General features: G+C 65.7%; 52 protein-coding genes and 1 riboswitch. Of the genes, 12 read left to right on the plus strand and 40 right to left on the minus strand.

The window, feature by feature from the left end:
* Positions 1-160 precede the first annotated feature (160 nt).
* Positions 161-2242, minus strand: coding sequence for a peptidase domain-containing ABC transporter (locus LBW87_RS20655; protein WP_225203355.1), 2082 nt, complete (start codon positions 2240-2242; stop codon positions 161-163).
* Between the two features lie 3 nt (positions 2243-2245).
* Positions 2246-3433 (minus strand): HlyD family secretion protein, encoded by a 1188-nt coding sequence (locus LBW87_RS20660; RefSeq protein WP_225203356.1) that lies wholly within the window; start codon positions 3431-3433, stop codon positions 2246-2248.
* Between the two features lie 234 nt (positions 3434-3667).
* Between LBW87_RS20660 and LBW87_RS20665 the strand changes: the two genes are divergently transcribed.
* A complete protein-coding gene (locus LBW87_RS20665; protein WP_225203357.1) occupies positions 3668-4810 on the plus strand; it encodes an alpha-hydroxy acid oxidase in 1143 nt (380 codons plus the stop codon).
* Positions 4811-4884: 74 nt separating this feature from the next.
* On the opposite strand, the gene LBW87_RS20670 is transcribed toward LBW87_RS20665, so the two are convergent.
* From LBW87_RS20670 to LBW87_RS20685, 4 genes are all read right to left on the minus strand, one after another.
* Positions 4885-5562 (minus strand): ankyrin repeat domain-containing protein, encoded by a 678-nt coding sequence (locus tag LBW87_RS20670; RefSeq protein ID WP_225203358.1) that lies wholly within the window; start codon positions 5560-5562, stop codon positions 4885-4887.
* Positions 5559-6338, minus strand: coding sequence for a TatD family hydrolase (locus LBW87_RS20675; protein ID WP_225203359.1), 780 nt, complete (start codon positions 6336-6338; stop codon positions 5559-5561). The genes LBW87_RS20670 and LBW87_RS20675 overlap by 4 nt, the downstream gene beginning before the upstream one ends.
* A 72-nt stretch (positions 6339-6410) precedes the next feature.
* Positions 6411-6959: a response regulator transcription factor gene (locus LBW87_RS20680; protein WP_225203360.1), complete on the minus strand. Its 549-nt coding sequence runs from the start codon at positions 6957-6959 to the stop codon at positions 6411-6413.
* Complete coding sequence (locus tag LBW87_RS20685) at positions 6956-8272, minus strand: sensor histidine kinase (RefSeq protein ID WP_225203361.1); 1317 nt, start codon at positions 8270-8272, stop codon at positions 6956-6958. Before LBW87_RS20685 ends, LBW87_RS20680 begins: the two co-directional genes overlap by 4 nt.
* A gap of 230 nt (positions 8273-8502) precedes the next feature.
* Here LBW87_RS20685 and LBW87_RS20690 point away from each other — a divergent pair, with 230 nt between their 5' ends.
* The gene (locus LBW87_RS20690; RefSeq protein WP_225203362.1) at positions 8503-10719 is read left to right on the plus strand and encodes a TonB-dependent receptor; all 2217 of its coding nucleotides are present in this window, start codon (positions 8503-8505) and stop codon (positions 10717-10719) included.
* Between the two features lie 69 nt (positions 10720-10788).
* Here the strand turns inward: LBW87_RS20690 and LBW87_RS20695 are convergent, their stop codons facing one another.
* From LBW87_RS20695 to mltG, 4 genes are read right to left on the minus strand one after another with little or no spacing between them, the layout of a single operon-like run.
* Positions 10789-11292 carry a GNAT family N-acetyltransferase gene (locus LBW87_RS20695; protein ID WP_225203363.1) on the minus strand — a complete coding sequence of 168 codons (504 nt, stop codon included), beginning with the start codon at positions 11290-11292 and terminating at the stop codon, positions 10789-10791.
* A gap of 46 nt (positions 11293-11338) precedes the next feature.
* Positions 11339-12376, minus strand: coding sequence for a DNA polymerase III subunit delta' (locus LBW87_RS20700; RefSeq protein ID WP_225203364.1), 1038 nt, complete (start codon positions 12374-12376; stop codon positions 11339-11341).
* 6 nt (positions 12377-12382) lie between these two features.
* Complete coding sequence (gene tmk / locus LBW87_RS20705) at positions 12383-12991, minus strand: dTMP kinase (RefSeq protein ID WP_225203365.1); 609 nt, start codon at positions 12989-12991, stop codon at positions 12383-12385.
* Between the two features lie 38 nt (positions 12992-13029).
* Entirely contained in the window at positions 13030-14010 is a 981-nt protein-coding gene (mltG, locus tag LBW87_RS20710; RefSeq protein ID WP_225203366.1) for an endolytic transglycosylase MltG, read from the minus strand.
* Between the two features lie 164 nt (positions 14011-14174).
* Here mltG and LBW87_RS20715 point away from each other — a divergent pair, with 164 nt between their 5' ends.
* From LBW87_RS20715 to LBW87_RS20725, 3 genes are read left to right on the plus strand one after another with little or no spacing between them, the layout of a single operon-like run.
* Positions 14175-15242, plus strand: coding sequence for a YgfZ/GcvT domain-containing protein (locus LBW87_RS20715; protein ID WP_225203367.1), 1068 nt, complete (start codon positions 14175-14177; stop codon positions 15240-15242).
* A 21-nt stretch (positions 15243-15263) separates the two neighbouring features.
* Positions 15264-15563: a DUF4936 family protein gene (locus LBW87_RS20720; RefSeq protein WP_225203368.1), complete on the plus strand. Its 300-nt coding sequence runs from the start codon at positions 15264-15266 to the stop codon at positions 15561-15563.
* Positions 15554-16366: an NRDE family protein gene (locus tag LBW87_RS20725; protein WP_225203369.1), complete on the plus strand. Its 813-nt coding sequence runs from the start codon at positions 15554-15556 to the stop codon at positions 16364-16366. The genes LBW87_RS20720 and LBW87_RS20725 overlap by 10 nt, the downstream gene beginning before the upstream one ends.
* 318 nt (positions 16367-16684) lie before the next feature.
* On the opposite strand, the gene LBW87_RS20730 is transcribed toward LBW87_RS20725, so the two are convergent.
* Positions 16685-18010 (minus strand): dicarboxylate/amino acid:cation symporter, encoded by a 1326-nt coding sequence (locus tag LBW87_RS20730; RefSeq protein WP_225203486.1) that lies wholly within the window; start codon positions 18008-18010, stop codon positions 16685-16687.
* Positions 18011-18337: 327 nt separating this feature from the next.
* Between LBW87_RS20730 and LBW87_RS20735 the strand changes: the two genes are divergently transcribed.
* A complete protein-coding gene (locus tag LBW87_RS20735) occupies positions 18338-19942 on the plus strand; it encodes a methyl-accepting chemotaxis protein (protein WP_225203370.1) in 1605 nt (534 codons plus the stop codon).
* Here LBW87_RS20735 and LBW87_RS20740 read toward each other — a convergent pair.
* The 4 genes from LBW87_RS20740 to LBW87_RS20755 all read right to left on the minus strand — a co-directional run bounded on the left by LBW87_RS20740 (position 19939) and on the right by LBW87_RS20755 (position 23764).
* Positions 19939-20358 (minus strand): GNAT family N-acetyltransferase, encoded by a 420-nt coding sequence (locus LBW87_RS20740; protein WP_225203371.1) that lies wholly within the window; start codon positions 20356-20358, stop codon positions 19939-19941. The two genes, LBW87_RS20735 and LBW87_RS20740, sit on opposite strands and share 4 nt — an antisense overlap.
* Before the next feature lie 31 nt (positions 20359-20389).
* Positions 20390-20824, minus strand: coding sequence for a PaaI family thioesterase (locus LBW87_RS20745; RefSeq protein WP_225203372.1), 435 nt, complete (start codon positions 20822-20824; stop codon positions 20390-20392).
* A 9-nt stretch (positions 20825-20833) separates the two neighbouring features.
* Complete coding sequence (locus LBW87_RS20750; protein WP_225203373.1) at positions 20834-21136, minus strand: Dabb family protein; 303 nt, start codon at positions 21134-21136, stop codon at positions 20834-20836.
* Between the two features lie 177 nt (positions 21137-21313).
* Positions 21314-23764 carry a DUF3141 domain-containing protein gene (locus LBW87_RS20755; RefSeq protein ID WP_225203374.1) on the minus strand — a complete coding sequence of 817 codons (2451 nt, stop codon included), beginning with the start codon at positions 23762-23764 and terminating at the stop codon, positions 21314-21316.
* A gap of 127 nt (positions 23765-23891) precedes the next feature.
* Between LBW87_RS20755 and LBW87_RS20760 the strand changes: the two genes are divergently transcribed.
* Positions 23892-24761 (plus strand): HDOD domain-containing protein, encoded by an 870-nt coding sequence (locus tag LBW87_RS20760; protein ID WP_225203375.1) that lies wholly within the window; start codon positions 23892-23894, stop codon positions 24759-24761.
* A gap of 53 nt (positions 24762-24814) precedes the next feature.
* Complete coding sequence (locus LBW87_RS20765; protein ID WP_225203376.1) at positions 24815-25012, plus strand: hypothetical protein; 198 nt, start codon at positions 24815-24817, stop codon at positions 25010-25012.
* Here the strand turns inward: LBW87_RS20765 and LBW87_RS20770 are convergent.
* The 24 genes from LBW87_RS20770 to LBW87_RS20885 form a co-directional block, all read right to left on the minus strand.
* Positions 24975-26450: a cobyric acid synthase gene (locus LBW87_RS20770; protein WP_225203377.1), complete on the minus strand. Its 1476-nt coding sequence runs from the start codon at positions 26448-26450 to the stop codon at positions 24975-24977. The two genes, LBW87_RS20765 and LBW87_RS20770, sit on opposite strands and share 38 nt — an antisense overlap.
* A complete protein-coding gene (gene cobD, locus LBW87_RS20775) occupies positions 26440-27447 on the minus strand; it encodes a threonine-phosphate decarboxylase CobD (RefSeq protein ID WP_225203378.1) in 1008 nt (335 codons plus the stop codon). The genes LBW87_RS20770 and cobD overlap by 11 nt, the downstream gene beginning before the upstream one ends.
* Positions 27440-28387, minus strand: a complete 948-nt coding sequence (gene cbiB, locus LBW87_RS20780) for an adenosylcobinamide-phosphate synthase CbiB (RefSeq protein ID WP_225203379.1) — start codon at positions 28385-28387, stop codon at positions 27440-27442. Before cbiB ends, cobD begins: the two co-directional genes overlap by 8 nt.
* Complete coding sequence (gene cobU, locus LBW87_RS20785; RefSeq protein ID WP_225203380.1) at positions 28381-28971, minus strand: bifunctional adenosylcobinamide kinase/adenosylcobinamide-phosphate guanylyltransferase; 591 nt, start codon at positions 28969-28971, stop codon at positions 28381-28383. The genes cbiB and cobU overlap by 7 nt, the downstream gene beginning before the upstream one ends.
* Positions 28968-29627, minus strand: coding sequence for a 5,6-dimethylbenzimidazole synthase (gene bluB / locus LBW87_RS20790; protein ID WP_225203381.1), 660 nt, complete (start codon positions 29625-29627; stop codon positions 28968-28970). The genes cobU and bluB overlap by 4 nt, the downstream gene beginning before the upstream one ends.
* Positions 29624-30958, minus strand: a complete 1335-nt coding sequence (locus LBW87_RS20795) for a cobyrinate a,c-diamide synthase (protein WP_225203382.1) — start codon at positions 30956-30958, stop codon at positions 29624-29626. Before LBW87_RS20795 ends, bluB begins: the two co-directional genes overlap by 4 nt.
* A complete protein-coding gene (gene cobO, locus LBW87_RS20800; RefSeq protein WP_225203383.1) occupies positions 30958-31560 on the minus strand; it encodes a cob(I)yrinic acid a,c-diamide adenosyltransferase in 603 nt (200 codons plus the stop codon). The genes LBW87_RS20795 and cobO overlap by 1 nt, the downstream gene beginning before the upstream one ends.
* Positions 31557-32687, minus strand: coding sequence for a CobW family GTP-binding protein (locus LBW87_RS20805; RefSeq protein WP_225203384.1), 1131 nt, complete (start codon positions 32685-32687; stop codon positions 31557-31559). Before LBW87_RS20805 ends, cobO begins: the two co-directional genes overlap by 4 nt.
* A 3-nt stretch (positions 32688-32690) precedes the next feature.
* The gene (gene cobJ, locus LBW87_RS20810) at positions 32691-34190 is read right to left on the minus strand and encodes a precorrin-3B C(17)-methyltransferase (protein ID WP_413927668.1); all 1500 of its coding nucleotides are present in this window, start codon (positions 34188-34190) and stop codon (positions 32691-32693) included.
* Between the two features lie 182 nt (positions 34191-34372).
* On the minus strand, positions 34373-35167 hold the full coding sequence (locus LBW87_RS20815; RefSeq protein ID WP_225203386.1) for a cobalamin biosynthesis protein: 795 nt from the start codon (positions 35165-35167) through the stop codon (positions 34373-34375).
* A complete protein-coding gene (cobM, locus tag LBW87_RS20820; protein WP_225203387.1) occupies positions 35164-35961 on the minus strand; it encodes a precorrin-4 C(11)-methyltransferase in 798 nt (265 codons plus the stop codon). Before cobM ends, LBW87_RS20815 begins: the two co-directional genes overlap by 4 nt.
* Positions 35958-36704 carry a precorrin-2 C(20)-methyltransferase gene (gene cobI, locus LBW87_RS20825; protein ID WP_225203388.1) on the minus strand — a complete coding sequence of 249 codons (747 nt, stop codon included), beginning with the start codon at positions 36702-36704 and terminating at the stop codon, positions 35958-35960. The genes cobM and cobI overlap by 4 nt, the downstream gene beginning before the upstream one ends.
* Positions 36701-37912, minus strand: a complete 1212-nt coding sequence (gene cbiD / locus LBW87_RS20830) for a cobalt-precorrin-5B (C(1))-methyltransferase CbiD (protein WP_225203389.1) — start codon at positions 37910-37912, stop codon at positions 36701-36703. The genes cobI and cbiD overlap by 4 nt, the downstream gene beginning before the upstream one ends.
* Positions 37912-39477, minus strand: a complete 1566-nt coding sequence (locus LBW87_RS20835) for a precorrin-8X methylmutase (protein ID WP_225203390.1) — start codon at positions 39475-39477, stop codon at positions 37912-37914. The genes cbiD and LBW87_RS20835 overlap by 1 nt, the downstream gene beginning before the upstream one ends.
* Positions 39474-40190 (minus strand): cobalt-precorrin-7 (C(5))-methyltransferase, encoded by a 717-nt coding sequence (locus LBW87_RS20840; protein WP_225203391.1) that lies wholly within the window; start codon positions 40188-40190, stop codon positions 39474-39476. The genes LBW87_RS20835 and LBW87_RS20840 overlap by 4 nt, the downstream gene beginning before the upstream one ends.
* 19 nt (positions 40191-40209) lie before the next feature.
* Positions 40210-42174 (minus strand): putative cobaltochelatase, encoded by a 1965-nt coding sequence (locus LBW87_RS20845; protein ID WP_225203392.1) that lies wholly within the window; start codon positions 42172-42174, stop codon positions 40210-40212.
* The gene (locus LBW87_RS20850; protein ID WP_225203393.1) at positions 42171-46334 is read right to left on the minus strand and encodes a cobaltochelatase subunit CobN; all 4164 of its coding nucleotides are present in this window, start codon (positions 46332-46334) and stop codon (positions 42171-42173) included. Before LBW87_RS20850 ends, LBW87_RS20845 begins: the two co-directional genes overlap by 4 nt.
* Positions 46327-46668: a (2Fe-2S) ferredoxin domain-containing protein gene (locus tag LBW87_RS20855; RefSeq protein ID WP_225203394.1), complete on the minus strand. Its 342-nt coding sequence runs from the start codon at positions 46666-46668 to the stop codon at positions 46327-46329. Before LBW87_RS20855 ends, LBW87_RS20850 begins: the two co-directional genes overlap by 8 nt.
* An 81-nt stretch (positions 46669-46749) precedes the next feature.
* Complete coding sequence (locus tag LBW87_RS20860) at positions 46750-47490, minus strand: CbtA family protein (RefSeq protein ID WP_225203395.1); 741 nt, start codon at positions 47488-47490, stop codon at positions 46750-46752.
* Positions 47491-47503: 13 nt separating this feature from the next.
* On the minus strand, positions 47504-47713 hold the full coding sequence (locus LBW87_RS20865) for a CbtB domain-containing protein (protein WP_225203396.1): 210 nt from the start codon (positions 47711-47713) through the stop codon (positions 47504-47506).
* A gap of 161 nt (positions 47714-47874) precedes the next feature.
* A riboswitch (cobalamin riboswitch) is annotated at positions 47875-48100 on the minus strand.
* Positions 48101-48150: 50 nt separating this feature from the next.
* A complete protein-coding gene (locus LBW87_RS20870) occupies positions 48151-48453 on the minus strand; it encodes a hypothetical protein (protein WP_225203397.1) in 303 nt (100 codons plus the stop codon).
* Between the two features lie 343 nt (positions 48454-48796).
* The gene (locus tag LBW87_RS20875) at positions 48797-49141 is read right to left on the minus strand and encodes a hypothetical protein (protein WP_225203398.1); all 345 of its coding nucleotides are present in this window, start codon (positions 49139-49141) and stop codon (positions 48797-48799) included.
* 159 nt (positions 49142-49300) lie between these two features.
* Positions 49301-50950, minus strand: a complete 1650-nt coding sequence (gene pgm, locus LBW87_RS20880) for a phosphoglucomutase (alpha-D-glucose-1,6-bisphosphate-dependent) (protein WP_225203399.1) — start codon at positions 50948-50950, stop codon at positions 49301-49303.
* A 215-nt stretch (positions 50951-51165) separates the two neighbouring features.
* Positions 51166-51420: a GlsB/YeaQ/YmgE family stress response membrane protein gene (locus LBW87_RS20885; RefSeq protein WP_225203400.1), complete on the minus strand. Its 255-nt coding sequence runs from the start codon at positions 51418-51420 to the stop codon at positions 51166-51168.
* 374 nt (positions 51421-51794) lie between these two features.
* Between LBW87_RS20885 and LBW87_RS20890 the strand changes: the two genes are divergently transcribed.
* The 3 genes from LBW87_RS20890 (at position 51795) to LBW87_RS20900 (ending at position 54091) form a co-directional block, all read left to right on the plus strand.
* Positions 51795-52151, plus strand: coding sequence for a hypothetical protein (locus LBW87_RS20890; RefSeq protein WP_225203401.1), 357 nt, complete (start codon positions 51795-51797; stop codon positions 52149-52151).
* Positions 52152-52228: 77 nt separating this feature from the next.
* Positions 52229-53260, plus strand: coding sequence for a UTP--glucose-1-phosphate uridylyltransferase GalU (gene galU, locus LBW87_RS20895; protein ID WP_225203402.1), 1032 nt, complete (start codon positions 52229-52231; stop codon positions 53258-53260).
* 267 nt (positions 53261-53527) lie between these two features.
* Positions 53528-54091 carry a hypothetical protein gene (locus tag LBW87_RS20900; protein WP_225203403.1) on the plus strand — a complete coding sequence of 188 codons (564 nt, stop codon included), beginning with the start codon at positions 53528-53530 and terminating at the stop codon, positions 54089-54091.
* A 79-nt stretch (positions 54092-54170) separates the two neighbouring features.
* Here the strand turns inward: LBW87_RS20900 and LBW87_RS20905 are convergent, their stop codons facing one another.
* Positions 54171-55328: a branched-chain amino acid ABC transporter substrate-binding protein gene (locus LBW87_RS20905; RefSeq protein WP_225203404.1), complete on the minus strand. Its 1158-nt coding sequence runs from the start codon at positions 55326-55328 to the stop codon at positions 54171-54173.
* Positions 55329-55501: 173 nt separating this feature from the next.
* Between LBW87_RS20905 and LBW87_RS20910 the strand changes: the two genes are divergently transcribed.
* The gene (locus tag LBW87_RS20910; RefSeq protein WP_225203405.1) at positions 55502-55951 is read left to right on the plus strand and encodes a CopD family protein; all 450 of its coding nucleotides are present in this window, start codon (positions 55502-55504) and stop codon (positions 55949-55951) included.
* The last annotated feature ends 70 nt before the right edge of the window (positions 55952-56021 follow it).

The raw sequence follows: 56021 nt of genomic DNA on the forward strand, positions 1-56021 counted from the left end.
GGGGGGGGGGGGGGGGGGGGGGGCCCCCCCCCCGCCGCCGCCACCGTTGGATCGTGCGCTTCGGCGGCCTGCATGAATCCGGACAAGTCCAGCACCGGCACGCCGCCTTGCGCCACCGCCTGACCGGTCGCCAGCCACAGCAGCACACCGGCCAGCACTCTCACGCCACCTCCAGCGCACCGTCGCGCAGGCAATAGCGCCGCTCGAACAGGCCCGCCAGTTGCCGGTCGTGCGTGATGACGATCATGCTGTGCGCACTGGCGGCGAGCATGGCGCCAATGTCCATCACCGCGTCGCGATCGAGGTTGGAGGTCGGTTCGTCCAGCAACAGCAGTTCTCGTTGCTGCCCCAGCGCACGCGCTAGCAGCAGCCGCTGCTTCTGGCCGGCCGACAGGTTGGCCATGGTGTCGCTGACCATGGTGAGCGTGCGCATGGGCAAGCGCATCACGTCGTCGAACAGGCCCACCCGCTGCAGCAGCGCATTGATGCGTTCGCCATCTGCCGCCGCGTCGAACAGGCTCACGTTGTCGGCGATGGTGCCGTTGAGGATGAGGTCTCCCTGGCGCATATGCGCCATGTGGCAGCGAATCTCGTCGACGACCAGGTTGGCGTAGGCCAGCCCGTTCAGCCGCACTTCACCGTGGGTCGGCGCTTCCACCGCCGCCAGCAACTTGAACAGCGTCGACTTGCCCGCGCCGGATGGCCCGATGATGGCGACCTTTTCGCCCCGGCGCAGCATGAAATCGAGTTCCCGCAACACCGGCCGATCCGAAACGCCGTACGCAAACGACACCCCGCGCAGCGCCAGCGACGCGAAGCCGCGCGTCTCTGCGGCCCGCATGCTGCTGTGCAACGGTGCGTAACGCTCGGCGGGCTCCTCGACGATGTCATTGAAGCGCATCACCGGCACGCGCAGCATGTTGAGCTGGAAAATGCTGTTGACCGCGCCCGACAGATGCGCCGACATCAGCCCCTTGAACATCTGGAACGAATAGAACACCCCGACCGATATCTCGCCGGCGACCATCATGCCGGCCGAGAGGCCGGTGATGACCAGCGTATCGATATGCCCCACCACCTTCAGGATCACGGCGCGGGTGCTGGCCAGTTGCGCCACCCGGAAGCTGTCGTTGATGAACCCCTGCAGGCCCGTCATGAACAACGACGTACGCTGACGCTCTTTTTGCGCCAACTTGAGCATGGGAGCGCTACGGATGGTTTCGATCAGCGCATCATCGCACCTGGCAGAACTCTCGATCTGCTGGCGCTGGGCATCGCGCATGGCCGGATACAGCAGGAACGCCACCACCAGATAGACCAGGAACAGCGCTGCCGCCAACCCGGCCAGCAGCGGCGCCTGCACCAGCATCAACACCAGCGCCAGCAAGCCCAGGCTGAGGTCGATCGCCAGGCCGACCACGCTGCGGCCGGCAAAATCGACGACGTCGCGCTGCGACTTGAAGCGCGCAAACAGGTCGCCGACATGCCGCTTCTCGAAGTAGGAAAAGCGGTTGCTGATCAACTTCGCAAACAGCGCGCGGACGCTGTCCTTGTAGAGATGCTGGAACACCACTTCGGTCAGATAGGCCTGCATGAAGCTGCTGAAGGCGCCGATGGCGAACACGCTGGCGAACGTGATCAGCAACACATTGAGCAGACCGGGATTGTGCTCGGCCACCACCTGATCGAGCGTAAGACTGCCCAGGTAGGGCGCGGCCAGCATCGCAAACTGCACGCCCAGCGAGATGAAGGCGATCTTCATCAATTGCCGCGCCAGCCGCGGCTCGCGCTGGAACATGTCGCCCAGGGCGCGCGCGACTTCGGAACGACCACGCGCGCCGCCGACCGCCAGGGCAGCCGTCGGCTCGCATTGCAGCAGATAGCCGGAGGTGCTTTGCATGAACTGCTGCGGTGTCATGCGACGTCGCCCGCTGGCCGGGTCGATGATCTCGACACCGCGCCGGCGCAGCGCCTCGAAGACCACGAAATGCCCCTGTTGGAAATGCACGATCGACCCGCGCCGGATTTCACGCAGGTGCTGGCGCTCGAACTGGAATCCCTCGGCCACCAGGCCCAGTCGCAAGGCCAGGTCGTGCAGGTCCGACATGCGCACGCCGTTGGCCGACACCGGCTGCAAGCCCCGCAGTTCGCGCACCTCGGTATGCCGGCCAAAATGGGTCAGCACCATCGCCAGGCAGGCGTACCCGCAATCGGCCACCTCGTTCTGATAGATCACCTTCACGCCTCACCCCCGCATGGCTTCGAACAACGGTGGCAACAACCACTCGGCGATACTGCGTCTCTCGACCACCACCGCAGCGGTGGCGCGCATGCCCGCCAGAATCTCGTGACGCTGGCCGCGCACGGTGAAGAATGGCTCCGGCAGAACCGCATAAGCCAGGTAGTGTTCGGCCAGCCCGCCCGGGGCGTCGGGCGCCGGCCCGGCACTGGCCACGGTGTTGTCGGAAAGACGCTCAAGCTGTACCGCCAGGGTGCCAAAGCGGGCATAGGGAAACGCGTCGAATTTGAGCCGCACCACCTGCCCCGCCCGCATGAAACCCCGCTGCCGCGACGGAATGCGCAACATCGCCTGCAGGCGCCGCTGGCCGGTTGCCGAGATCGTCATGGCGATTTCGCCGTCGCGCAGGTAGCGCCCCGGCATCAATTGGGAAAACGACACCACGCCCTCGATCGGCGACGCCACCACCACCGTCGAGCGGCTCTTCTCGAAGGCGGCACGCACGTCTTGCCGGTCGTGCCGCTGTTCGAGTTCAAGCCTGGCCAGTTCGGCCCTGGCGGCGTCGATGGCGGACCGGGTAGCACCGATGTCGGTGGCGATCTCGCCCTGCCGCACCCGCCGCTGCGCCAGTTGCGTGCGACGTTGCGCCAAGTCGGCCTCGGCGCGCTCGATGCGGTCGACTTCGACATAGGGCGCCACCGCCTGCAATCGCGCCAGCGTAGCGGCGCCCCGTTCGATCTGAAGCTGCGCCTGTGCGATTTCCTGCTGCTGGATGGCCTGAGCGTGACGCCGCGTCGCCAGGGTGGCCGTCAGAGACGCGATGCGGCCATCAAGCTCGCGCTGAACGACTGCCGCGCGCATGTCGACGGTCTCCAGCCGGGCCGCCTGCTCGCGCGCCCAGGCGTGGCTGCGAACGCTGCCATCCTGGGCCAGCGACAGGTCGCGTTCGAGGGTGAACAACGGCGTGCCGACCGACACCGGCGTATCGGCGGCGACGAACACCTGCGATACCAGGCCGCTGGCGCGCTCGATCTTGACCTCGCCCGGGGCCACGATCTCGGCGCTGACATCTTTTTTCAGTTCGACCTGGCAAAAGAAGGCGAACACGCAAAACCCGATGACCACGCAGGAAGCGACATAGGCGATGCTGCGGGCGGGGATATCGGAGAATTGCGGAGGCTGGCTGAATTGCATGGAACGCTCCATCGGCTCGCGCCAAAGGCCACGATGGTAGAGAGCGACTCGCATGCCAAACATAGAAATAAGATCAGATTGCGCAGCTTTACATGTCCGGATTGCAACTTTATTGGATGAACGGGACAGCGCCGACGCAAAATTTCATCTGTCCCCGCAAAGCCTTTCACCCGGGGCAGACCGGGTTTGGCTTACGATAGAGCCCTGCCCTAATTAGAACCGGAGAAAACCGATATGCCCGTCATGACCTGCGTGGAAGACTTTCGCCTGCTGGCGAAGAAACGGGTCCCCAAAGCCTTCTACGACTATGCCGACAGCGGCTCTTATACCGAGGGCACCTATCGCGCCAACAACGACGACCTGGCTGCGCTGAAGCTGCGCCAGCGGGTCGCGATCAATGTCGACCAGCGCAGCACGCGCACCACCATGATCGGCCATGACGTCAGCATGCCGGTGGCGATTGCGCCGACCGGGCTGACCGGCATGCAATGGGCCAACGGCGAGATGCTGGGCGCCATCGCGGCCGAAAAGTTCGGCATTCCCTTTACGCTGTCGACCATGAGCATCTGCTCCATCGAAGACGTGGCCAGTGTGACCACCAAACCGTTCTGGTTCCAGCTGTACGTCATGCGCGACCGCGCCTTCGTCAAGTCGCTGATCGATCGCGCCAAGGCCGCCAAGTGCTCGGCGCTGGTGCTGACGCTGGATCTGCAGATCCTGGGCCAACGCCACAAGGATCTCAAGAATGGCATGTCGGTGCCGCCCAAGCTGACCCTCGACACCCTGCTCGACCTGGCGGGCAAACCCGGCTGGGCATGGCGCGCATTGGGTGGACGCAAGACCTTCGGCAACCTGGCCGGCCATATCAAGGGCGGCGAAGACGGCGGCGGCATCCAGACCCTGTCGAAGTGGACTGCCAGCCAGTTCGACCCGACCCTGAACTGGGACGACGTCGCCTGGATCAAGGAACAATGGGGCGGCAAGCTGATCCTGAAGGGCATCCTGGATGTGGAAGATGCCAAGCTGGCGGTGCAGACCGGCGCCGACGCCATCGTGGTGTCCAACCACGGCGGGCGCCAGCTGGATGGCGCCATGTCGTCGATTGCCGCCCTGCCGGCCATCGCCGAAGCCGTGGGCGACCAGATCGAAGTGTGGTTCGACGGCGGCATCCGCTCCGGCCAGGACATCCTCAAGGCGGTGGCGCTGGGCGCCAAGGGCACCATGATCGGCCGCGCCTTCCTGTACAGCCTCGGCGCCATGGGCGAGGAAGGTGTCAGCCGCATGCTGGGTATCCTGCACAAGGAACTCGATGTCAGCATGGCCCTGACCGGCACCAAGGATATCAAGGACGTCGGCCCCCAGATCCTGGTCCGCTAAGAACGACCCGTTGCAAACAAAACACCCCGCAGTCCGACGACGGATTGCGGGGTGTTGTCATTGGGAGGCTGCGCTTATGGTCGCGGCTTTTCCTGCAGGACCTCGATCACGCCGTCCTGGCCATGGCGGCGCGCCAGGTCCAGCGCGGTCAAGCCGTCCTTGTTCTTGAGCGAGAGGTCGGCGCCACCATCGCGCAAGGCCGCCACCGCGCCGATGCGACCGCGCATGGCGGCCAGCATCACCGGCGTCATCTTCTCGTCGGGCGATTCGGCGTCGACATAGGCGGAGGCGTCGAGCAGCATGCGCACGATGCTGGCGTCGCCGTTGATGGCGGCATAGTGCAAGGCGGTCCAGCCCGGACGATTGACCTCGACTTCACGCGACAGCAGCAGCTGCACCACCGGCGCATTGCCGTAGAACGCGGCCAGCATGACCGGGGTGTCGCCGTTGACGGCCTGCGCCTCGAGGTTGACGTCGGGCGCATTGACCAGCACATCGAAGACTTGCATCGAGTCTTCCCGGATCGACAGCATCAGGCCGGTATAACCGCGCTTCGGTTCAATCAGGTTGGGCCCCATGCCGCGTTGCATCAACTGCTTCAGGAAATAGACGTTATCCATGCGGATCGCCTGGAAGTAATCTTCATAGGCACCGGCGCGCGCGGCCCCCGGCAACAGCATCGAGGCATATACCAGCACCCGGCCCAGGCGGCCGGCGCGGTCGCGAATCTTTTGCAGGAAGCTGGTGCTCATCGTGCAATCCCGAACAGGCGGAAGAAGTTGTCACTGGTCTGGCGCGCCACTTCGTCGGCGCTGATGCCGCGCAGGTCGGCGATGAATTCGCCCACATGCCGCACGTAACCGGGCTCGTTGGTCTTGCCGCGAAACGGCACCGGCGCCAGGTAGGGTGAATCGGTCTCGATGAGCATGCGCTCCAGCGGGATGGTGCGCGCGACTTGCTGCAAGTCCTTGGCCGACTTGAAGGTGACGATGCCCGAGAACGAGATATAGAACCCCAGTTCGATGGCGGCATCGGCCACTTCCTGCGATTCGGTAAAGCAGTGCATGACGCCGGCGGCGCCCCCGGCGGCGGGGCTGGCACCCTCTTCGCGCATGATGCGCAGGGTGTCTTCGGAGGCCGAACGGGTATGGATGATCAGCGGCTTGCCGGTCGCGCGCGAGGCCCGGATATGGGTGCGAAACCGTTCACGCTGCCATTCGAGGTCGCCCTGCAGGCGGTAATAGTCGAGCCCGGTCTCGCCGATGGCAACGATGCGCGGATGGTCGGCCAGTTGCACCAGCTGTTCCAGCCCCGGCTCGGGCGTGTCTTCATAGTCGGGGTGCACGCCCACCGACGCATAGACATTGGGATATTGCTCGGCCAGCGCCAGCACCTGCGGAAAATCAGGCAGGTCGACCGACACGCACAGGGCATGGCTGACCTTGTTTTCGGCCATCTTGCCGAAAATCTCGGGCAGACGGGCCGCCAGGTCCGGAAAATTGATATGGCAGTGGGAATCGATATACATGGCCGCTATTGTATCGCCCGTCAGGCGCGGCTGTCGCCCCCGCTAATCTTTGCTTACACCCGGGCCACGCGCTCAGCGCGCCACCGGCCGCTTGCCCAGCTTGCGTTGCAGGGTGCGCCGGTGCATGTTGAGCGCCCGTGCCGTCGACGAGATATTGCCCTGGTGCTCGGCCAGCACCCGCTGGATATGCTCCCATTCCAACCGTTCCAGCGACAGCGGCGTGCCTTCGTCGGCAGGCAGTCCGGGCGCGGCGCCCTCTTCGGCGCCTTCCGCATGGGCCAGCGCCGACAGGATCGAATCGACATTGGCCGGCTTGGCCAGGTAATTATCGGCGCCCGATTTGATCGCCTGCACCGTGGTGGCGATGCTGGCGTAGCCGGTCAGCACCAGCAACCGCGCCGCCGGCAAGGCCTGGCGCAGCGGCGCGATCCATTGCAGGCCCGAATCGCGGTCCAGCTGCAGGTCGATGGTGGCGTAGTCGAAGCGCTCGCGGCGTGCCGCCTCCAATGCCTCTTCACCGCTGTGGGCGACCGTGGCGCGGTAGCCGCGCCGGGTCAGCGAACGCGCCAGCGCGGCGGCAAAGACATCGTTGTCATCAAGGATCAGGAAAGCCGCGCTCATGGCGTCACCAATGCAAATTCGAGTTCTGCCACGCTGCCCTCGCCCGGCGCCGACTGCAAGCGCAGGCTGGCGCCCAGTTGACGCACGGTCGCATGGGCCAGCATCAGGCCGATCCCGCGCCCGCCGCTACGGCTGGGCACCGGGCCGTGGCCCAGCCGCGCCAGCAAGGCAGCGTCGATGCCACAACCATTGTCGGCCACGCGAATGACGGCGCGGGTTGCGGCCACGGTCACCAGGCTCACCCGCAATTCGCCCTGGCGAGCACCATCGGCCATGGCGCTGGCGGCATTGTCGAGCAGGTTGAACAGGATCTGGCCCAGCTCGACCGTATCGACGCTGGCAGCCAGGCCCGGCCCGTCTGCGCCGATGTCGCGAATCAGCACCACGCCCGGATGACGCAGACGCCAACCGTCCAGCAATTCGCGCAGCCAGGCCCCGAGCAGCACCGGCTGGCCGCTACGGGCCTGGGCATCGGCGTCGAGCCGCATGCTCTCCAGCGCCTGTTTGCACACGGCAATCTGTTGCTCGACCACCAGGATATCTTCTTCATATAGCGCCAGCGCCGGATTGCGGGCCATGTCGCGGCGCAGTTCGCCGGCAATCACCGCCACCGTCGACAAGGGCGTATTGAGCGCGTGGGCGGCGCCGGCGGCCTGGGTGCCCAGCGCCAGGATGCGCTGGCCTTGCAGATGCTGTTCGCGGGCGGCCGCCAGCAATGCGTCACGCTCGCGCACGGTGGCGGAGATGCGGGTGACGAACCAGGTGATGAGCAGCGCCGATATCGAAAAATTGATCCACATCCCGGCCAGGTGCCAGCTCATGGCCTGGTCGTGATCGTGGATGTGCAACGGCTGGTAGATATTGGCCAGCGCCGAATAACCGGCCAGCGCACACAGCGTAAGCGCCCCGGCATAAGGCCAGGCCAGCGTGGCCGCAGCAGCCGCCAGGGTCGGCAGGTAGAACGACACGAAGGGATTGGTGGCGCCACCGGAAAAGTACAGCAAGGCCGACAGCAGGGCCACGTCGAGCAGCAATTGCAGGAACAGCTCGCCCTGGCTGGCAGGACGCGCCAGACGCATGCGCGCCAGCGTGGCCACATTGATCACCAGTTGCAGCGCGATCAAGCCCAGCAGCGGCGCCAGCGGCAAGGCGATATCCAGCCAGAAACGCGCACCGGCCAGCACCAGCAGCTCACCTGCCACGGTAGCCCAACGCAGCCAGAACAACCGCACCAGCACCGGATGACGCGGCCAGGCGCCCGGCTCCAGGGCGCGACCGGGAGGTGATATCGAGAGGGGTGGAGTGGACTGCATGGCCGGATTATATAAGTTTGGCGAAGGCTGCCGGTGCGACATTTCGGCACGACGACGGAAGGTGTTCTTTTGTATTTTCGCCACACCTTTGAGCAACTGCTCAAAAAATAATTGAATTAGGTAACATCAGAAAGCAAATGTAAATCATTCTTATTTATAATAATTGTTGAAACGTTTTCATCATTCACGAACAGGACGTCAAGTTCCTGCAGCCCACACCGAAAGAATCCATGTCCACTCGTCTCACTCCACTCGCCGCCGCCCTGGCGCTGGCCTTCGTCGCGCCGTTGCCGGCGCTGGCGCAAACCAGCGGCACCACCACTACTGCTGCCACGGCAGCCGATGACGGCCGTGCACTGCCGACGGTCACCGTCAACGCTTCGGCTGACGCCTCGGCCGAAGGCTTGCCGGCGCCTTATGCGGGTGGACAGGTGGCGCGTGGTGGGCGTATCGGCATTCTGGGCAACAAGGACGTGATGGACACCCCGTTCAGCGTCACCAGCTACACCCAGCAATTCATCAAGGACAGCCAGGCGCGAAGCGTCGGCGACGTCCTGCAGAACAACCCATCGGTCCAGGTGACCCGTGGCTACGGCAATTTCCAAGAAGCCTATATGATCCGCGGCTTCATCGCCGACTCCGACACGCTGGCCTACAACGGCCTCTATAGCATCTTGCCGCGCCAATACACGGCATCTGAACTGGTCGAACGGGTCGAGGTATTCCTGGGCGCCAGCGCCTTTGTCAATGGCGCCCCCCCGGGCTCGGCCGGCGGTCTCGGCGGCACCATCAACCTGGTCCCCAAGCGCGCCACCAATGAAGCGATCACGCAAGCCACCATCGGCGTAGAAACCGGTGGCCAGGCTTATTACGCGGCAGATATCGGGCGCCGCTTCGGCCCCGAGGACCGCGTCGGCATTCGCGTCAACGCGGCCCGCCGTCAGGGCGGCACCGGCATCGATAACGAAAGCCGCGAATTGAACCTGTTCTCGCTGGGGCTGGACTATCGCGGCAACAACTTCCGCCTGTCGGCTGATCTGGGCTATCAGGAATACAACCTGACCCAGGCCCGGCCCAGCGTCACGCTGGCCACTGGCGTACTGACACCGACAGCGCCAAGCGGCTCCAGCAACTTCGCACAGCCGGGCACCTATTCCAACGAACGCGATGTCTTCGGTACGATCCGCGGCGAACTCGATCTCACATCGGACGTCACGGCATGGGCCGCCTACGGCACCAGATACGGTACCGAGCGCAACCAGTTGGCCAGCGCCACGCTCAATGACAACGCCGGCTCCCTGGGGATGTCGCGCTTCGACAATGCCCGCAGGGATGTCGTGCGCACCGGCGAAGTCGGCCTGCGCGCCAAGCTCAAGACCGGCGCCGTGAACCATACCGTGACCGCATCGGCATCCGGTTACTGGAACGATTCGCGCAACGCCTACGCGATGCGCTTCTTCGCACCCGCGACCGCCAGCAACCTGTATTCGCCAGTGCTGACGCCGGTCACATCGATGACCACCGACTTCGCGGGCGGCTCACTGGACAATCCAAAGACCACCATCAAGACCATCCTGTCGAGCGTGGCCCTGGCCGATACGCTCTCGTTTGCAGATGACCGCGTCCAGCTCACACTGGGCGCTCGCCACCAGACCCTGCGCAGCCAAAGCTACGACTACAACACGCAGGTCGGCGATCCTGACTACAGCAAGAGCGCATTGACACCGGCGCTGGGCATTGTGGTCAAGCCATTGCAGAACCTGTCCCTGTACGCGAACTACGTGGAAGGCCTGCAAGCGGGCAAGCTGATCACCGATACCAGCGCGGTCAACTTCGGCACGACACTTGAACCATACAAGACCCGTCAAAAGGAAATCGGCGCCAAGTTCGACGCCGGCAAGGTCATGTACGGCCTGGCCCTGTTCACGACCGACAAGCCATTGGCGTATCTGGATTCGGTCACGAAGATCGAAAGCACCAACGGCGTGCAGCGCAACCGCGGCATCGAATTGACGGCAGTGGGCGAAGCCGCGCGCGGTGTCCGCATTCTCACCGGGCTGACCCTGCTCGAATCCAAGCAACGCGATACCGACGGCGGCACCACCAATGGCAATGACGCCATCGGCGTACCGCGTTCGCGCCTGACCCTGGGCGGCGAATGGGATATCCCGGGCGTGCCCGGCCTGACGCTGGACGGTCGCATCACCCGCGTGTCGACGCAGTACGTGGACGCCGCCAACACGCAGAAACTGCCTGCCTGGCAGCGCTATGACATGGGCGTGCGCTATATCGCCGACATCGGCGGGCGTACCATCACCCTGCGCGGCGCGGTGCAGAACCTGACCAACAAGAACTACTGGGAATCGGCAGGTGGCGCGTCCAACTCCGGCTACATCGTCCTGGCAGCCCCACGCACCTTCGTGACATCGGTGTCCGTGGACTTCTGATCGGCGTCAATCAGCATCCAACAAAAAGGGAAGCCTCGGCTTCCCTTTTTCATTGCCACAAACCAGCGCTCACCCCACCCGCTTGCCCAGGATCACCAGATCCCGCTCCACGCCGTCGAGCGTGGCCACGCGCGGCATGTTGGCCCACTTCTCGAAGGCGAACGCCTCGAACAGTTTCAGGCTCGGTTCGTTATGCCCGAACACGAAACCCAGCAGCGTATGCACCTTTACCTCGGGCGCATGGGCAATCGCCTGCTCCATGAAGTAACGCCCCAGCCCCTGGCCGCGGGCCTTCTCGTGGATATAGATCGACAACTCGGCCGTACCGGCATAGGCCGGACGTCCGTAGAAGTTGGAAAACGACAGCCATCCGATCAATTCGCCATCACGCTCCGCCACCCACAGCGGACGCTTGCCGGGATCGTGCTCGTCGAACCAGGCCTGGCGCGACTCGACCGGCACCGGGTCGGTGTCGGCCGTGACCTGGCGGGACGCCACGGTGCTGTTATAGATCGCCACGATGGCGGGCAGGTCGGCCTGGACGGCCAGGCGATGGGTAAATGCAGGTCGCATGAATGAGTCGATGGATCAGGAATGAAAAGACGGCGTCACTTGGAGCTCACTTGAACAGGCCGGCGTAGTCGAGCAGCATTTCCTCGATGAACAGCTTGGCCGACAACGGATGATCGGCGATGGCACGACGCTCGCCCATGCCCTTCAACGCCCGCGACAAGGCCATCACATCGGTGCGCGCCGCCAGCCGCTCGAGGTCGCGCAGATGGCGCGGGTAATAGCGCACCTGCCCGGCCGACACCAGCGCAAACAGGTCGTACAGCCAGCGCTGCACCCAACCCACCAGCTCGACCACCGGCACCTTCTGGAACTTGTCGGCGGCCTTGAGCGCGCTGTCGATGCCCGGTTGCGCCAGATGGCGCAGCAATTCATCGAGGATCTCGCGATACTCTCCCTGCGCCGCCTCCAGCGCGGCCAGTGGCGCGCCGCCCTGCTCGGCCAGCCAGGCGTCGGCATCCTTGACGCCCTGCTGCTGCAGCCAGGCCAACGCAGCGTCGCGCGCCGGCGCCTGCAAGGCAAACTTGCGGCAACGCGAGAGGATGGTCGGCAACAAGCGGTCGAGCCGGTTCGACAACAACAGGAACATGGTCGCCGGAGGCGGTTCTTCCAGCGTCTTGAGCAAGGCATTGGCGGCAGCCGTATTGAGCGCCTCGGCCGGGTACAGCACCACCACCCGCATGCCCGAACGGTGGGTCGAGACGTTCATGAAATCGGCCAGCGCCCGGATCTGGTCGATCTTGATTTCTTTCGACGGTGCACGGGTCGCCTTGGCGCTCTTCTTTTCTTCGCCGCTGTCGTCGTCCGGCAGTTCGTCCTCGAGCGCTTCCGGACGCACCCGGCGGTAGTCGGGATGGTTGTGCTGGTCGAACCAGTTGCACGACAGGCAGGCGCCGCAGGCATGGGCCTCAGGCGTGGGTTGCTCGCACAGCAGCGACTTGGCGAAGGCTTCGACGAACACCGTCTTGCCGGTACCTTGCGCGCCGTGGAACAGCAAGGCGTGCGGCAAGCGCTCGCGCAATTGCAGCAATTGCTTCCAGCTCTCGTGCTGCCACGGCAGCAGCACGGTGGATTGTTCGTTACTCATGGTGGCCTAAAGAGTGGCGATGAGGCCGCGCAGCTCGTCCTGGATCACGGCAATGGGACGGGTCGAATCGATGATGCGAAAACGGGCCGCGAATTCGGCCGCGCGACGCAGGTATTCCGTGCGGGTGGCCTGGAAGAAATCGGCCCGCTCCTGCTCGAACTTGTCCGGCGTACGCTCGGCGTCGAGCCGGGCCCGCGCCACTTCAAGGGGCACGTCGAACAAGAGCGTCAGGTCGGGCTGCAGCGTGGGGTGCACCAGGCGTTCCAGCGTCTCGAGCTTGTCACGCGAAAGCTGGCGACCGCCGCCCTGGTAGGCGAAGCTGGCATCCGAAAAACGGTCTGAGATGACCCAGGCGCCACGCGCCAGGGCCGGTTCGATCACTTGCGCCAGGTGCTCGCGACGCGAGGCGAACATCAGCAGCGCCTCGGTCTCGAGGTGCATCTTCTGGTGCAGCAAGAGCTCGCGCAGGCGTTCGCCCAGCTCGGTGCCGCCCGGCTCGCGGGTGGTGACGACCTCCAGGCCGCGCGCGCGCAACAACTCGGCCACGAAAGGGATATGGGTGGACTTGCCGGCGCCGTCGATGCCTTCGAAGGTAATGAATTTGCCTGATGCCATGAAGCGATCGTCGTGTTGGAGGTGATGAAAAAACGGGATCAACGCTGGTAGCGGTTGACGGCCTGGTTGTGCTCGGACAGGTTGCTCGAGAAATGACTGGTGCCGTCCCCTCGCGCCACGAAGTATAAGGCCTCGGTCTTGTCCGGGTTGAGCGCCGCCGCCAGCGACGCCGCGCCCGGCAGCGAGATCGGCGTCGGCGGCAGGCCGGCGCGGGTATAGGTGTTGTAGGCCGTGTCGGTGAGCAGGTCGACCTTGCGGATCTTGCCCTGGTAACGCTCGCCCATGCCATAGATCACGGTCGGGTCGGTCTGCAGCAGCATGCCGACCTTGAGACGGTTGGTGAACACGCCCGCCACCAGGCCCCGCTCGGATTTCTGGCCGGTCTCCTTCTCGACGATGGACGCCATGATCAACGCCTCGTAGGGCGAACGGTAAGGCAGCGACAGGTCGCGCCGGGCCCAGGCTTCGTTGAGCTTCTTGTTCATCAGCGCGAAGGCCTGGCGATACACCTGCATGTCGCTGGCACCCTTGGCAAAGAGATAAGTATCGGGGAAGAACAAGCCCTCGGGATGCTTGTACTCGGTGCTCAGCTTCTCCAGGATCTGCTGGTCGGTCCAGGTGATGGTGTCGTGCTTCAAGGCCGGTTGCTCGGCGATTGCCCGGCGCATCTGCTTGAAGCTCCAGCCTTCGATCACGGTCAGCGCCTGCTGGGCGAATTCGCCGCGCACCAGTTGCTGCAGCAGCCGGGTCGGCGTGGCGCCCGGCTTGAGCTCGTAGCTGCCGGCCTTGATGCGCGCGCCTTCGCCGCTCAGGCGAGCGAACAGCGCGAACAGGTCCGGGTTCAGCGGCGCGCCGGCGGCCGCAATCTGCTGCGCCGCCCCGTTCACGCCGGCACCGGGAGTGATGGTGAAATCGATGGTCTGGCCGCCGGCCTCGATGATCGGCTGGCGCGACCAATAGAACCCGGCGCTCGCCACCAGCGCTGCCAATAGCAGCAATGTCAGTAATAGCCTCTTCATACCGAATGCAAAATCCTTGATTCCAAACGCGTTTTTCTCGACATCACTATAATCTGTCTCAAACAGGCCCACATGATAATCGCTGGCACGACAGTTGCCTAATCCGAGGCATCTCGTGGCCACCCCTGCATCACTGCTCTCTGCTTCGCCTAACTATTTTTTCTATGACAGAACTGACTGCCTCGACCTCCGTCTGGCTCGACTTCCTCAAGCAGCAAGGCGCGCAATTCGACGCCGCCGACGCCACGGCACTGCTGGGCTTCGGCGCCACCGCCCCTGCCCCCGAGACGCTGGAAAGCTTCATGGCGCCGCTGACCGGGCTGGGCCTCATCAGCGTGGCCGGTGACGATGCCGCCAGCTTCCTGCACAACCAGTTGACCAATGACGTCGAACGTCTCGACACCAATAGCGCGCGCCTGGCAGGTTATTGCACCGCCAAGGGGCGCCTGCTGGCGAGCTTCCTGATGTGGCGCAGCGCCGAAGCCATCACCCTGCAATTGCCGCGGGCCTTGCAGCCTGCGATCCAGAAGCGATTGCAGATGTTCGTCCTGCGCGCCAAGGCCAAACTGAGTGACGCTGGCGACAACACCGCCATCCTCGGCCTGGCCGGTCCGGCTGCGATCAATGCCCTGGCCGAATGGTATCCGGTGCTGCCGGCCGAACCCTATGCAAAGATCGACAACGTCAATGGCACGCTGATCCGGGTCGCCGACTCGTCCGGCAGCGCCCGCTACCAGTGGATCACCACGCCCGAGATCGCCATCGGCGCCTGGCCGCGCCTGGCGCAGCACCTGACACCGACCGCGCCGCAGGCCTGGCGCCTGTCCGAGATTCGCGCCGGCGTGCCGCAGATCACCCCCGGCACGCAAGAGCAGTTCGTGCCGCAGATGGTCAACTATGAACTGATCGGTGGCGTCAACTTCAAGAAAGGCTGCTATCCGGGGCAGGAGATCGTCGCCCGCAGCCAGTACCTGGGCAAACTCAAACGCCGCACGCTGCTGGCCAGCATCGACAGCGACGTCGCCGTCGCCGGCAACGAAGTGTTCTCGGTGGCCGACCCGGCGCAACCCTGCGGCATGCTGGTCAATGTCGAACGTTCGGGTGAAGGCCGCTCGCTGGCATTGGTCGAGATCAAGCTGGCCGCGGCCGAAGGCGACGTGCGCCTGGGCGCGGCCGATGGCGCGGCACTGCATTTCCATGCGCTGCCGTACGTGCTGGCCGAACCGCAATAACGCCCAGGCCGGGACCCGACCATGGACCTCTATATCTATTATCGTGTTCGTCCTCAGCACGCCAATGTGCTGTTCGGCAAGCTGAAGGCCCTGCAACTGGTGCTGCAAACGCAGCACGGCGTCAATCCTGGCCTCAAGCGTCGGCCCGCCGAAAAGGATGGCCTGCAGACCTGGATGGAAATCTACGAGCACCTGGCGCCGGATGCCGCCGACGACTTCCAGCAGGCGCTGGCCAGCGCCCTGGCAGCAGCCGATATCGGCGCGCTGATCGAGGGTGAGCGTCACGTCGAACGTTTCGAGGATGTCGCCGCATGTGCCTGATCATCCTCGCCTGGAAAGTCATCCCCGGCATGCCGCTGATCCTGGCGGCCAACCGCGACGAGTTCTATGCGCGCCCTGCAGTCGATGCCGGGTGGTGGAACGATGCGCCGCAGGTCTTCGCCGGGCGTGACCTGCAAGGCGGCGGCACCTGGCTGGGCACCACGCGGGATGGCCGTTTCGCAGCGCTCACCAATGTGCGCGCGCCGTCCGAGCGGCGTAGCGAGGCCCCGACCCGCGGCGCGCTGGTGTCGGACTACCTGGCCGGCGCCATGTCGCCCAGCGACTATGTGCAGCAGATCCAGGGCCGGGCCCAGGACTACAACGGTTTCAACCTGCTGGTGGGCGACCGCGACACCTTGCTGTGGTACTCCAACCGGGGCCAGGCCGACGCACGCAACGGCCAGCCGCTCGACTATGGCGTCTATGGCGTATCGAACGCCCTGCTCGACACGCCCTGGCCCAAGCTGACCCGCGCCAAGGCCCAATTTGCCAGCCTGCTGTGCCAGGGCGCGCCGGAAGAAGCCTTCTTCGAGATGCTGACCGACGCCACCCGCGCCAACGACTGCCGCCTGCCCGACACCGGCGTCGGCATCGAGCGCGAACGCATGCTGTCACCGATCTTCATCCGCTCGCCCGACTACGGCACGCGCTGCTCGACGGTGCTGCGCGTGCCGATTGCCGGCGAACCGGTCCTGACCGAACATGTGGCCGATCCTATGGCAGTGCACTATTCGGCCGAATCGGTCACCGAAGGACGCTGCAAGATTCCCTGCACACCGCGTGAAGACGACCGCCCAGCCTGAAAAATGCCTTCTTGCAACACAAGAAATAACAAAAACGTATACCTGATATTCGGAAGATAAATTGGCCGGGATTGGTGCAGGGCAGTAAAGTAGTACCTGTCTCCTCCAATTTCCTCCTAAAGAATTGGATTAAAGCCCACACCGCAAGGTCGTGGGCTTTTTTTTTCGCCTGCTTTTTGGACTACTCTTCAGGACTGCCCTCCAGCGCCGCTCCTCCCCCCACCTGGCATCGCCGATCGCCTTGCGCCAATGAAAAAGCGGACCGAAGTCCGCTTTTATCGTTTGATCCGCCACCGCCCGAGGGCGGCGCCAGCATGATCAGGGATGCATCTTGGCTTGCGAGCGATCCAGCACCACTTCCGGGGCATTCGCCTCTTCCACGGTTTCGTTGTTCAGCACCGCCTGCAGGCGCTTCTCGTCGAGCTCGCCGCTCCACTTGGCCACCACCAGGGTCGCCACGCCATTGCCGATGGTGTTGGTCAGCGCACGGGCTTCGGACATGAAACGGTCGATACCCAGGATCAGCGCCAGGCCTGCCACCGGCAGGTGCCCCACCGCCGACAGGGTCGCTGCCAGCACGATGAAGCCGGAACCGGTAATGCCGGCCGCGCCCTTGGAGGTCAGCATCAGCACCGCCAGCAGCGTCAGCTCTTGCACGAAGGTCATCGGCGTGTTGGTGGCCTGGGCGATGAACACGGCGGCCATGGTCAGGTAGATGGCCGTGCCGTCCAGGTTGAACGAGTAACCGGTAGGAATCACCAGGCCGACCACGGTCTTCTTGGCGCCGGCGTTTTCCATCTTGGCCAGCATGCGCGGCAGGACCGACTCGGACGACGAGGTGCCCAGCACGATCAGCAGCTCTTCCTTGATGTACTTGACGAACTTCCAGATCGAGAAGCCGTGCAGGCGGGTGACGATGCCCAGCACCACGAAGATGAACAGCAGGCAGGTCAGATAGAAGGTGCCCATGAGCTTGCCCAGCGACAGCAGCGAGCCGACGCCGTACTTGCCGATGGTGAAGGCCATCGCGCCGAAAGCGCCGATCGGGGCCACCTTCATGATGGTGCCGACCACCGAGAACAGCACGTGCGAGATCTTTTCGATGAAGTCGAAAATCAGCGTGCCGCGACCACCGAACTTGTGCAGCGCGAAGCCGAACAGCACTGCCACCAGCAACACCTGCAACACGTCACCCTTGGCAAACGCGTCGACCATGCTGGTCGGGATCACGTTGAGCACGAAGTCGGTGGTGCTGCCCAGCTTGCCGGGCGCGGTGTAGGAAGCGATCGCCTTGGTATCCAGCGAGGCCGGGTCGATGTTCATGCCCACGCCGGGCTTGAGCACGTTGACCAGCACCAGGCCGATGATCAGCGCCACGGTACTGACGATTTCGAAATACAGCAGCGCCAGGCCGCCGGTCTTGCCGACCTTCTTCATGTCTTCCATGCCGGCGATGCCGGTGACGACGGTACAGAAGATGACCGGCGCGATGATCATCTTGATCAGCTTGACGAAGCCATCGCCCAGCGGCTTCATGGCTTCGCCGGTAGAAGGATAGAAGTGGCCCAGCAGCACACCGATGGTGATGGCGACCAGCACCTGGAAGTAAAGCGATTTATAGACCGGCTGCTTGGGCGCAGCCATGGTTGTCGTTGTCATTGTCGTTCTCCAAAAACATCAATCTCCAGCCTGCCCTTTTATGGATGGCGCGTGCGCCGGGCAAACCGCTGACCGTTTGCAGCTCATCGGCCGCTTCGGTTATTTTCTGGCCGGGAGACGCTCCCCCTCCCCGGTCCGGGCGCAAGTATCTAACAGAGACAGGACTGCCGGTATTGTGGGAAACCACATTCGAGCCCAGAAAGGAGGCGCTCATCCATGGTTATTCCGCCGTTTGCGACGCAGCAAATTAGTTATAGTGCAGTTTCGGGATAAGAAAACAACGAAGGCTTTATTGTGCAACGGAAATTGACGGTGACCTTCCGCCTCACCATCCTGGTGACGGCATTGTGCGCCAGTGTGGTGGTAGTGGCCTGGTACGGCATGCGCGGCATGGCGTCGAGCAACGAAAAACTGCGTTTCGTCTATGAAGACCGCACCATCTGCCTGGTGCAGATTTCACGCGTGCGCGACATGGTCTATCGCAACCGCGACATCATGGGACGCGCGCTGATGCTGGCCAACATCCCCGTCACCCGCCCGCCTGACGATGTAGCGCTGCAGCAGCTGCCCCAGCAAACGGCGTTGCAGGTGATGGGCCAGTTGCAGGCGGCCGATGCCGGCTTCTCCGAGAACTGGAACGCCTACGTCGCCACCCGCATGACCCCGGAAGAAAGCCGCGCCGCGACCCAGGCCGAACTGACCTGGAAGAACTACCTCGACCAGCGCACCCGCGTGGCATGGGCCATCAATACCGGCGACATCGCCGAAGCCAATCGCCTGTGGCCGCAGACCACGCCGCTACTGGCGCAACTGGCGACCCAGCTGGCCACCCTCGGTCAATTGCAGGAACAACTGACCCTGGCCGCCTACCAGGACGCCGTCGCCGAATATCACCGCCTGCAACGCCACAACCTGCAGATCGCCGCCGCCAGCCTGTTGCTGGGGGTAGCACTGGCGCTGTGGATCATCATCAGCCTGCGCCGCGAACTGGGCGGCGAACCCGGCTACGCGGCCCACATCGTGCGCCAGATCGCCGACGGCAACCTCGACGTGCCCGTGGCGCTGCGCCCCAACGACCGCAGCAGCCTGTTGTTTGCCATGCAATCGATGCGCGAGCGGCTGACCGGCATCATGCAGCAGGTCACCCTGTCGACCCGTTCGCTGGGCAGCTCATCGTTCGCGCTCAATGCGACCGCGCAGGGACTGGCCCAATCCTCCAGCGAACAGGCGGCCGCAGTCGAGGAAGTCAATTCGGCCATCACCAGCATGAGCGATGCCATCCAGCAGACCGGCGAACACGCCCGCCGCACCGATGCCATTGCGATCACGGCTGCAGCCAACGCCGACCAGACCGGCGAAGCGGTGCAGACCACGGTGCAGGCGATGCGCGGCATTGCGCGCCAGGTGGGGGTGATCGACGATATTGCCTACCAGACCAACCTGCTGGCGCTGAATGCGGCCATCGAGGCCGCGCGGGCCGGTGAGAACGGGCGCGGCTTTGCGGTGGTGGCCACCGAAATCCGCAAGCTGGCCGAGCGCAGCCAGGACAGCGCGCGTGAAATCAGCCAGATCGCCCACGAAAGCGTCGAACTGGCCGAACAGACCAGCGCTCACCTGATGCATGGCACCCTGCTCGAGATCCGCGAGGCCTCGCAGCAGATCAACCAGATCACGCTGTCCTCCACCATGCAGGAAGAAGGCGTGCTGGAAATCAGCGCCGCCGTCCTGCAGTTGAACGAAACCACCCAGCGCAATGCGGCGGCCTCCGAAGAACTGGCCAGCACGGCAGAACTGGTGGCGCAGCACGCCCGCGAGCTGGGCGACCGGTTGTGCTACTTCCGCATGACTACCGTCGAAGACGGCCAGCGCCAGGCGCACACCACACAAACGGCGCCAGCCCTGCAGCGCGCACGCTAGCCCAGGCGGGCGCGCATGGTGATGTGCGGGATGCCCGCTTCCATGAATTCGTCGCCTTCGCGGGCGAAACCATGGGCCGCGTAGAACGGCTCGGCATGAGCCTGGGCATTGAGCACCACGCCGCTGTCGCCACGGCTGCGGGCAGCGGCCATCAGGGCCTGCAATACTGCCCCGCCGACACCCTTGCCACGGCCGGCGCGGCGCACCGCCATGCGGCCGATATGCCCATCCGGCAGCAGGCGTCCGGTGGCCACCGGCGCGCCCTGCTCGTCATAGGCCACGGCATGGATGGACACGGCGTCCATCTCGTCGAGTTCGATCTCGGCCGGCACCTGCTGCTCGTCGACGAAGACTTCGAAACGGATCGGCTGCGCATGAGCGCGCAGCGCTTCCCAGTTGTCCACGATGATATTCATTGTCTGTTCTCTAACGTATCGGTGCGGCGCGCTACTGGCCGTCGAGTTTCTTGGAAATGTCGAGCCGGCGGATCACCTTGAAGGTCCCCATGGCCTTGGCCACCAGGCGCTCGCCGTTCCATAGTTCGGCATCGCAGAAGCACAGCGTGGTGGAACGGTGATAGGTGCGCCCGCGAGCGACGATGGTATCGCCGGCACGACCGGCCGGCTGCAGAAAACTGCTGCTCATCTCGACCGTGGCCGACGACTGCGCGCCGGCCGCGCCAGCACGCGCCGACAGCCCCATGGCGACGTCCATCAGGGTCATCGAGATGCCGCCCTGGGCCACCTGCCAGCTATTCATGAATTCCGGCTTGAGCAGCAATGACATGACGGCTTCATGGCCGTCATAGCGCTCGACCTGCACCCCCAGCGATTCAAGATAGGGATTGCCGTTCTCGAACACTTCCTTCAGTGAGTGGCTCATCGACGTGCTTCAGATCTCGTAGTCCATGCACTGGCGCGCTTCGCGCACGGCGCCGATGAAGGGCTTGATGGCGACGTGTTCAGGATGGTCCTGATAGGCGTCCAGCGCAGCGCGCGATTCGAATTCGGAATACAGCACCACGTCATAGGTGGCTTCCAGCCCGGGTTGCGCCAGCACCGCCTCGAACTTGAGGATGCCTGGCACGATGCCGGCACAGCCGTCGAGCAGCACCTTCATCTTCTGCATGTTGGTGGCACGGTCTGCGCCCTCGGCCTGGTCTTTCAGTTTCCACATCACGATGTGCTTGATCACGCTCGGTCTCCGTTGTTCGAAATTGACGAAGCCGACATGATAAGCCAAAGCGCGCCAGCGCGAGAGGACGCCCCAATACGACGAAAGACGCTGGGTCCTGACGTTCGTCAGGACGACGGTTCTCAACTAATTCGCCCCGGCGCAGGCCGGGGTCCAGTGACGTCACTCAGGCGTGCGTCAACGCGGCTTGGCGGTCTTCCTTACGGTCTTCGGTGCCGGCTTGGCGGCAGGTTTAGTGACGGATTTGGCCGCCGGTCTTGCGGCCGCTTTCGCCACCGGCTTTGCTACGGGTTTTGCCTTCGCCGATGCCGCCTTCACCGCCTTCACCGCCCGCGCCGGCTTGCTGCGCGCTGCCGGCAACTTGATTTGCTCGGCCTCGGCGCCTTCGCCGACGGCCGTGGTCAATTTGCGTGCCAGGCCGATCACCCGCTGCGGGTCGACCTCCAGCGTGCCGATCAGCAGCTCGATGATTTCCGAACGCGGGTTGGCCAGCGTCGGCTCGATCATCATCACCGCGGCCGCCAGGGCCAGCGCCCTTTCACGCGTAGCGCTGTCGGGCAACATCTGCTGCAGGGCGTTGATCGCTTCGACGGGCGCCACGGCGGTGATGCGGGCCTGCTCCTTGAGCAGCAGCACCCAGTTGGTCTTGGGCGATACGCTGGCGTGCATATTGGGCAGTTGCGACAGCAGGCGCGCCAGGCGCAGGCTGCGCCGTTCGAACGCGCCGATCGACACCATGCCGGCAATCACGATACGGCACACCGCCGCCGCAAAGCCGCCCTCGGCGATGGCCGGCAGCGCCGCGGCGCGAAATGCCGCCAGGTCGTGCTGGGCGCGCTGTTGCGCCCGGGCGTCGTCGCTTTCGCGCGGCGGCAGCCAGGCGCCCAGTCCCTTGGCGCCAAACAACTGGTTGGTCTGCTTGACGTTCTGGGCATCGCGCCGGTCGCGCCAGGCGTTGAGTTCGTTGGTGATGTGCTGCGCCATGCGCTGCTCGAACTGCTTCCACGGGTCGTTCTCGTCGACCGGCTTGCGGTCGGCCCGGGCCGCGGCCGCCTGCTGCCGGATGAAAGGCGCCAGCGGCGAACTGTCGGACCACATCTGGCGTTGCATGCGCAACGGGTTCAGGCGCGTCAAGGCGTCGGCGCTGGCGCGCGTGCTGGCCAGCCGCACCCAGGGTCGCAGCCAGGTCTTGTACAGGCTGGCATTGATCTCGGACCATTGCGCGATGGTCGAAAACACCGCTTCCTCGTCGCGCCCTTCCGGGTTGAGGTCGCGGATATCCTGCATCGTGCGATGCTCGTAGTTCACCGTATAGTCGCCCGGCTCCAGGGTGTCCCAGCGCTGGGTCTGGCGGCCATCCTTGGCTTGCAGCTTCATTTCGTACAGGCCGGGTGGCAGGCTTTCGATCACATCCAGCGAGGTCACCAGCTGGTCGTGTTCCTTCTTGGCCACGGCGCCACCGACGAAGATGCCCAGGTGGCCCACGCTCTCGTGCAGCACATAGATGATGGTGCGACCGGCGGCGGCGATGGCGCGTTCGTCGCCCCAGGCGTCGACGATCCAGTTCAACGCCTGCGGCGGCGGCGTGATGTTGTCGCCCCACGACGCAAACACCACGATGGGCGCGGTGATGTTGCGCAGGTCGATCGCCTGGCCGTGCGCCATCACTTCGCCACGCGCCAGCTTGTTGCCCACGAACAGGTTCTCGACGATCGATTCGATCTCGGCGCCGGTCATGCGGAAGAAGCCGCCCCACCAGCGCTCGAACTCAAGGAAGCGCTCGGCTTCGGTATCGACCCCGGCCCACAGGTTGTAGTACTTGTTCCACCAGGTATTGGCGGGATTGAGCTTCTCGAAATTCTCGACCAGCGTGGCGCCATCGAAACGGTCGGCCCCCATGTCGGCCGATAGCGACGCCAGCCAGGTGCCGCCCAGCGATGCACCGCTGTATCGCATCGGATTGAGCTTGCTGCTGCCGGCCCAGTACGACGCCGGCGCGCCCACCATCATCAGCGGGCCGAACAATTCCGGACGCACGGCATCGACCGTCATCATGGCCCAGCCGGCCTGGCAGTTGCCGATCACCACCGGCTTGGCCGGGCATTGCGGATGACGGGCAATGATCTCTTCCAGGAAGCGCGCCTCGGCGTCCATCACCGTGGTCAATGTCTGGCCGTCCTCGGGTTCGGGACGGAAGGTGGCGAAATAGACGGTATGCCCGGCCTTCATCGCCATGCCCACTTCCGAGTCGAACTTGAAGCCGCCGATGCCGGGGCCGTGACCGGCGCGCGGATCGACCACCAGCAGCGGCCGCGCCGCCGGATTGGCCGGCAGGCTGGCTGGTGGCTGCAGCCGCAACAACGCGTAGTTGCAGGGCTGCGGCAAATCGTGGCCGTCCAGAATGAGTTCGTGACCGAACTTGAGCAACGGCGGCGTTCCCTCCTCGAGGTGGCTCAGGTAGGCGTTGCCGCGATCGAGCAAGGTGTCGAGGAACAGAAAAGTGCGCTGGACCGAATCGGTCAGGTAGGCGTCCAACCCGCCCCATGCCGGCGCCAGGGTCGGCGCTGCGGCTGACGCTGTAGACGAATTGGCAACGGTGGCGCCAACGGGTTTCTTGCGACTTGCCATGTTTCCTCCCCAGGAATGTATGTCTTCATCATACGGAGAAAGATCACGGCGAATCTCACGATCTCTGCGACAATGGAACCGCATTTCACGCTATTGAAAACAAGACAATTGCATGGGAGGAATCTTCATGGAACTAAGCAGTCTGGTCGACCAGCCGGGAAAATTGCCCACGGTTCCCAAAGTGGTCCAGCAACTGATTGCCAGTTTCAACGCCGAAGATGTATCGGCCAGCGACATCGCGCGCCAGATCGCCACCGATCCGGCGCTCTCGGCAAAACTGCTGCGGCTGGCCAATTCGGCTTTCTTCCACGTCTCGCGTACGGTCGGCACGGTCGACGACGCGCTGCGCATGCTGGGCTTCGTGATGGTGCGCAACCTGGTGCTGGGACAAGGCATGGTGGCCGCCTTCAAGAACACGCGCGGCATGGACCTGCAGCAGTTCTGGCGTTACAACCTGTACACCGCCGTGGCGGCCCGCTGGCTCGCCATGCATGCCGGCGAACCCGGCGAAGACAATGGCGACGCCGTCTTCACGGTGGGCATGATGCACGGCATCGGCCAATTGCAATTGCATGCGGTGGCCGCCGCCGAAGTAGCGCCCCTGGACAAGCAGATCAACGTGCTCGATACGGCGCGCGCGGCCAGCGAAAAAGAACGCTGGGGTTTTCATTACGCCGACGTCTCGGCGGCGCTGGCGCAGATCTGGCATTTTCCACCCGCGTTGGCCGCCGCCCTGAAGGCCGTGCCCGAGCCACTCGAGGGCAAGCTCGATCGCGCCGCCGGCTGGGTGCACCTGGGGGCATGGATGGCGCGCGTGGAGGTATTGAAGCTGGATGACGAAGCTGCCCGCGCCAGCTATCCGGTGCAAGTGGGCAAGAAGCTCGACGTCGATCCGGCCTGGGCGCCGGTGATGGTCAAGCACGCAGCGGACAAGGCCGATCAGGCCATGCCGCCGCTCAAGGAATTATCGGCAGGGCTGGACGCCATGCTGGAATAGCAACCGCAACAAGAAGCACGGCAACAAGCAACATAGCGACAAGGACGCACATCATGGCCAAGAAAGAAAAGCTCGATCCCGAAACCGAAGCACTGATCAAGTGGTGCACAGAAGTCGAAACCTTCCTGGTCGCCGCCGGCGCCACCCTGGCGCAGGCGCAGGACCACATCGAAGAACAGGTCGAATGGTTCACCGACCAGTTCTACGACGGGCTCACGCCTGAGGAAGCGGCCAACGAGGCACTGCTCTAAGCGCCTCCAGCAAAGGTCGGGTGGAGTCGGCCAGGCGCTCCAGGCTTTGCTCGCGCAACTGATCCAGATCGACTGCAGCCACCCCGTCCAGACCGGCCCACGCCATCAACGCCGCGAACGCTTCGGGCGTGTCGAACATGCCGTGCAGGTAACTGCCCAGCACCTGTCCGTCCGCCGAGTGCGCGCCTTCGTCACGTCCGTCGATGACGAAGGCCGGGCGCATCATGGCCGCACCCTGCGACACGCCCATGTGAATTTCATAGCCGCGCACGCCCGCCTGGCCGGCGCCGAACGCGCAATGGCCGCTCACCTGCAGCAGTTGCTTGTCGCGCGTGAGTTCGGTGCGCATCTCCAGCACGCCCAGGCCTTCGGTGCTGCCGGCGACGCCTTCGACCCCATGCGGATCATCCACCGATTCGCCCAGCATCTGGAAGCCGCCGCAAATGCCGATCACCTTGCCGCCATAGCGCAGGTGACGCGCGATGGCTGCCGGCCAGCCCTGCTGGCGCAACCAGGCCAGGTCGCCGCGGGTGTTCTTGCTGCCCGGCAGGATGATCAGGTCGGCCGCCGGTATCGGGCGGTTGGCGCCGATGAATTGCAGGTCGATGTCCGGGTGCGCCCGCAAGGCGTCGAAGTCGGTATGGTTGCTGATGCGGGGCGGCGTCGGCACCAGCACCCGAAAGGCGCCGCGCTGGCCCTGGCTGGACTGGATCGCATCTTCGGCGTCGAGCTGCAGCCCGTGCAGGTAAGGCAGCACTGCCAGCACCGGCTTGCCGGTGCGCTGTTCCAGCCAGTCCAGGCCCGGTTGCAGCAGGCTGAGGTCGCCCCGGAAGCGGTTGATGACGAAGCCGACCACCCGCGCCCGTTCGCTGTCCGAGAGGCAATCGAGGGTGCCGGTCAGGTGCGCGAACACGCCGCCACGGTCGATGTCGGCGACGATGATCACCGGGCAATCGACCGCCTCGGCGAACCCCATGTTGGCGATATCGCGCGCCCGCAGGTTGATCTCGGCCGGGCTGCCCGCGCCCTCGACGATGATCACCTGGTATTGCTGGCGCAATCGCTGATACGACGCCAGCACCGCGTGCATGGCTTCGGTCTTGTAGCGATGGTAATCACGCGCGTTCATGTCGGCCCGCACCCGGCCATGCACGATCACCTGCGCCCCGGTGTCGCTGGAGGGCTTGAGCAGGATCGGGTTCATGTCGGTATGCGGCGCGATGCCGGCCGCCTGCGCCTGCAAGGCTTGCGCCCGGCCGATCTCGCCGCCGTCGGCGGTGACTGCGCTGTTGAGCGCCATGTTCTGCGGCTTGAAGGGCGCCACCGCCACCCCGTCGCGCATCAACAGGCGGCACAGGGCCGCCCCCAGCGTGCTCTTGCCGGCGTCCGACGTGGTGCCCTGGATCATCAGGGTATGAAAGGGAAAATCAAGCGCCATGCGTGCTCCAGCCTGCCAATGCAAGGTCGAGGCGCTGCCAGCCGGCTTCATCCGGTGGCAGGCCGATGCGTATGCCACCCGCGCCCCGCACGAACAGGCGCACCCAGATGCCCTGCTGCGCCAGGTAGTCATGCAATTGTTCGGCCCGGGGCTCGGGCCACCATTGGTACAAGGCGCTGCCATTGGCCGTGATGCCATGGCGCGCCAGCAATGCCTGCAACCGCACGCCCTCGTGCTGCAGGCGGGCCAGCGTGGCCTGCTGCCAGGCGCGGTCATTGAGCGCGGCGGTGCCGATCTGCTGGGCGGCAGCACTGACCGTCCATGGCCCCAGCCAGTCGGCCAATTGCGCCAGCAGCGACGGCTCGCCCGCGACGAAACCCAGGCGCAGTCCCGCCAGTCCGAAAAACTTGCCGATGGAGCGCAGGACGATCAATCCGGGCCGCCCGGCATCGGCGGCCACGCTACGCGCCGGCTGGGTGTCGCCGAAGGCTTCGTCGACCACCAGCCAGCCGCCGACTGCTGCCAGCAGTTCGGCCCAGCGCAGCAGTTGCGCCCGCTCCACCACGGCGCCGGTGGGATTATTGGGATTGCACAGCACCAGCACGTCGCACTCGCCCGCGGCCACTGCCGCATCCAGCGCGTCGTAGGCCACCTCGCGCACCGCATGGCCGGCGCGCTGCCAGCCGTGGGCATGCTCGGCATAGATGGGAGCGGCCACGGTCACGCGGGCGCAGCCGATCTGCCTGCGCAGTTGCGGCAAGGCCTGGATCGCCGCCTGGCTGCCGGCCACCGGCAGCATCTGCGGCGCGCCGTAATAGCCGCAGGCCGCGCGTTCCAGTTCGACGGCGGGTTCGGGCAGGCGATGCCAGAGCTGCGGCGACAAGGCCGGCGCCGGATAGCACTGCGGATTGATGCCGGTCGACAGGTCCAGCCACTCTGCGCGCGGTCGGCCGTAATGGGCTGCGGCGTGGTTCAGGTTGCCGCCGTGTTCAAGCATGGGACACTCCCAGACAGACCAGCGTGACCAGGCACACCAGCGCCAGCCACAATGCCGTCACGCCAGCCACCAGGCGCCACGCCCGCACGATATCAGCGCCTTGCGCCGGCGGCCCCGCGCCCAGTATCCCGCGCTGTTCAATCTCACCCTCATAGACCGCAGCGCCCCCCACCGTCACGCCCAGCGCGCCGGCGCCGGCGGCCATCACCGGACCGGCATTGGGACTGCTCCAGGCCGGCGCCTGCGTCTTCCAGCAGGCCAGCGCGCGGCGGCGGTCGCCCAGCCAGGCATACGACCAGGCGGTGAGTCGCGCCGGCGCCCAGTTGAGCACATCGTCGATGCGCGCGGCGGCCCAGCCGAAATGCAGGAAGCGCGTATTGCGATAGCCCCACATGGCGTCCAGCGTATTGGACAGGCGAAACAGCAAGGCCCCCGGCCCGCCTGCCACCAGGAACCAGAAGAGCGTGCCGAACACGGCATCGTTGCCGTTTTCCAGCAACGACTCGACCCCGGCCTTGGCCAGATCGCCGGCGTCGGCGGCGCCGGTATCGCGACTGACGATATAGGAAGTCAATCGACGCGCCTGCGCCAGGTCGCCGGCGGCCAGCGCCCGCGCAATCGGTACGGTATGGTCGCGCAGGCTGCGCAGGCCGAGGCAGAAGTACAGCAGCAGCGCATGCAGCAATGCCGCCAGCCACCACGGCGCCGCGCTGACCAGCCAGTCGGCCAGCAGCACTGCCGGCAGCACCGCCACCGACCACGCCAGGATGCCGCGCAGGCGTCGCGCCACATGGCGATTGAGCCGGCTCTCGATGGCCCCGGCCATTCGTCCGAAACCGACCAGCGGATGCCAGCGCCGGGTCTCGCCCAGCAGCAGGTCGAGCGCAATGCCGGCGGCCATCAGCAGCGCCAGCCAGGGCCAGGCGATGTTGCTCAGCATGGCCCGCCCTTGAAACTCAATGGCAGGCCGGCGGCCACCCAGTGCACCTGTTCGCACACCGCCGCTACCGACTGGTTCAAGCGCCCTGCCTCATCGACGAACCAGCGCGAGACCGCCCCCTGCGGCACGATGCCCATGCCGACTTCGTTGGACACCAGGATCACCCGGCCCGGCGCCTCCTGCAGCGCGCGCAGGAAGTCGACCCGCTCCAGCGTGAAGGCGGTGGGCGCGATGATCGGCCCCATCTCGGGAAATTCGATGCCGTCGGCAAACAGCAGGTTCGACAACCAGACGGTCAGGCAATCGACCAGCACCACGTTGTCGGCACGGCCATGCTCACGCAGCGCGCGGCCCAGCGCCATCGGCTCTTGCACCGTGCGCCACTGCCCGCCCAGGGCATCGCGGCGGGCCCGATGCTGTTCGATGCGGAGCTGCATCTCGGCGTCGGTGCGCCCTGCGGCCGTGGCCAGGTAGATGATTTCACCGGCGTCGGCCGCCGCCAGCGCCAGCCGCTCGGCGTGCGCGCTCTTGCCCGAACGGGCGCCGCCGAACACCAGCGTGCGGCGCAGGGATGCGGGGTTCATGTCGTCTCTTTCGGCCATTGGTTATCGAACACCAGTTCATCCAGGGCGCGCCGCTGGGCCCATTGTTGCTGCTGCAGCATCGGTTCGGCATAGAACGCAGGCACATGCCCCAGGCAGACCACGGCCACGGCTTGCGCGCCGGATGGCATGCCCAGCAGTTGCCCCAGCGCGACCGGATCGAACAGCGACACCCAGCCCATGCCCAGCCCTTCGGCGCGCGCCGCCAGCCACATGTTCTGCAAGGCGCAGGCCAGCGACGCCAGGTCCATCGCCGGCAGCGTGCGGCGGCCGAATACATGGTCCTCGCGCTTATCCATCAGCGCGGCCACCAGCAGTTCGCCGCAGTCGAGCACCGCTTCCACCTTGAGCTTCATGAATTCATCTTCGCGCTCGCCCAGCGCCTGCGCGGTCAGCAGGCGTTCTTGCTCGACCAGGGCGTGGATCGCGCGGCGCAGCGCGCCATCGCTGATGCGAATGAAACGCCACGGCTGCATGAAGCCCACGCTGGGGCCGGCGTGCGCCGCTTCGAGCAGGCGCGCCAGCAAGGCCGGGTCGACTGCCTCGTCGCTGAAATGGCGCATGTCGCGACGCTCGCGAATGGCCCGATAGACGGCATCGATCTCGCTTTGCGCATAGCGATGGGTGGCCGCGTTCATGTCGCCGACCCGCCCAGCAAGGCTGCCACGGTGCGCGGTGCGGAGCGGAAATAGCCGTGCAGGTAGCTGGCCGTGACCTGATTGCGGCGGTACACCACCTCGCCCTCGGACGAATCGAACAGTCGCTCGCCGCGCGCCAGAAACTGCGCCCCGACCACCGCCCGCGAATAATGAAAGGTATGGCAGCGCATGTGCTCGCCCACCGCGCCCGGCAGATTCAGCGCCAGCGTCTGGTAACCCAGGCCCTGCAGCCGTGGCTGCACGGTGGCCTGCCCGGGCAGGATGCCGCACATGGCGCCGCTGGCGCCGTCCTGGCCGATCACCGTATCCAGCAGGTAGAGCATGCCGCCGCACTCGGCATACAGCGCGCGCCCTGCCTCGGCGTGCGCGCGCAGGCCGCTCTTGGTGACGCTGCCGGCTTCAAGCGTCGCCAGGTGCAGTTCGGGATAACCGCCCGGCAGCCATACGGCGTCGCACGGCGGCAGCGGATCGTCGGCCAGCGGCGAGAAGAAAGCCAGGGTCGCACCCATGCCTTCGAGCACGGCCAGGTTGGCACCGTAGATGAACGAGAATGCGGCGTCGCGCGCCACCGCGATGGTGCGCCCTTCCAGCAGGCGCGGCAGGGGCTTGTCGGGCGGCGGCGTGCCGAAGTCGACCGGCGCCGGCAGGTTGGCCAGCGAGGTGCTGGACATGCGATCGGCCAGGGCATCCAGGCGCGCATCGAGGTCGGCGATTTCGGGGGCGGCCACCAGGCCCAGGTGACGCTCTGGCAGCGAAAACTGCATGTCGCGCTGCAGGCCGGTCAGCAGCGGCACTGCCGGGCGCGCATTCTGCAAGCCCTGGCGCAACATCTGGGCGTGGCGCGGGCTGGCCACGCCATTGGCCAGCACGCCGGCAAAGCGCAGCTCGGGCCGATAGCTCACCAGGCCTTGCGCCAGCGCCCCGGCGGTCTGCGCCATGCCACGCGCATTGATCACGGCGATCACCGGAATGCCCAGCAGATGCGCCAGGTCGGCGCTGCTGGGTTCGCCGTCGTAGAGCCCCATGACGCCTTCGACCAGGATCATGTCGGCCTCGGCGGCGGCCAGCGCCACCTGGCGGCGGCAATGGTCTTCACCGCCCAGCCACAGGTCGAGGTTGTGCACCGGATGGCCGCTGGCCTGTTCCAGCACCATCGGATCGAGAAAATCGGGGCCGGTCTTGAACACCCGGATCTTCTTGCCGTCGCGCCGGTAAAGCCGCGCCAGCGCAGCGGTGATGGTGGTCTTGCCGTGACCCGAGCCCGGTGCCGAGATAAACAGTGCGGGGCAGCGGTAATCGCTGTGTTGCATCAGAATTCCACGCCTTTCTGGGCTTTCACGCCTTGTTCCTTGTAGGGGTGCTTGATGGGTCGCATCTCGCTGACCAGGTCGGCCAGTTCGATCAATGCGTCCGGGGCATGACGCCCGGTGACCACGATGTGCAGCATCTCGCGCCGGGCGGCAAAGGTGGCCAGCACCTGCTCCAGGTCGAGATACTGGTACTTCAGCACGATATTGAGTTCATCCAGGATCACCATGTCGTAGCTGGGATCGGCGATCATGCGTTGCGCCTCGGCCCAGCCGCGTTCGGCGGTGCGGGTGTCGGCCTCGCGATCCTGGGTGTCCCAGGTATAGCCCTCGCCCACCACGTGGAAATCGCAATTGGCGTGGCTGCCCAGGAAGTCGCGCTCGGCGCTGTACAGGGCGCCCTTGATGAACTGCACCACGCCCAGCTTCATGCCATGCCCGAGAATGCGCATGCCCATGCCGAAGGCGGCGCTGGACTTGCCCTTGCCGGTGCCGGTATTGACCATCAGCAGGCCCTTCTCGCGCTGGGCGGCGGCCTTCTTCTTTTCGAAACCCTCTTTGTGACGCTGGGTCATGCGCTTGTGCGATTCGGGATCGGTTTTCATTTCCAGTCGGTTCCTGTGAGTTCGGTCAGCAGCTGCGCGACCTTCGCGCGGCTGGGATGGTAGCCGATGATGACCAGTTCCGAGCGCGCATCCACGGCCCGGCCCGGCTGGCTTTCGACCAGCGCCACCCGGGCCCGCACGCCCTGCACCAGCAGCGACCTGTTGCTGCCGGCATGCACGAAACCCTTGGCGCGCAGGATCGGTTCGGCCAGCGCGGCGGCGGTCAGCGCCTGCTGCAATTGCTGCGGGTCTTGCGGCGCGTCGCTACGCAAGGTGAACGACAGCCAGCCCGGGTCCTGCTCGTGAAAGTGGCGATGCGTCGCCAGGCCATGACTGTGGGCGGCCAGGCCCGAATGGGCATGACCGTTGAGCCGTCCCTGGTCGGCCAGCACCGCGCTGCGCTCGCCGGGCATGCCCAGCGGCGTGTAGTGGTGATGCACGGCGGCGCCCGCCTGGTGCAGGCGCAAGCCGAGCGCCAGGCGAATATCGAGCCGCGCGCCATAGGCCAGTTCGAGAAAGCGCACATTGGGCGCCAGCGCCCGCACCTGCTGTTCGGCCTGCAACAGCTGCGACTCGTCCATCGCATCGATCTTGTTGAGCACCACCACGTCGGCGCATTCGAGCTGCTGGCGAAACAGCACCGCGCTGGCGTCGAGGGCGGCGTTATCGGTGGCCGGCTGCTCCAGCAGCAAGGGCGTGTCGACCACCGCCAGCGTGGCGTCGAGCACGAAATGCGGCGCCAGTTGCGGCGACTGCAATACTTCCATCACCGCGCTGGGCAGCGCCAGGCCGGAGGTCTCGATCAGGACATGATCGATCTGCGCCCGCCGCGCGGCCAGCGCCAGCATGGCCGGCACGAAGTGCTCGTCGTCGCCGTAGGCGATGAGGCCATGGGCGAAGTCCTGCACCTGCACCGCGCTGCTGCCGTCGGGCCGTTCGCTGCGCAACAGGTCGCCATCGATGGCGACTTCGCCGAATTCGTTGATCAGCAATGCCAGGCGCCGCGTCTGCCGACGCCGCACCAGGTCGCGCAGCAAGGTGGTCTTGCCGGCCCCGAGAAAGCCCGTGACCACCGTCACCGGAATCGGCGGCAGCGGCGGCGGCAGGCCCTGGTCGGATGGCAGCATGGCTCAGGCTCCCAGCCAATCGGCCAGTTGCCGATGCACCGCGTCGAAGTCGCCGGCCACGGCCGGATAGTCCAACGCCGGACGACGCACCGTCAGCACCGGGATACCCAAGGCCTGGGCCGCGTCGAGCTTGGCGCGATAGCCGCCGGCTTCGCCGGAATCCTTGGTCACCACGCAATCAATCTGCCAGTCGCGCCACAGCGCTTCATTGAAGCTGCGCGAGAACGGCCCTTGCATGGCGCACAGGTTGGCGCGCGGCAGGCCCAGTTCGAGCGCCCGGCTGACGAATTGGGGATCGGCCGTGACCCGCGCAAACCACTCGTGCTCGCCGGCGCCCGGCGCTTGCACGAAGCTGGCCAGGTCCTTGGAACCGGTGGCCAGAAAGATGCGACGCCCCATCTGCATGGCGCGCTGTGCGGCCTGCGCCATGTCGTCGCAGGCCAGCACGTCGTCGGCCGCCAGCTGGCTCGGGCGTTCATAGCGCAGATAGGCGATGCCCAGTTCGCGCGACAGCTCCATCAACTGCTGCGACATCTGGGTGGCAAACGGATGGGTGGCGTCCACCAGCACCCGCGCCTGGCTTTGCCGCAAGGCCTGGCGACGCGCTTCCACGCCCTGGCGACCGGCCCAGACGAACGCGCCCGGGCAATCCTGCTGGGCCAGCTCGCCACCGTATCCGGTCGCCGCCGACACCACCACGGGCTGTGCGCTGGCGGCCAGTTGCGCGGCCAGCGCATTGCCGTCGCTGGTGCCGGCAAACACCCACACCGCTTGCGACGGCAATTCAGGGGTATCGGGCTCCGGCTGCTGGCCCTGGGTCCAGTCGTTATAGCCACGGGGCGTGAAGATCCAGTCACGCTTGCGCTGGGTGAAGCGGTTGCCGATGACGATGCTGGTGAGCATGTCGAACTGCAGCGCCGGCAATTCGTCGAGCCGGTAGATCGCCACTTGCTGGCCTGGGCGATAGGCGTTCCTGACCACGCCGCACAGCGTATGCGGCGCCTTGTGCTGCAGCATCAGTTGCAGGATGCGATAGACACCTTCCTGGCGCCCGGCGCTTTGCACGTTGTACAGCACGCAGGCCAGGTCGGCCTGGGCGATATGGCTGGCGCGCTGCTCGATCCACTCCCACGGGCACAGCAGGTTCGACAGCGACAGCGTGGCGAAGTCGTGCGACAGGGGCGAACCCAGCAGCGAGGCGCAAGCATTGGCCGAGGTCACGCCGGGGATGACGTTGACCTCGTAGGTATCGTCCTCGCGCATGTCGTCGAAGGCCAGGGCAGCCATGGCATAAATGCCGATGTCGCCGCTGGAGACCAGCGACACGCGACGACCGGCGCGCGCCTGCTCGATGGCCAGCAAGGCCCGTTCGCGTTCCTGCGTCAAGGGCGGGCTATGGATTTCCTTGCCTTCGATATGGGGCGCGATCCAGCGCAGGTAAAGCTCGTAGGCCACGATGACCTCACTGTCGCGCAAGGCCTCGATGGCGCGCGGCACGATCATCTGTTCGAAGCCCGGCCCCACCGAGACCAGGTTGAGTACACCTTTGTTCACTGCTGTTCCTTTTACTGTTATCTCTACACCGTCGTCCTGACGAACGTCAGGACCCGGCGTCTTATCGCCATCGCCGATACGCCATCAACGTCACTGGGTCCCGGCCTGCGCCGGGACGACGATAAGCTGCATCATTTCCAGCCAGTTTCATCCTCGACCACCGCCACCGTCACGCCGTCGAACGCCGTCTTGCCCAGCGCCAGTCGCCCACGCGGGCTGGCGATCAGCGCCGCCGGTTCGCATACGCCCTCCACGCCCACGTTCTGCAGCACCCAGTCCGACGATTTGCCGACCCAGGCGCGCTGCGCGATCTGCGCTGTCGAGATCACCCGCAGCGGCAGGTCGTGGGTGGCGCAGAACGCCAGCAGGCCCGGCTCTTCTGCCTTGATATCGATGGTGGCCACTTCGCGCACCTGCTGCAACGTGGCCTCGGGGCACTGCGCCAGGGCCTGCGTCACCGCGGCCGTAATGCGCTCGGCCGAGACGCCACGGCGACAACCGATGCCCAGCACCAGCGGCTTGATCGCTTCGGTGGCGGTGGTGACCACCGGTTGCGCACCGGTCAATTGCGCCACCCGATAGGCCAGGCGATTGGCGCCGCCTTCGTGACCGGCCAGCAGCGAGATGGCGAAGCGCGCCGCTTCGTCCAGCACCACCACCGCCGGGTCGCTATGCTTGTCCTGCGGCAGCCCATCCAGGAAGCGCACCGCGATACCGCTGGCGCCCACCATGATCCACTGCCGGTGACGCCGGTAGGCCAGTGCAAACTGCTGGCGCTGGGACAGCACCACGGCGCTACCGACCGCATGCAACCAGGGCCGGTACAAGGTGCCGCCCAACGTGGCCTGCAGGTGCAGCGCCAGCGCTTCGGCCTCGCCCCGCACCGGCCACAGGCCCAGCTCGTCGGACACCGGCGGCGGGGTCATGGCGTCACATCCTCGGCCTGCGCCTCGGCGTTCAGTTTCTTGGGCACCCGGAACAGGTGCGTGAATTGCTTCGAATACAGGCTGGACTCGGCGATCTGCTCGCGGTCCAGCGCCGCGCCCACCAGCATCATGGTGGTCAGGTTCCACTCGCCGCGACGGTTTTCGTCGATCACCTTCTCAAGCGTGCCCTGGTAGATGCGCTGCTCCGGCCAACTGGCTCGGTACACCAGCGTCACCGGCGTCGTCGGCGGATAGTGCAGCAGCAGGTCGCGCACGATCTTGGCCAGGTGCGGCCCCGACAGGAAGATGCACATGGTGGCGCGGTGCGCCGCCAGTGAAGCGATCGACTCGGACTCGGGCACGGCCGAAGCGCGGCCCGACACCCGCGTCAGGATCACGCTCTGCGACACCTCGGGCTTGGTCAGCTCGGCCGACACGGCGGCCGCCGCTGCGGTGAAGGACGATACCCCCGGCACCACTTCATAGGCGATGCCGAGCGCATCCAGGCGACGCATCTGCTCGGCAGTGGCGCCGTAGATCGCCGGGTCGCCCGAGTGCAGGCGCACCACGTCGATGTCCTCTTGCTGGGCGCGCACATAGCAGGCCTGCTGTTGCTCGAGATCAAGCGCGGCGGTGTCGATCAGCTCGGCGCCCGGCTGGCAGTGCTCCAGCATGGCGGTCGGCACCAGCGATCCGGCATACAGCACCATGCGCACCTGGCCCAGCAAACGCGCGCCGCGCAAAGTGATCAGGTCAGCCGCGCCGGGACCGGCGCCGATGAAATAGACTTTCATGATTGTCCTTTCGATTCATGTCGCTTCTCTTGTGGCGTCTTGCGGATCAGCAACACGGCCAGGTAACCACTGGCGCTGGCCGCGTCCAGCGCGCTGACATCGTTGGCCAGCACCTGGTCGGACAGCCCGATGCGGCGGGCAAAGGCGCAGTGGCGGGCAATGCCCATCTCGTTGAGCAACGCCAGCACCCACGGCAGGCGCGCGCCCACCTTCATCAGCACCACGATGTCGTGGCTGTCGATCTCGGCGCGCAGGCTGGCCGCGTCGTCCGGACAGGGCAGGATCAGCGTGCGTTCCTTGCCCACGCCCAGCGGCCAATGCAGCGCTGCGGCAGCCGCCGCGTAACTGGTGATGCCGGGATAGGTCACGCAATCGGCCTGCGGCAACAGGTCTCGCACCGCCGCCAGCACATAGCCATAAGTAGAATAGGTCAGCGCGTCGCCAATGGTCAAATACGCCACCTGCAGCCCGGCCTGCAATTGCGCCGCCAGCTCTGCGCCCAACTGGGCGTAATGTTCTTGCAGGACCTGGCGATCGGGGTCCATGTTGAATTCGATTTCGCGCAGGCGGCTGCGCTCGAACTCGATGCCGTCCAGGCACTGCAGCGCCACCGACAGGTCGGCGCCGCGTGCACGCGGCAGGTAGATCACGTCAGCCGAGCGCAGCGCGGCCAGCGCGGCCAGCGGCAGGTAGCCGCTCGGGCCCGGCCCCACGCCGATGCCGATCAGTCGTCCGGCGCTCATGCGTCCACCCCCAGCGCGCCGCCGTCGAGGTCGAACAGGCGCACCTCGACCCGGTCCACATTGGGCATGCGTGCCGCCGCCAGGCGCGCGATGCGGCCCTCGATCTCGACCCACAGGGCCTTCGACAGCGCCGCGTCGCAAGCGCGCACCAGTTCAATTACCGCTTCCACCGTATTGGCATCCTTCATCTGTTGCAACAACTCCGTGTCGAAGACATAAAGCGGTGCGTTCATCGTTTGCGCCACCCGGGTCACCCCCTGCATGGCCATGTTGCTCTTGCTCGAATGGGTGTCCCACACCCCATCCAGTACCTTGGCCAGCTTGCCCGGATGGCCCGCCAGCCACAGCACCGGCAAACGCCGCTGCTGCTCCGCCAGCGCCTGCTGGGTAAAGTCCAGCGCATCGCCCAGGAAGTTGGCGATCTGCACGCTGCGCCGGTCCGGCAGGCCCAGCTGCGCCACGAATGCCCGACCGATCTTGCCCGGCAGGTAGGCCACCGCGGCGTCAGGTCCGATGCAATCGGCCAGCGCCACCCGGATATAGACCTCGATGGAGGCGATCCACGACGCCATCGACATCGGTTCGACGATGCCGGAGGTGCCCAGGATCGAAATGCCGTCCACGATCCCCAGGCGCGGGTTGAAGGTCTTGGGCGCAATGCTGCGTCCTTCGCGACAACCGATGGTCAGGTCGAAGCCCTGCGCCATCCACGCCGCGCGCGCCTGCTCGGACGCGCCCGGCGGCGCCAGTTCGGCCAGCACTTCGGCGACTGCGGTGCGCATCATCTGGCGCGGCACCGGATTGATGGCCGGTTCGCCTACCGCCACCCGCAACCCGGGCATAGTCGCCGTGCCCACGCCGTCACCGGCGAAGAAGCGGATCTCGCCGCCCGCGTTGAGCCGCACCTGGGCCACGATGGTGGCGCCGTGGGTGTTATCGGGATCGTCACCGCCATCCTTCAAGACCTCCGCCTGGGCCGCCTGCCCGTCCAGGCTGTCGACCTTCGCGATCGGCACCGAGATGAAATGCGCGCCATCAGGCAGGCTGACTTCGGTGTGTTCCAGGCGGATCGCCGCCAGCAGCCAGTACAGCGCGGCGCGCACCCCGGCAGTGGCGCAACTGCCGGTGCTGCGCCCACGGCGCAAGCCATTGGGGGCCAGCACTGCCAGGTCGTACTCGGCCCGCTGACGTTCCCCGAGGTGTTGCATCAGGCGATTTCCTGTTCTTGCGCCACCAGCCAGGCGATGGCGTCGATCAACAATGCATTGACCACGCTGGCGGCCCAGGGCGAACCGCCCCGGGTGCCGCTGTTGGTGATGCGCGGCACTTGCAGGCAGCGCCGCAGGTCATCCTTGCTCTCGCGGGTGCCGACAAAACCGACTGGCAGGCCCACCACCAGTTGCGGCCGCCAGCCATGCTCGCGGATCAGCCGCGTGGCTTCGACGATGGCGGTCGGCGCATCGCCGATGGCCAGCACCACATCGTTGCCGAACTTCTGCCAGGCGCGCCGGATACCCGCCGCCGAGCGCGTGATGCCCTGCGTTTGCGACATCAGGTGCGATTCGGGATCGTGCACGCCGCACCAGGTCTCGATGCCCAGTTGCTCCAGCAGCGCCCGCTTGAGACCGGTCTGCACCATGGTCACATCGGTGACCACGCGCTTGCAGCGCAGCAGCGCGCGCATGCCGGTGTCGGCTGCACCCGGCGAAAAGAAGATCTCGTCGGCCACTGCAAAGTCGCCGCTGGTATGCACCAGCCGTTGCAGCACCGTCAGGTGGGCAGGAGGAAAACCGCTCCAGTCGCGGCCCTCGTCGATGATGCGCATGCTCTCGGCTTCGATCGGATGCGGCACATAGGGGGCGGTGGTGGTGGCCTTGGCCGTGGTTGCGGCGGCGCTCGCCAGCAGATTGCGCACCGGCAGGTGATGCGCGCGCTGCGGCTCGCCCACCTGCTGTTCGAAGCCGACGATCTGCACCCGGTATTTGCACAGCGTGCAATTCATCGCGGCGCGTCCTTCGATGGCTTGCTGCGCCCGCTCGACCAGCACGTCGGCCACATGCGCATGCACGCCCAGGTAACCGGCCTTCAATACCTCCAGCTGCGGTTCGCGCTCGGCCAGCTCATCGGCGGCGGCAAAGATGCGCTTGACCAGCACGCCGTCGAACAGGAAGAACGGCAGCACCACCAGTCGCGAATAGCCCATGCGGGCGGCGGCGGCCAGGCCGTCGCGCACCAGCGGCGCGGCGGTGCCCGAAAAACACAGTTGCAGCGCGCCGAAGCCCATGCCTTCCTGCAGCATGCGCGCGGCCTTGGCGACCTCGCTGTTGGCATCCGGATCGGTGGTGCCGCGCCCCACCACCACCAGGCAACTCTGGCGGCGATCGGCGATGTCGCCGGACACCGCTTCGGCTTCGATCACGCGCTGCTGTGCCAGCTGCAACAGCAGCGGGTGCAGGTCCATCGGCGCGCCGAAATGAAAGTCGACCTGCGGGTACTGCTGGGCCAGCGCCAGCAATTCGGCCGGCATGTCGTTCTTGGCGTGGCGCGCCGCCAGCAACACGGCCGGCACCACGCTGACCTCGGCGGCGCCATCAGCCACGCAGGCGGCAGCGGCCTCGGCGATGGTGGGCGCGGCGAACTCCAGATAGCCATGCCGCACGGTGCGACCACCGGCGCGCGCGCGCACCAGTTGCACCAGCGCCTCGAATTCGCGCAGCGCATCCGGGTCGCGGCTGCCGTGACCGGCAATCACGATGGCGGCGGTGTTGCTCATGGCGTGCTCTCCGGCGCCGGCGGCGGTTCGATCTGGCTGGCCATGGGGCTATGGGTGCGAATGAGCATGATGCTCATGTCACTCACTTCAAGTTCGGTGCATTGCGAGAGCACGCCGTGCCATTCGGCGTCGCCCCGGGTGAGGTTTTCCCACACTTCGGTCGGATGGCTGGGGTCGACGCCCTGCTGCAGCAGATAGGTCGCGATGTGACGCGGCATGAACGAGCGCGCCGCATCCCACGGACACGGAATCACGATGGCGTTGCGGCCATCTTTCAACACATTGACCAGGTGGCGCTTGAACGGCTCGAGGTCGCCGCGCCGGTGGAAGGTGATGAAGGTGGTCTCGTCGAAACAGACGCGCGCCTTCGATGCCAGGATCTGCGCCGACGAAATGCCGGGCAGCGTCTCGACCCGATGGCCGCAGGCGCGCTCGACCCGCTCCAGGTACTGGAAGCCGCTGAAGTGGATATCGCCCATGAACACCACCACGCAACGTTTTCCGGCATGGTGCATGGCCGCGACCTTGTCGAGCTGGGCCACCTGGTCGCGATAGCCCATCAACACCACTTCGGCGGTGGCCGGGATCGATTCGCGCACCACGTCGACCACGGCATTGAAGCCGGCCACGACGTCGGCATTGCGGATCAGCTCGGCGCCGCGCAAGGTCAGATACGAATGGTCGCCGGGGCCGGCGCCGATGCAGATGATCATGTTTTCAGTCCTCGATAGATCACGCGCCAAGTTGGGCGCGCACCGTCAACGCCAACGCGTCGCCGGTCAATTGTTCCAGTGTCAGGCAAGGCGCGCCCAGCGCATCTGCCAATTGCGTGGCGCGTCCCAGGCGCAGGTAACCGGTCTCGGTGTCCAGCACCAGCGCCGGCGTGCCGCGCTGCGCCAGCTGCCCGGCCGCCTCCAGCGTCTGGCGCCACGGGTCTTGCGCATCACCGGGCAGGCCGACGTTGGCGCGACCGTCCGACAGGATCACCAGCAGCGGCGGCGCTTCCTGCGTGCTGCGCTCCAGCAGTTGCGCGGCCAGTTGCAAGGCATGCGGCAACGGCGTGCGGCCTCCGGTGGGCAGCTCGCGCAGGCCCTGTTCGGCCAGGTCGACGCTGCGGGTCGGTTCCAGCAAGACCTCGGCGCGCTCGCCGCGGAAAGCAATCACGGCCAACTGGTCGCGCCGCTGGTAGGCATCGGTCAACAGCGACAGCACCGCGCCCTTGACCGCTTCCATGCGGCGCTGGGCGGCCATCGAGCCGGAAGCATCGACCACGAACACGATCAGGTTGGCGCTCTTGCCGCTGCGCACCTGGCGATGCAGATCGGCCGACGTCACGCGCAGGCGACCGTCGGCGGGCGCATCGTCGGCCAGCGCCCCGCGCACGGCGGCGCTACGCAGCGTCGCGCCCACGGCAAGGCGCTCCGGATTGGCGTCGGGCACGGCGCGCAGTGCGCTGCCACGGCGCGCGTCAGGCAGCGCGCTGCGGCGTCCGGCCAGCGCCTGCCCCAGTGCCGGGGGCGCTTCGACGCTGATCTTGCGCGCCGGCGCGGCGGCGGCCACGGCGAAGGTCTGTGCGTGGTCGCCGCCTTCTTCGTTGGCACCCTCTTGTTCTACAGATGGCTCGTCGTCGCGAGCGGCTTCCGGCGGCTGGCCCGCACTCCCCTCCGAATGCGATGGTGGCTGTTCGGAGCGGGCCTGCTCGACCAGGTCATCCAGCTTGTCCTGATCCATGCCGGTCTGGTCGAAGGGCTTGCGACGGCGGCGATGCGGCAGCACCAGCTGGGCCGCCGCGCGGATGTCGTCGGGCGTGACCTGGCGACGCCCCTGCAGCGCCGCGATGGCGCGCGCGGTCTTGTGCATCACGATGTCGGCGCGCAGGCTGGCCACCTCGAATTCGCAGCACAGGTGGCTGATCAGTTCCAGCATGGCGTCGTCGAGCTGCACCTGCGGCAGCAGTTGCTGCGCCGTGGCAACCTGCTCGCGCAGCCCATGCTGCGACGCCTGCCATTGCGCGGCGAAGGCGGCGACGTCGGCCTCATAGCTTATCCGGCGACGCACCACCTCGGCCCGCACGGTCTTGTCCTGGGGCGCGGCGACCTCGACCATCAGGCCGAAACGGTCCAGCAGTTGCGGCCGCAGATCGCCTTCTTCGAGGTTCATGGTGCCGATCAGCGTGATGCGCGCCGGATGCGTCACCGACAGGCCTTCGCGCTGCACCGAATTGACCCCCATGGCCGCCACGTCGAGCAGCACATCGACCAGGTGATCGGCCAGCAGGTTGACTTCGTCGATATAGAGCACGCCGCGATGGGCCGCCGCCAGCAGACCCGGCTGGAAGGCGCGTTGCGCCCCCTGCAATGCCTTCTGCAGGTCCAGCGTACCCAGCACGCGGTCTTCGGTGGCGCCCAGCGGCAGCGTGACGAACGGGATCTCGGCGTCGCGCACCGCCTCCTGGCCGGCGCTGCATACCTCGCAGGCCGCCGCCGGCTGACCCGGCGCGCAATTGAAGGCGCAGCCGGCGATGCGGGCTATCGGCGGCACCACCTGGGTCAGGCCGCGTGCGGCGGTGCTCTTGGCGGTGCCCTTGTCGCCCCGGATCAGCACGCCGCCGATGCCGGGATCGACCGCGCACAGCAGCAGCGCGGTCTTCAACTGCGGCTGGCCGACGATGGCGGCAAAGGGATAACCGGCGCTCATGAAAGGTCCTTCGCATGTTCGCTGCCGCGCGCGGTCTCGCCGCGCGCTTCGAGCAGGGTTTCGCTGTGCAGGTAGAGCTGGCGCAACTGTTCCAGGGTGGCTTCGTCGGGCTGCTCCCACATGCCGCGACTGGCCGCTTCCAGCAGCCGCTCGGCAATCGCGTTCTGGGCCCAGGGATTGGCCTGCTCCAGGAACTCGCGCATCTCGGGATCGAAGCCGTAGGTCTCGGCCAGTTGCTGGTACATCCAGTCGTCCATCACCTGCGCGGTGGCGTCATACCCGAACAGATAATCGACCGTGGCCGACAGCTCAAGCCCGCCCTTGTAGCCGTGGCGACGAATGCTGTTGAGCCACTTGGGATTGACCACGCGCGAGCGATAGACGCGCAGGGTTTCTTCTTTCAGGTCGCGCACCGTGGCGCGCGCCGGGTCGTGGCTGTCGCCGAAATAATGGCGCGGCTGCTGGCCGGACAAGGCGCGGATGGTGGCGATCATGCCACCGTGGTATTGCAGGTAGTCGTCGCTGTCGAAGATGTCGTGTTCGCGATTGTCCTGGTTGTGCAACGCCACCTGCACGCTGCCCAGCCGCTGGCGGAACGCATCGCGCTGGTCGGCGCCCTGCACCCGGCGTCCGTAGGCGTAGCCGCCCCAGTTGACATAGGCTTCGGCGAAGTCGGCGGCGTCGGTCCAGTTGCGCTCCTGGATCAGCGGCAGGATGCCGGCGCCATAACTGCCCGGCTTGGCGCCGAAGACGCGATAGCCGGCGCGGGCGGCGGCCTCGGCCTGGCTCAGGCCCTGGCCGACCGACTGCGCCAGTTCGCGCAGGTAATTCTTGCGCACGAAGTTGAGGTGTTCGGGTTCATCGGCGGCGATGGCGGCCTGCACCGCATCGTCGATCAATTCGATCAGCTGCGGAAAAGCGTCGCGGAAGAAGCCGCTGATACGGGTCGTGACATCGATGCGCGGACGCTGCAATTGATCCAGCGGGATCAACTCGATGCCGGCCACCTGCCGATTGCCGGGACGCCAGATCGGACGCGCGCCCAGCAGCGCCAGGATCTGCGCCACGTCGTCGCCGTGGGTGCGCATGGCGCTGGTGCCCCAGATGCTGATGGCGACGCTCTCAGGATAGTCGCCGGTCTCGCGCCGGTGCCGATCAAGCACTTCACGCGCCAGTTGCTGGCCCACCCGCCAGGCCGATTGCGACGGCACGCTGCGCGGATCGACCGAATAGAAGTTGCGCCCGGTCGGCAGGATATGCGCCATGCCGCGCGTGGGCGAACCACTCGGCCCGGCCGGCACGTAGCCGCCTGAGAGGCCGCCCAGCAGGTTGGCGATCTCGTCGTCTGTGCGGCGCAGGCGCGGCACCAGTTGCTGGCACGTGAAATCGAGCACCCGGCGCAACGACGTAGTGTCGGTGCTGCCCTTGGCGCTCGGCTTGGGCGCGGTCTTGAGCGGCATCGGTCGCGCCATGGCCTTCATGCCGCCCAGCACGCTACCGGCGGAGTTGGAGTTGGACTTGGCCATGGCCGGCTGCAGGCGTGGCCGCGCTTCGGCCGGCGCGCTGGCCAGCGCGGCAAATACCGAGGCCAGTACGGCGTCGATGGCGCTGGCGGCAAACTCGGCATCCTGCAAGGCCTGCATCAGGCGCTGGCACAGCGCATCGATCGCTTCGAGCGCATCGGCCCGTGTGACTACGGCGCGACCGGCAGTGCGTGCCAGCGCATCGTCGATATTCAGGCGGCGGCCCTTGTGCTCGAGCAGCATGTCCAGCGACAGCCCGAACAGCCTGGCGACTTCTTCCTGCAGGCCCGGCAGGTCCTGGTTCGGCAGGCGGGTCAGGGCCACCAGCATGTCCGGCATCTGCTGCGGGTCGGGCATGCGACCGAGGATGTGCAGGCCATCGCGAATCTGCGCTGCACCCAGTTCGCAGAGATAGCCGTCGAGGTCTTCGATCAGGTGCGCCACACCGGCGCCATCGAGCTCGGTCAGACCATGCGGCAAGGCGTCGGGAGCGTGATCGTGGTCATGGTCATGGTGATCATGGTCGTGATGCGCATGGTCATGGCCATGGCCATGATCGTGGTGGTGATGATGATGACCATGCGCGTGGTCATGATCGTGATCGTGGGTATGGTTGACCAGCTTGAACTGCAGGTCGGTGTCGAGATTGGTCTGGCGCACCAGCTCCCAGATCTGCTGTTGCAGCAGCGGCAGCTTGGCCGGGTCCAGCACTTCGACCTGGTAATACTCGTCGACCAGTTGCGTCAGTTGCGCCAGCGCACCATAGCTGTCGGCGGTGGTCATCGGCGGCGTCAGGTGGTCGACCACCACCGCATGGGCGCGGCGCTTGGCCTGCGCGCCTTCACCGGGGTCATTGATGATGAACGGATAGAACAGCGGCATGTCGCCCAGCAAGGCGTCGGGGAAGCATTCTTCGGACAGGCCCACGCCCTTGCCCGGCAACCATTCGAGCGTGCCGTGCTTGCCCACGTGGACGATCGCGTCGGCGCCCCACTCTTCGTCCAGCCAGCGGTATAGCGCCGTGTAATGGTGGGTCGGCGGCAGGTCGGGCTGGTGGTAGATGGCGTCCGGGTCCATGCCGTAGCCACGCGGCGGCTGCAGCGCGACGAAGGCGTTGCCCAGCGGCAGGCCGGCAATCACCAGGTGCTGATCGTGCACGTAGGCTTCGCCGGGGGCGGCGCCCCACTGGCGTTGCATGCGTTCCTGCAGGGCGCGCGGCAAGGCGGCGAACCATTCGGCGTAACGGGCGGCAGGCACCCGGCCGGCGGCACGGCGCAACTGATCTTCGGACAGGATGATGTCGTCGTACGAACAGCGATCCACCAGTTCGTGGATCAAGCGGGTGCCGTCCTCGGGCAACTCGCCGATGGTGTAACCGGCCGCGTCCAGCGCCTGCAATATCTTGTACAGCGAAGCCGGCGCATCCAGGCCGACGGCATTGCCGATCTGCGACGCCTTGCTGCTGGAATTGGTGAAGATGAAGGCGATGCGCTTGTCGGCATTGGACTTGCGGCGCAGCCGCACCAGCCGCTGCGCCAGGCCGGCGATGCGCCGCACGCGGTCCGGCAGTGGCTGGTAGCGCAGCGCGCCGCTGTCGTCGGCCGGCAGCTTGAACGACAGCGGCACGCCGATGATGCGGCCGTCGAATTCGGGCAGCACCACGTTCATGGCCGCGTCCAGCGGGTTCATGCCGCGCGTGGAATGTTGCCACTGGTCTTGCGTCATGCCGCTGGTCATGGCTTGCAGCACCGGCAGGCCCAGTTGCTCCAGCACCGACACCGACCAGCCGGCCGGCGTGACATCGCCGGCCGTGATCTCGCCCATCGCGAACGAGGTGGTGTTGATCAGCAGGTCGACCTGGGCCCGGCCATCGGCGCCGAAGAAGTAATGCAGCGCTGGCGGGATCTGGCCGGCGGCGCCGCCGCTGACCCGCAGCGACGATGTGAAGATCGGCAGCACATCCATGCCGCGCGACTCCAGGGCGGCCACCAGGGCGTCGATGAAATCGGTATTGCCCGACAGCCAGTGGGCGCGATAGAACACGATGCCGACCGCCGCACGATCGGCCGGCGCCTGCGCCCGCAAGGCCTGCCATTGGGCCAGCTCGGCGCCCTGTTCGAGGTCGGGATGGTAGATGCCGTGTTCGGGCAACACCTGCACCGGCTCATGGCCGAAGCCCGACAGCAGCAGCCGATCCGACAGGCAGCGCAGCAGTTGCGCCAGATTGACGCTGCCGCCCGCATTGAAATAGGCCAGCGCCTGCTGCTGGACATCGATGGGCGCAGTGGAGGCCGCCGCCAGTTCGGCATCGGGCTCGCCGGCGCCGGACAGCACGATCAGGTGCCGCCCCTGCTGGCGCGCCTGGCGCACCAGCTCACCCACGCCGGCAATCGCGCCCAGCCGTCCCAGCACCCGCAACACGATCACCTCGGCCGAGGCCAGCGGCCCGCGCAGCAGTTCGGACAATCCCTGGCGTGCCTCGCCCTCGTCGTCGGCGCCATGCAGTTGCTGCAGGTCGACGCCGGCCACCGGCGGGAAGTCATCGGGCAATTGCAACCGGGCGCTGGCCAGCATGGCCAGGTCGGTCGAGGCGTGGGTCAGCAGGACGATACGCGCGCTGGCGCCGGTGTCAGACATCAGTGTTCTCCGTTTCGGGCTGGACATCGCCGCTGCCCAGGCGGTGGAATATCAGGTCGGTGACTTCGCGCCCGCCTTCGAGGTGTTCGACCACCACCCGTTCGACGGCGGCGGCGTCTTCGCAGCGATACCACACCCCCTCGGGATACACCACCACCACCGGCGCCTGCGCCTTGCAGGCCACCATGCAATGGGTGCGGGTGCGCTTGACGCGCAACTCGGGGCGGGCGTCGATCTGCTCGCCCAGCACGCCGAACATGGCTTCGGCCAGTACGCCGTTTTCGGTGCAGCGGGGTCCCACGCACATCAGTACGTGGCGGGTATGGGTTCTCATTGCGTCAGCTTTCAAATGCGTTGCGGCGGCAGGGAGCATTGCGCTCCTTGCCGCCGCAGCGGATGACCGTGTTGGGCCGGATCAGCCGAATTTGCGGTAGAACAGGCCGGTCAGGCCACCCAGCGCCAGCCAGAACACCGCATTGGCCAGGGCCGTGGCCTGGATGAAGGCGCGCGCCAGTTGTTCCGGCGCCAGGCCACCATGCACTTCGGGCTGAGGCGCGCCGATGATATGCGGCACCACCAGCAACACCGCGCCGGCCAGCTTCCACGGCCAGGCCCGGGCATAGACGATGGCGCCCAGGCCGACCGCGGTCATGCCGGCCGTCATCACCCACCACCATTGACGCGCATGCAGGGGTGCGGCCAGCGTGCCCGGCACCTCGGGCGGCAGGCCCAGCGACGGCGCCACGAAAAAGACCAGGTAACCTGCCACGCCCCACAGCAGGCCGCTGCGCCAGCTGACCTGACGGCCGCTGACGGCAATCGCCGCCACCAGCATCAGGGCAAAACCGATCGCCATGCTGACATTGGCCAGCACCGTATAGGCGGTGCGTTCGGCGCCATCGGCCGGCTCCCATTCGTCGCCGTCATGGCTGTGTTCGTGCGCATGGCCGGCATCGGCAGCAACCGCCGCGACCGGGGCGGCTTCATGCGAATGGGGTGCTTCGGCGTGCGCCGCTTCGCCGGCCTTTTCGTATTCTTCGGCCTGCAGGATGATCTTGCTGACCTGCAGATGTTGCACGCCCGACAACAAGATGCCCGACAGCGCGCCGGCAATCACCACGGCCGACGCCATGCGGCGGAAAACGGTCCAGTTCATCAGTGGGTCCGGCTTAGTGGCAGGGGAAGCCGGCCGAATGGCGACCGTCGTGGGCGGCATTGTGCAATTCGACCTTGGACGCAAAACCGGCGCCGTAGATCAGCGCGGCGCCCAGCGCGAAGGCCAGCAGCGACGGCGCAATGCGGTCGCGCCAGACGTTGGCGCCAGTGCCGATGGCGGCGTGGTCGATGGAATCGGTATTGACGCCCGAGTGGATGGACATGTCTGTTCCTTGGTTGGCCAGTGGACGAAGCGCAAACGTGATCGGCAGGCCAGCCAAAAAACCGCGTCAGGCCACGCGCCATGCTGCGCCAGGAGCGCGTGGGGCCGGGGTCGGATCGACGGAAATCGGGATGCTGTCCTAACGCTCGCCCTCCGCGATGCAATTCAGAATTTGCTCCGGGCCGGTCTCCGGGCTGGCGAGACGGAGTGTGACTCCATGGACAGGCGCCTTCCCATGCAGTGCACAGTGGCGTGATGCGTGTCCTTCTCGCTTACCGTTGCGGGGGCAGCGCTGGCCTTGACCGGGCCCGACGGGCTGGTCGCACCAGCTTCCCGTTTAAAACCCTGGCGCGACAGCGCCGGGGATACCAGAAGCAATGCTATGGCGCGCAGTATAAAGGGTGCTCAGGGATGGGGCAAGCCACCTCTCAGCCAGGCTCAGCCGGGCTCGTCGCCGCGCGGCTTGCCGGGCGCAAGCGCTACGCGCTGCGCATTCTTGCGCACGCTGCGCTTTTGAGCGGCCAGCTTGCGGGCGTCGTCCTCGACGATCTCGCGTCCGATCTCGTTGTCGGAGGCGACCTCGCGCACCTCGGGCTGGTGCGCGCTGTTGATACGGCGGATCTCACGGTCGATGGGACCGGCCGCCGGCCGCGCCGGCATCACCGCCTGCTGCGTGACGGAGCCGATGGCGGCGCCAAAGACCTGCGCAAAATTAGGGATCAGCGAATCGGATTGGTCCATCTCAGCCTCCCTCTACTAACAATATTCCCAACCAGCAACAACTACATGCGAATCGGCTTATCCGATGGCAGCGGATTGAACGGCGGATCCTCGACCGGAACCGGGTCGTCATCAGGCAACTCCGACGGCGGCAGCTGCGGCTCCGGTGTGGGCGGGGTTTCCTGCGGCGTGTGTAATCGCATTAATCGGGTCATATCGCTCGCTCAGAGTGGGTTCTGGTGCGGAATCGGATCTTGCGGCGGCGTCGGGTCCAGTGGCGGCACCTCGAGTGGCGGCGTGTCTTGCGGCTTGTGTTCCAGGATGGACATGGCAGTCTCCGGTGAAAATGGCAATGGAAGCGAGCTTATTTTTTTGCTGGCGGCACTGGCTGCAGGCCGTCATCGATACTGGCCAGCGGGTCTTCGGTGCCGTCCGGCTCGACCACGCGAAACTGGTCGGTCTCCAGCACCGGCAGGCGATATTGCTCGGTGAGCGCCGATGGACGACCGAAGCGGGCGTCGTTTTCAGCCTGCGCCCGGCGTTCGCGCTCGCCGCGGATAGCCTGGTCGCTGCGGGCGGTCGTGGCTTCGCGGTTGGCGTTGCCCTGCTGTTCCTGGCGACGGCGCTCCATGGTGTAAGTATCTGGCTCACCCTGGACGGTGTGACGCAGCAAAGCCGCTGCCTGTGTGCCCGATGCGTGGTTTTCCATGTCAATGTCCCCTTCAGGCGTAATGAAATGCAAACAAATCCATCTTACGAACGCCCACCGCCGGCAACAGCCGGACAGTGGAGCATTCGCTTGTAGGAGGTCTGGAGGGAGAACAGGCGGGGCTTGCCGGCCGGAACATCGCCGGCCGGCCCGCGTAGGTCAGGCGCCGTCGAGCGCGCGGGTGACGATCTGTTGCGCTTCGCTGAAGATGCGATCCAGGTGCGCCTGGTCGCGGAAGCTTTCGCCGTAGATTTTATAAATGCTCTCGGTGCCCGAGGGACGCGCCGCGAACCAGCCATTGTCGGTTTCGATCTTGAGGCCGCCGAATGGCTTGTCGTTAGCCGGCGCGGTGGTGCGCACCTGGCGAATGGTTTCGCCCGCCAGCTCGGTCGAACTGACATCGGCCGGCGACAGCTTCGACAGGCGCGCCTTCTGGGCCGGCGTGGCCGCAGCCTCGATGCGCCCGTTGATCGGCGCGCCCAGGATATCGGTCAACTCACCATAGATCTCGCCGGGGTCGCGACCGGTGCGCGCCGTCATTTCGGCCGCCAGCAAGGCGGCGGTGATGCCGTCCTTGTCGGTGCTCCATGGCTGGCCGTCGAAACGCACGAAGGAAGCACCGGCGCTTTCTTCGCAACCGAACGCCAGGCTGCCGTCGTAGAGACCGTCCACGAACCACTTGAAACCGACCGGCATCTCGAGCAGCTTGCGGCCCAGGTGATCGGCCACGCGGTTGATCAGGTGACTCGACACCAGCGTCTTGCCGATGGCCGCGTCGGCGCGCCAGGCGGGACGATGGCGATACAGGTAATACACCGCCGTGGCCAGATAACTGTTGGCCGACAGCAGGCCGACGCTCTTGGCGATGATGCCGTGGCGGTCATGGTCGGTGTCGCACGCCATGGCGACATCGAAGCGGTCCTTCAGGGCAATCAGTTCGGCCATCGCATGCGGCGACGACGGGTCCATGCGGATCTGCGCGTCCCAATCCAGGGGCACGAAACGGAAGGTGGCGTCGACGTCGGTATTGACCACTTCCAGGTTCAGCTTGTAGCGCTCGGCGATCGCGCCCCAGTAATGCACCCCTGCCCCGCCCAGCGGATCGACGCCGATCCTGACGTTGGCGCCCGAGATGGCGGCCAGGTCGATGATGTTGGGCAAGTCGCTGACGTAGTTGTCGAGATAGTCGTAGCGGCGCGTGGTGTCGGCCTTGAGCGCCTTCTGGAACAGCATCCGGCGCACGCCGTCGAGACCGGCTTCGAGATAGCCGTTGGCGCGTTGCTCGATCCAGCCGGTCACGTTGGAATCGGCCGGACCGCCATTGGGCATGTTGTACTTGAAGCCGCCGTTGTCGGGCGGATTGTGGGAAGGCGTGATCACGATGCCGTCGGCCAGCGCCCTCGGATGCAGGCGGTTATGTCCCAGGATCGCGTGCGACACCGCCGGCGTGGGCACGTAAGGGCTGCCCTCGGCCAGCATGGTCACCACTTCGTTGGCGGCCAGCACCTCGAGCGCGCTATGCCATGCCGGTTCCGACAGCGCATGGGTATCGATGCCGAGGAACAGCGGACCGCTGAAACCCTGCTGGCGCCGATAGTCGCAAATGGCCTGGGTGATGGCCAGCACATGCCACTCGTTGAAGCTGTACGCATTGGCGTTGCCACGGTGACCGGAGGTGCCGAAGGCGACCCGGTGCGCAGCCTCGGCGGCGTCGGGGCGCAAGCTGTAATAGTTCGACAGGAGCACTGGCAGGTCAGCCAGCGAAGAGAGTGCCGCGCGCTTGCCGGCCAGTGGATTGACGCTACTCATGATGTTAGTTTTCTTGGTAAGTGGAAACAAAGTCAGCGGTAGACCCCGGCGACACTGTTGCGTTGCACCAGAGTGATGAAATCAGGTCGCATTGTAACGGCAATGCAGGGCCTCGCAGTAGCCCCTGATCCTCTGCAACGCACATTGCACAACGCAAACATGCGCCGTTCAGGCGCATGTTTGCTTCAGGGCAAAACTAACAGGGAGATGTCAGCTCACGCCCGGCGCCGGAAGGCCCGTACGATCACCAGCAACACCACCGCGCCGAGAGTGGCGGTGACGATGGAGGCCAGGATGCCGCCGCCGACGGCGATGCCAAGCAGGCCCGCCAACCAGCCGCCGATGACCGCGCCGACGATACCGATGAGGATGTCAGCCAGGATGCCGAAACCGCCTCCCTTGACCAATACCCCTGCCAGCCAGCCGGCAACGGCGCCAATGATCAGCCATGCGATGAGTCCGTGTTCCATGATGGTTCCTTTCGTGTTGTGTTTGAGACCCGCCGCGCTAGGTTCGATTGCGGCAACGGATGAGGCAATGGTAGGCAGCCGCCAGCGCCGTCGATATCGGACAGCGGCCCATTTCCTTGTAGGACAAGTGCGCCTGGCGCGGTGGACCACAGGGTTGCCGCACGACATGCCGATGTCGGCCGGATCCGGAATTTCCGGTTTTCCTACATTGCAAACAGCTACTTTCTGATAGCTGGCGGCGCAGCTCCTGCCTAAGCTGGCGTCACCCTGGCAATGCAGTGCAGCAATTGACCGCATGCCGTTGAAAAAGACGCGAAACAGCTCGCCCAGAAGAAAGACACGACGCCATGCTATCCCTGCCATCCTGCCTGCAAATGTTCACCTCGCCTCGCGCCCTGTTCGCTCCCGGCGCGGCAGCCCGCCACCACGATGCCGAGATGGAGGCCATCGACCAGATGTCAGCCCATACGCAAGAATCGGTGCAATTGCTGCGCCAGATCTCGATCAAGGCGCCGCAACTGGCGGCCGTACTGGATCAGCTGGAAGAAGGTGGCGCCAGCCACCGGATCGAATTTACCGACGCGCCACCGGCCCGTCGCCTGCCGCAGACCGCATCGATGCTGGACATGACGACCGGCCTGCTGAGCAATGCCTTTCCCACTGCGGCGCCGTTGTTCTACAGCTGCCGCACCTATTTGCATTTGAAGCTTCTCAAGAAAAAAACCGGCTGATGGCGCAGATGCGCATCAAAGCCTGTCACTCGCAAGGGTGAGGATGTTACGTCGACCAACTTTTACCTGGGCCTAATATGACCAAGATTACCAAAGCCGTTTTCCCTGTCGCCGGTCTGGGCAGCCGCTTTCTGCCCGCCACCAAGGCACAGCCGAAAGAAATGCTGCCCATCGTCGACAAGCCGCTGATCCAGTACGCGGTCGAAGAAGCCGTCGCCGCTGGCATCACCGAGATGATTTTCATCACCGGACGCAACAAGCGCGCCATCGAAGATCACTTCGACAAGGCCTATGAACTCGAAAGCGAACTGGAAGCCGCCGGCAAGACCAAGCTGCTGGAAATGGTCCAGACCGTGATCCCCAAACATATCAACTGCGTCTATGTGCGCCAGGCCGAGCCGCTGGGCCTGGGCCATGCGGTGCTGCTGGCCAAGCAACTGGTGGGCAACGAGCCCTTCGCCGTGCTGCTGGCCGACGATTTCATGGATGTCGAGGCCGGTCAGCCGAACGTGATGGCGCAAATGACGGCCGCCTTCGAGCGCGAAGGCCGGAGCCTGCTCGCGGTGCAGGATGTGCCGCGCCTGGAAACCCGCCAGTACGGCATCGTCAGCGGCAGCCCCTACCAGGATCGCCTGGAACTGGTCAGCGGCATCGTCGAGAAACCCGCGCCTGAAGTGGCGCCGTCGACCCTGGCCGTGACCGGCCGCTACGTGCTGACCCCGGCCATCTTCGATCACCTCGAGAAGATCGGCACCGGCGCCGGCGGCGAGCTGCAACTGACCGATGCCATCTCGGCCCTGCTGACGCAGGAAGAGGTATTGGCCTATCGCTACGAAGGCCAGCGCTTCGATTGCGGCTCCAAGCTGGGCTACCTGAAGGCGGCCGTGGCGATGGGCATCAAGCATCACGAAGTGGGCAGCAACTTCTCGCAGTTCCTGCGCGAATTCAAGGAAGACAACGCCCTGCAGCAAGCAGCCCAATTGAAGGTGACGGCGACCATGGGCGCGATGCGCGATGGCAGCGCCGAGGTCAAGGACTTCGAGCCGGCCACGCATGCACGGCCGGTCGCCAACGAAATCAAGCCGCAGGCCACCCGCAGTTTTATGTAGTAATCCAGCAGCGCCCTGTCAGACCCAGTAGAGACCGACGTACCTTGCAGTCCCGCCGCTTGCGGCCGGACTGCATTTTTTATGCTGTCACAAAGCGTTCATCTGCCCTTGCTAGCATCGCCCGGCGCAATCAAAGCGCAGTATTGATCCAATGCAAACGTTTTCAACAACGAATTGACGGGATGAAATCGTTGTCATTGCGCCAGTGCATTGCTACGGATTGTCAAACGATATATATTGTTTATATCAAATTTATGAGGAGGGTTCATGGTAACCAAGGCGCAAACTGCAAAACCGACTGTAAAGACCACACCTGCGGCAGCCACCGTCACTGCCGTGGCACGCAAGCCAGCAACGCCCAAGGCGGCACCTAAGGCGGCGGCAAAGCCAGCCCCCAAGCCGGCCGCAAAACCTGCTGCGGCAAAGCCAGCACCCAAGGCAGCCGTCAAGGCCACGCCTGCGGCCGCACCGAAGATCGCTGCAAAACCGGCCGCAAAGCCAGCGCCCAAGGCTGCCGTCAAGCCGGCGCCCAAGCCTGTCGCCGCCAAGCCTGGCGCGGCAGCACCGGCCCCGGCGCCGGTCGCCAAGACCGACAAGAAGGCGGGCAAGCCGAAGAAGGTCAAGCAGGTGCGTGACAGCTTCACCATGCCCGAGAACGAATACGCCGTGCTGGCGCAGGTCAAGAAGACCTGCCTGAAGGCCGGTGTCGAGATCAAGAAGAGCGACCTGCTGCGCATCGGCGTGTCGCTGATCAAGAACCTCAAGATCGCTGACATCAAGGACATCCTGGCCGGGCTCACGCCACTGAAGGTCGGTCGTCCCAAGAAGTAAGCATCGGCGTTACCTGCAGCAAGTAAAACGCACCGCAATAGCGGTGCGTTTTTCGTTGGTGCTGCCCTGCCCTGCGGCCTCAGCCACGCTCATCGATGGTCTTGATCACTTGCCATTGGCCGCCCTTGACGCCGTACAGCGTGAAGACCGGATCGCGCAGGTTGCCATCGCGGTCGAAAGCGATATGGCCGGTGACGCCGCGATAGCGAATGCGGTGCAATTCATTGGCCAGCGGTGCGCCATCGGTTGCATTGGCCTGGCGCATGGCGGCGGCGATCACGCGCACGGCGTCATAGGCGAAGGGGGCATAGAGATAGATCGGATCCGGGTACCGGGTCTTCCAGGCATGCTCGAAATGGGTCCACTGCGGACCGCGATAGGACGGCGGCCCCGGTTCGAGCACCACCGTGCCTTCGCCGGCGCTGCCGGCCAGGCGCACGAAGGTGGGACCGACCACGCCGCCGATGCCGACCAGCGGCGCACTGATCTGCAGGCGCCGCATTTCATTGACCAGTTGCGCGGCCTGGGCGTCGAGGCCGGCGAACAGCACCGCATCGGGCTTGAGCGAACGCACCGTGCGCAGGATGCCGTTGAAGTCCGAACTCTTGCTGCTGAGCGAGAAGCGGGCCGCGATCTTGCCGCCCTGCGCCACCACGTTGCCCGCGAAGTCGGCCGCATAACCGGCGCCGAACGGCGTGCGGTCATCGATCACCACCACGCTGCCAGCCTTCATCTCGCGCACCACATAGTGGGCGATATGGCGCGCGCCCTCGCCGTCGTGCGGCACGATGCGAAAGGCGCTGGCATAGCCCTGCTGGGTATAGGCGGGCGAAGTCACCGCCGGCGCCACCTGCACGATGCCGGCGGCGGCATAGATGCGCGACGCCGGAATGCCGACGCCGCTGTTCCAGTGGCCGACCACGGCCGAGACCCGGCTCTTGACGAAATAATCGGCCACCAGCTCGCCGGTGCGCGGGTCGGCGCGATCATCCTGGGCCAGCAGCGCAAAGCGCACCGGCTCGCCATTGATGACCGGACGCCCGGCGTTGAGATCGTCGATCGCGAGCTGCGCTGCGCGCTCAAGGCTCACGCCGGTACTGCCCGACGGCCCGCTCAGGGGCGCCGCCAGGCCGATGGTGATGACGCGCTCGGCGTGCGCCGCCAGGCTGGCCGCGCATGCCACTACGGCGGCCAACATGGTTCGTACTGCCCGGCGCGCCGGGAAAGGGGGTCGCATCTTGATGTCCTCGTTATGCCCGCACTGTCGCATGCCGGGTGACGCTAGCAGATTTCGGGCCAAGCGCTTGTTCCCGTCATTCAAGAGTTGCCGACATTACTACAGAAACCGACATCGCCTGGTCTCTCGTGCGACAATCCGTCCGATCCCATGAACAACCACGCGAAACAGCCATGTTGATTGCCACTTTCCTGCATTTGTTGGGCGCCACCATCTGGGTCGGCGGCATGTTCTTTGCCCATATGGCGCTACGTCCGGCGCTGACCGAGTTACAACCGGAGCAACGGCTGCGCCTGATGGCTGCGGTGTTGACGCGCTTCTTCACCTGGGTCTGGGTGGCCGTGGCGCTGGTGCTGGGCAGCGGCCTGCACATGATGTTCAAGATGGGCGCTGGCCATGTGCCGCCCTATGTCCATGCGATGGCAGGCATCGGCGTATTGATGATGCTGATCTTCGCCCACGTTTTCTTCGCCCCGTTCGCCCGCCTGCGCCGGGCCAGCGCCCAGCAAGACTGGGACCGCGCCGCGCGCGCCCTGCTGCAGATCCGCACGCTGGTGGGGCTGAACCTGGCGCTGGGCCTGGTGACCCTGGCCATTGGCGCCCTGGGCCCGTTGATGGCTTGAGCAGCCACCCGGGCTTTACACTTAGACAGCGCCCGCAGGCCAGGCAAATCTGGCTATGATGAGGGCAGCA

Origin of the sequence: Herbaspirillum sp. alder98 (assembly GCF_020179755.1) — a bacterium.
Taxonomy (GTDB): Bacteria; Pseudomonadota; Gammaproteobacteria; order Burkholderiales; family Burkholderiaceae_D; genus Herbaspirillum.

Excerpts from the sequence above, each read along its gene's own strand:
- LBW87_RS20760 (WP_225203375.1), top strand. The coding sequence starts at position 23,892 with ATGGAACTAAGCAGTCTGGTCGACCAGCCGGGAAAATTGCCCACGGTT.
- LBW87_RS20795 (WP_225203382.1), bottom strand. The coding sequence starts at position 30,958 with ATGCAACACAGCGATTACCGCTGCCCCGCACTGTTTATCTCGGCACCG.
- cobM (WP_225203387.1), bottom strand. The coding sequence starts at position 35,961 with ATGAAAGTCTATTTCATCGGCGCCGGTCCCGGCGCGGCTGACCTGATC.
- LBW87_RS20855 (WP_225203394.1), bottom strand. The coding sequence starts at position 46,668 with ATGAGAACCCATACCCGCCACGTACTGATGTGCGTGGGACCCCGCTGC.
- LBW87_RS20670 (WP_225203358.1), bottom strand. The coding sequence starts at position 5,562 with ATGAGCACCAGCTTCCTGCAAAAGATTCGCGACCGCGCCGGCCGCCTG.
- LBW87_RS20665 (WP_225203357.1), top strand. The coding sequence starts at position 3,668 with ATGCCCGTCATGACCTGCGTGGAAGACTTTCGCCTGCTGGCGAAGAAA.
- cobO (WP_225203383.1), bottom strand. The coding sequence starts at position 31,560 with ATGAAAACCGATCCCGAATCGCACAAGCGCATGACCCAGCGTCACAAA.
- tmk (WP_225203365.1), bottom strand. The coding sequence starts at position 12,991 with ATGGCATCAGGCAAATTCATTACCTTCGAAGGCATCGACGGCGCCGGC.
- LBW87_RS20675 (WP_225203359.1), bottom strand. The coding sequence starts at position 6,338 with ATGTATATCGATTCCCACTGCCATATCAATTTTCCGGACCTGGCGGCC.
- LBW87_RS20695 (WP_225203363.1), bottom strand. The coding sequence starts at position 11,292 with ATGCGACCTGCATTTACCCATCGCCTGGCCGTCCAGGCCGACCTGCCC.
- LBW87_RS20740 (WP_225203371.1), bottom strand. The coding sequence starts at position 20,358 with ATGAATATCATCGTGGACAACTGGGAAGCGCTGCGCGCTCATGCGCAG.
- pgm (WP_225203399.1), bottom strand. The coding sequence starts at position 50,950 with ATGAGTAGCGTCAATCCACTGGCCGGCAAGCGCGCGGCACTCTCTTCG.
- LBW87_RS20860 (WP_225203395.1), bottom strand. The coding sequence starts at position 47,490 with ATGAACTGGACCGTTTTCCGCCGCATGGCGTCGGCCGTGGTGATTGCC.
- cbiD (WP_225203389.1), bottom strand. The coding sequence starts at position 37,912 with ATGCAACACCTCGGGGAACGTCAGCGGGCCGAGTACGACCTGGCAGTG.
- LBW87_RS20865 (WP_225203396.1), bottom strand. The coding sequence starts at position 47,713 with ATGTCCATCCACTCGGGCGTCAATACCGATTCCATCGACCACGCCGCC.
- galU (WP_225203402.1), top strand. The coding sequence starts at position 52,229 with ATGACCAAGATTACCAAAGCCGTTTTCCCTGTCGCCGGTCTGGGCAGC.
- cobI (WP_225203388.1), bottom strand. The coding sequence starts at position 36,704 with ATGAGCGCCGGACGACTGATCGGCATCGGCGTGGGGCCGGGCCCGAGC.
- LBW87_RS20805 (WP_225203384.1), bottom strand. The coding sequence starts at position 32,687 with ATGCTGCCATCCGACCAGGGCCTGCCGCCGCCGCTGCCGCCGATTCCG.
- LBW87_RS20840 (WP_225203391.1), bottom strand. The coding sequence starts at position 40,190 with ATGATCATCTGCATCGGCGCCGGCCCCGGCGACCATTCGTATCTGACC.
- bluB (WP_225203381.1), bottom strand. The coding sequence starts at position 29,627 with ATGAACGCGGCCACCCATCGCTATGCGCAAAGCGAGATCGATGCCGTC.
- LBW87_RS20910 (WP_225203405.1), top strand. The coding sequence starts at position 55,502 with ATGTTGATTGCCACTTTCCTGCATTTGTTGGGCGCCACCATCTGGGTC.
- LBW87_RS20720 (WP_225203368.1), top strand. The coding sequence starts at position 15,264 with ATGGACCTCTATATCTATTATCGTGTTCGTCCTCAGCACGCCAATGTG.
- LBW87_RS20730 (WP_225203486.1), bottom strand. The coding sequence starts at position 18,010 with ATGGCTGCGCCCAAGCAGCCGGTCTATAAATCGCTTTACTTCCAGGTG.
- LBW87_RS20745 (WP_225203372.1), bottom strand. The coding sequence starts at position 20,824 with ATGAGCCACTCACTGAAGGAAGTGTTCGAGAACGGCAATCCCTATCTT.
- LBW87_RS20815 (WP_225203386.1), bottom strand. The coding sequence starts at position 35,167 with ATGACCCCGCCGCCGGTGTCCGACGAGCTGGGCCTGTGGCCGGTGCGG.
- LBW87_RS20885 (WP_225203400.1), bottom strand. The coding sequence starts at position 51,420 with ATGGAACACGGACTCATCGCATGGCTGATCATTGGCGCCGTTGCCGGC.
- cobU (WP_225203380.1), bottom strand. The coding sequence starts at position 28,971 with ATGAACCCCGCATCCCTGCGCCGCACGCTGGTGTTCGGCGGCGCCCGT.
- LBW87_RS20890 (WP_225203401.1), top strand. The coding sequence starts at position 51,795 with ATGTTCACCTCGCCTCGCGCCCTGTTCGCTCCCGGCGCGGCAGCCCGC.
- LBW87_RS20870 (WP_225203397.1), bottom strand. The coding sequence starts at position 48,453 with ATGGACCAATCCGATTCGCTGATCCCTAATTTTGCGCAGGTCTTTGGC.
- LBW87_RS20660 (WP_225203356.1), bottom strand. The coding sequence starts at position 3,433 with ATGCAATTCAGCCAGCCTCCGCAATTCTCCGATATCCCCGCCCGCAGC.
- LBW87_RS20850 (WP_225203393.1), bottom strand. The coding sequence starts at position 46,334 with ATGTCTGACACCGGCGCCAGCGCGCGTATCGTCCTGCTGACCCACGCC.
- LBW87_RS20875 (WP_225203398.1), bottom strand. The coding sequence starts at position 49,141 with ATGGAAAACCACGCATCGGGCACACAGGCAGCGGCTTTGCTGCGTCAC.
- LBW87_RS20770 (WP_225203377.1), bottom strand. The coding sequence starts at position 26,450 with ATGGCGCTTGATTTTCCCTTTCATACCCTGATGATCCAGGGCACCACG.
- LBW87_RS20835 (WP_225203390.1), bottom strand. The coding sequence starts at position 39,477 with ATGAGCAACACCGCCGCCATCGTGATTGCCGGTCACGGCAGCCGCGAC.
- LBW87_RS20905 (WP_225203404.1), bottom strand. The coding sequence starts at position 55,328 with ATGCGACCCCCTTTCCCGGCGCGCCGGGCAGTACGAACCATGTTGGCC.
- cbiB (WP_225203379.1), bottom strand. The coding sequence starts at position 28,387 with ATGCTGAGCAACATCGCCTGGCCCTGGCTGGCGCTGCTGATGGCCGCC.
- mltG (WP_225203366.1), bottom strand. The coding sequence starts at position 14,010 with ATGAAGAGGCTATTACTGACATTGCTGCTATTGGCAGCGCTGGTGGCG.
- LBW87_RS20900 (WP_225203403.1), top strand. The coding sequence starts at position 53,528 with ATGGTAACCAAGGCGCAAACTGCAAAACCGACTGTAAAGACCACACCT.
- LBW87_RS20690 (WP_225203362.1), top strand. The coding sequence starts at position 8,503 with ATGTCCACTCGTCTCACTCCACTCGCCGCCGCCCTGGCGCTGGCCTTC.
- cobD (WP_225203378.1), bottom strand. The coding sequence starts at position 27,447 with ATGCTTGAACACGGCGGCAACCTGAACCACGCCGCAGCCCATTACGGC.
- LBW87_RS20685 (WP_225203361.1), bottom strand. The coding sequence starts at position 8,272 with ATGCAGTCCACTCCACCCCTCTCGATATCACCTCCCGGTCGCGCCCTG.
- LBW87_RS20845 (WP_225203392.1), bottom strand. The coding sequence starts at position 42,174 with ATGAGCGCCGGTTATCCCTTTGCCGCCATCGTCGGCCAGCCGCAGTTG.
- LBW87_RS20715 (WP_225203367.1), top strand. The coding sequence starts at position 14,175 with ATGACAGAACTGACTGCCTCGACCTCCGTCTGGCTCGACTTCCTCAAG.
- LBW87_RS20700 (WP_225203364.1), bottom strand. The coding sequence starts at position 12,376 with ATGAGTAACGAACAATCCACCGTGCTGCTGCCGTGGCAGCACGAGAGC.
- LBW87_RS20755 (WP_225203374.1), bottom strand. The coding sequence starts at position 23,764 with ATGGCAAGTCGCAAGAAACCCGTTGGCGCCACCGTTGCCAATTCGTCT.
- LBW87_RS20725 (WP_225203369.1), top strand. The coding sequence starts at position 15,554 with ATGTGCCTGATCATCCTCGCCTGGAAAGTCATCCCCGGCATGCCGCTG.
- LBW87_RS20765 (WP_225203376.1), top strand. The coding sequence starts at position 24,815 with ATGGCCAAGAAAGAAAAGCTCGATCCCGAAACCGAAGCACTGATCAAG.
- cobJ (WP_413927668.1), bottom strand. The coding sequence starts at position 34,190 with ATGATCGTGCCGCGCGCCATCGAGGCCTTGCGCGACAGTGAGGTCATC.
- LBW87_RS20680 (WP_225203360.1), bottom strand. The coding sequence starts at position 6,959 with ATGAGCGCGGCTTTCCTGATCCTTGATGACAACGATGTCTTTGCCGCC.